The organism is Corynebacterium sp. NML130628, assembly GCF_001875665.1.
Taxonomy (GTDB): domain Bacteria; phylum Actinomycetota; class Actinomycetes; order Mycobacteriales; family Mycobacteriaceae; genus Corynebacterium.
In genome coordinates this window covers 1-57,671 of the sequence record NZ_MLAL01000015.1, presented here as the reverse complement: position 1 = coordinate 57,671, position 57,671 = coordinate 1, and the positions used below count along the sequence as shown (strand labels likewise).

The window sequence follows — 57,671 nt, the reverse complement described above, 5'->3', positions numbered from 1 at the left end:
CGACGGCGCGCTGTGCGGCCTCGACCTGGCGCTCGAGCCCATCCAGGCGCGCACCGTGGTTGTCGCGGTTGTTGCGCAGCGCCGCGATCTCGTTGTGGGCTTCCTTGAGCTCGTAGTGCAGGTCCGCGATGCGGGACTTCGTGGCGTAGCGGTCGTGCTGCAGGTCCTTGCGGCGCTCCTCGTCTGTCTCGGCGCCGAGCATGCGCTTGTTGTCCAGGTCGCGGCGCTTGAGCTTGCGCTCGTCCTCCTGGATGCGCAGGATCTCCAGCTCCATGTCGTCGACTGCGAGCTGCGCCGCAGACGCCGCACCGCGCATGCGCTCAAGCTCGTCGGTGAGGCGCTTCAGCTCCTTTTCTTCTTCGCGCACGGCGTCGGGGTGGGCGGCCTGGCGGTCAGCCTTGGCAAGATTCAGTAGTACTTGCTGGAGTTCTACGGCAAGTTTCACGGGGAAGCACTGCTCCTTTACTTGGCTTGATTCGGGTGGGCGGAAACGGTCCATGGGTCCGTGCGCACGGGGATGATGCACGTTTCTACGCCTAGCGGGTTCACGATACCCTCTGCCTGCTGCGTCCACGGAAATTCACTGGCCCAGTGCGCCGTATCGATCACGGCGGGTCCGCCTGCACGCAGGTGCTCGTCGACTGGGTGGTGGCGCAGGTCGGAAGTGACATAGACGTCGACGCCGAGGGCTGCGGCATCAGCAAGGAAACTGTCGCCCGAGCCGGAGGAGACGGCGACGGTACGCACTACCTGCTCGGGGTCGCCGGCAGCGCGCACGCCCCACACGGTTTCAGGCAGGGCGTCAGCGACACGCTGGGTAAATTCACGCAGGGTCATTGGCTCAGGCAAGGTACCCACTCGCCCAAGACCGGTGGCTTGCTCGAGCGCCCCCGGCGTATCGACGTCCACATCCCCCACCGGGCGAATCGGCCTCCCGGGCCGAATCCCGACCAACTCCGCCAACTTGTCATTCACACCCGGGCGTGCCGAGTCCGCGTTCGTATGCGCCGCGAACAACGCGCAGCCGCCGCGGATCAGCGTGTGCACGACCTTGCCCTTCGGCGTGTTCGCAGCAACCGAGTGCACCCCGCGCAGCAGCAACGGGTGGTGAACCACCAGCATGTCTGCGCCTTCCTCCAGGGCGCGCTCCACCACGCTCATCGTGCAGTCCAGGGCGAACGCCACCTTGCGCACGGGCTCGTCCGGGTCGCCGCAAATCAGGCCAACCTGGTCCCAGCTTTCGGCGAGTTCGGGTGGGTAGGCGGCCTCGAGTGCCGCGACAATATCTCCTACAGTCTTCGTCGTCATGGCAACTAGCCTACAAACCTGGAATGCTGGTGGGCGTGACACTCCAAACAAACCGCCCAACCGTGCTCTTTGACGTCGACGGCACCATCCTCGACTCCTTCCCAGGAATCCGCGAAGGCTTCCTGCGGGGGCTCGCCGCCATCGACGTCACCCCGCCCGACGAAGCGTTCATCGCCAAAATACCAGGGCCACCCATGCGGGAGTCCTACACGAAGGCCGGGTGCACGCCCGCACAAGTCGACGCCGCGATGCAGGTCTACTCCGACTACATGAGCACCGACGGCTGGCAGCAGTTCACTGTCTTCGACGGCATGTCCGAACTGATCGCCGAACTCGACCGGGATGGGTTCCGGGTGGGCACGGCGACGTCCAAAAGCGAAACCTTCGCCGAACTCGCGCTGAAACGCGCGGGCGTTTGGCCGCACCTGGACTTCCTCGGCGCCGCCGACCACGAGCGCGGCCGCAGCACCAAAATCGCGGTGTTAGAGTACGTCCACGACACGTTCGCGCCGAAACGTCCCATCATGGTCGGCGACCGCACCCACGACTTCACGGGCGCCACCCACTTCGACATCCCATCCGTCGCCGTGACCTGGGGCTACGGCGGCGCCACAGAATGGGCGCAGGCCACCCACACCGCACAAACCGCAACAGAGCTCAAGGAGATCCTCTATGCATATTGATTTCGTGTGCACCGGCAACATCTGCCGCTCGCCCATGGCGGAAGTCATCATCGCCGCCAAACTTGCCGACGCCGGCCTCACCAGCAACGTCCGCGTCACCTCCTCCGGCATCGGCGGGTGGCACGTCGGCGGCCCAGCCGACCCGCGCGCCGTCGCCGAACTCGCTGAACACGGCTACGCCGGCTCCCACCACCGCGCCCAACAATTCGGCGCCAACCAAATCGACGCCGACCTCATCGTGGCACTGGACACCAACCATGTCTCCGAACTCATCGCCCGCGGCGTGCCCGAATCCCGCATACGCCTCCTGCGCTCCTTCGACCCTGCCGCACCCGCAGGCGCCGGCGTTGAAGACCCCTACTACGGCGGCACGGACGGCTTCCAAACCACACGCGAACAAATCGAGGCCGCCGCCCCAGGTATTATCAGCTGGGTCAAAGCGCAGCTAGACTAGCCGGAGTAAGTACGGGATCTGTGAAAGCGGGAGCAACAATGCAGCCTGAAACAGGTGCACAACCATGGTGGAAAACGTTTCTGACCCCAGGCTGGGTCATCGTCGCCATCCTGATCGTGCTGTTCTCCTACTTCGCATTCACCCTGCTGGCGCCCTGGCAGCTCAACAAAAACGAAGCACTCGTCGAGCGCAACGACCACATCAAGACCGCCTTCGAGCATGACCCGGTGCCGATCGGAGAGGTCGTCGACAAGCAGGGTGCCCTTGCCCCCAGCGCTGAATGGACCCGTGTCACCGCAACCGGCACCTACGCCCAAGACAGCGATGTGCTACTGCGACTGCGCCCCATCGACCGCACCCCCTCCTTCCAAGTCCTCACCCCATTCCAACTCGACAACGGACAAACTGTACTGGTCAACCGCGGATGGGTCCCCGCCATCGGCTCCACCCAAGTCCCCGACATCGACGCCCCACCCGTCGGCGAGCAAACCATCTCCGGCATGATGCGCGTCGACGAAGGCGTACACCCCTCCGCACCGCTCAACGACCAGGGCTACACAATGGTCTACTCCATCAGCCCCGGCCAAGTCGGCGAACTCACAGGCACCACCATGGCCAGCCCCTACGTCCAACTCCTCAGCGACTCCCCCGGCGTCCTCACCGCCATCCCCCTGCCCATGCTAGAGACCGGCAACCACCTCTCCTACGGGCTACAGTGGATCGCCTTCGGCATCATGGCGCCCGCAGGCCTCATCTACTTCATCTGGGCCGAAACCCGCGAACGCCGCCGCTTCAAAGAGGAACAAGCCGAACTAATCGACGCCCCCTCCGAACCTGCCGAGCCTGTTGCTCCCGCCCCTGTTCAGGAGCGATCCCGCTACGGCACCCAACGCCGCAACCCCTGGGCCAAATCATACGAAAAGGAAGAAGAACGCTAATGCCCCACCAGCTCACCCAACGCGACGTCAAACACCTCGCCCGCTGCCTCACCCTCCTCGGTGACGCCAACATCCACCTCGACGCCGCCGCCGAACCCGCCGACATCGAAGACGCCATCCTCGACGACCTCGACGCGTTCCGCGCAGCCCCAATGACCACCCTGCTCGGCCTGCGCGGCCCCCACAACGCCCCGCTCATCGACTCCGTCGTCCACAGCGTCCCCCAAACCGACAACACATTCGTCCACCTCCTCGACTACATCGCCCTCGCCGCCAAAGCCTTGCGCGCCGAACTGCGCGAAGTCGCCGTCTTCCCCGACCCCGACAACATCGAAACCGGCTCCCTGCGCCTGCGCGTCGGCGAATGGGACGTCACCGACATCGACATTCCTGCTGGTTCTGCTGATGCTGCTAGCCGCCTAGGTGTGGCCGATGCCGAGCTGGCCATCATCGGCGCCCTCATGCCCCTCGACGCCGAAGCCGTCACCTTCCAGGCCCCACAAGGCGTCGGCGTCATCCTCGCCGACGTGGTTCCAGGCACACCGCAGGCCAGCATGCAGGCCGTCTTCACCGCCATCGAGGCGGAGCTGTAGGGGTTCGGTGGGCGCTGTGCACCACATTCCTTAGCGGAACGTTCGCGAACTGGGAAAATGCACCCCACCCGAGGGGAAATTCCGGAATTTGGTGCGCTGATCCGCCGTTTGCCCCTGTGCTCTCCCCCCACCCCTCGACCACCGAAAAAGTTCCCACGCCCGGGAACTACTTTGCGTTCCACACCCATTCCGGTCGACCAGTGGCCGTATCCTCGCAGGTCGCGACGTCTGTCCACGAAAAAGACTCCCGCAATCAACAATCTCCGGGGAACGATTCCATAAAGCTCAACATGGTGTAAGCAGTGACCTGGGATTTCGTCGACGCTGCTTCCTAAAAAACTAGGAATGTGGTGCAAGCGCCCCTTCCCTGCGCACCATATTCCTTGATTTTGGAAGGTAGCATAAGCGTTTGCCCAGGTCAATGGGCTTGTGTAAAGGAATTTGGTGCCGCCCCGGCGGACTCCAGTGACAAAAGACGCAACCCAATTCTGTCTAGTCATTCAAATGCGCGGGTAGTGAAAGGGCTAGGCGTTAAAGGTTGCGTCGTTTGTCTCTCCGGTGCCGAGCGAGCGCACCATATTCCTGGTTTTCGAACGGAAAGCCCGAAAATGAGAGTGCCTTAGCGCATCGAGAAAGACCCTCCCCGATTCCTCGGGAAGGGCCTCTGACCTGGTGCGCCATGACGGGCTCGAACCGCCGACCTACTGGGTGTAAACCAGTTGCTCTTCCAGCTGAGCTAACGGCGCGCTGGGTAGAAACTTTAACAAAGCTTCCACCGAAGACAAAATCACTGCCGAAGGGGCAGTTCAAAACCTATTTTGGCTATTTTGGTATGCCCGCGGAGCGGAGGCAGGAGCCTTGCCATTCGCCGAGCCGGTCGGCGGTTGTTTGGACCAGGCCGGCGAGTTGGGCGGATTCAGAGATGACGCCGGGTTGTACGCCGCCTGGTTTGGAGGCGCCTGGGGTCATGAGCCAGATGCGGGCGTTGTCGTCGAGGTTGCGGGAGCAGTCGACGAGGACGTCGACAAGGTCGCCGTCGTCTTCGCGGTACCACAGGAGGATCATGTCGCAGAGGTCTTGTGCGTCTTCGTCGAGGAGTTGGTCGCCGATGCGTTCTTCGATCGCTTCGGAGATGGTTGCGTCGGCGTCGTCGTCCCAGCCGATTTCTTGGACGATTTCGCCTTGTTTGACCCCTAGTTGGTCAGCGTATGTATCGACACCGTTGGCGCCCAACGTTCTTATTCCTCCCAATGAGATGAGTGTTGTATGCAAATATGCCGTTTAGTTTACATCTGCGGGTTACACATTACCGGACAAAATACGCCAACTTTCGGGTGCCCTCGAGTTTTGTGACGCCCGACGCAATCGGTTGAAACCACGTATCCTGTTGTGCAGGTTTTCATTCCCGCCTGTGCTGTCACTGGTTGCAGGCCCGAAACGTGAGGAGGACGTTCCTTGGCTGAACACAATAATGACTCCAACATCCCGTTGATTCGCGAGGGTGTCGCTTCGTATCTGCACGATACGGACCCGGAAGAGACCCAAGAATGGATTGATTCATTTGATGGGATTCTGGACCAGTCCACGCCGGAGCGTGCTCGATTTTTGATGCTGCGTCTGTTGGAGCGGGCGTCGGCGAAGCGGGTGGATTTGCCGGCGTTGTCGTCGACGGATTTCGTGAACACGATTCCGACGAAGATGGAGCCGGAGTTCCCAGGTGATGAACAGATTGAGAAGCGCTACCGCCGTTGGATGCGTTGGAACGCGGCGATCATGGTTCACCGGGCGCAGCGTCCGGGTGTGAAGGTTGGTGGCCACATTTCGTCGTATGCGTCGGCGGCCGCGTTGTATGAGGTTGGGTTTAACCACTTCTTCCACGGCAAGGACGCCGAGCAGGGCGGCGACCAGATTTTCTACCAGGGTCATGCCTCCCCTGGTATGTACGCGCGTGCGTTCCTGGAGGGTCGTCTGACTGAGGATGATCTGGATGGTTTCCGTCAGGAGCATTCGCGCCCGCAGGGTGGTCTGCCTTCGTACCCGCACCCGCACGGTATGAAGAAGTTCTGGGAGTTCCCTACGGTCTCGATGGGTTTGGGGCCAATGAACGCGATTTACCAGGCGCGTTTTAACAAGTACTTGCAAGATCGTGGCATTAAGGACACGGATCAGCAGCACGTGTGGGCGTTCCTCGGCGACGGTGAGATGGACGAGCCGGAGTCGCGTGGCTTGCTGCATATGGCGGCGCTCTACGGACTGGATAACTTGACCTTTGTGGTCAACTGCAACTTGCAGCGTCTCGACGGCCCCGTCCGCGGCAATGGCCAGATCATTCAGGAACTTGAGGCGTTCTTCATTGGCGCGGGTTGGAATGTGATCAAGGTGATCTGGGGCCGCGAGTGGGATGAGCTGCTGGAGAAGGATAAGGACGGCGCGCTGGTCCACGTCATGAACACCACCGCGGATGGTGATTACCAGACGTTTAAGGCTAATGACGGTGCGTTCGTGCGTGAGCACTTCTTCGGCCGCGACGAGCGGACAATGAAGCTTGTCGAGGACATGTCGGATGAGGAGCTGTGGGCGCTGCGCCGCGGTGGCCACGACTACCGCAAGATCTACGCTGCTTACAAGCGCGCGTTGGAGACCAAGGGCAAGCCGACGGTCATTTTGGCGCACACGATTAAGGGTTACGGCCTGGGGCACAACTTTGAGGGGCGCAACGCGACGCACCAGATGAAGAACCTCACGCTGGAGGATCTGAAGCGTTTCCGCGATAAGCAGGAAGTGCCAATTAGTGACGAGGAGCTGGAGAAGGATCCGTACCTGCCGCCGTACTACCACCCGGGCGAGGACGCACCGGAGATCAAGTACCTGAAGGAGCGCCGCGAGGAGCTCGGCGGGTTCTTGCCGGAGCGGCGTGTGAAGTTCACGCCGTTGGAACAGCAGCAGGACTTTGAGAAGGCCTACAAGGCTATGTTCAAGGATTCGGGCAAGCAGGAAGTCGCCACGACGATGGCGCTGGTGCGCACGTTTAAGGCGTTGATGCGTGATAAGGAGATCGGGAAGCGAATTGTGCCGATCATTCCGGATGAGGCGCGCACGTTCGGTTTGGACTCCTGGTTCCCTACCTTGAAGATTTACAACCCGCATGGCCAGAACTATGTCCCGGTGGACTACGACTTGCAGCTGTCCTACCGCGAGGCCACGGACGGTCAGCTCCTGCACGAGGGCATCAACGAGGACGGTTCCTCGGCGTCCTTCATCGCGGCCGGTACGTCCTATGCGACGCACGGCGAGCCGATGATCCCGATGTACATCTTCTACTCGATGTTCGGTTTCCAGCGCACGGGCGATAACTTCTGGGCTGCTGGCGACCAGATGACGCGCGGCTTCATCATCGGTGCGACAGCGGGACGCACCACCCTGTTTGGTGAAGGCTTGCAGCATATGGATGGTCATTCGCCGATTTTGGCGTCGACAAATCCGGCAGTGGTCACCTACGATCCTGCCTTTGCGTACGAGATGCCGTACCTGATTTCCAAGGGCATTGAGCGCATGTACGGCGACGGCCACGGCGAGGACGTAATGTACTACATCACGGTGTACAACGAGCCGACGCACCAGCCGACACGCCCGGAAAACCTCGACGTTGAGGGCCTGCACAAGGGCATCTACCTATTCGACGAAGGCGAGAAGCACGAGCACAACGTGTCGCTGCTGGCCTCCGGTATTGGTATGCAGCAGGCGCTTCGCGCGCAGAAGATCCTGCAAGAGGACTACAACGTGGGTGCTTCTGTGTACTCGGTGACGTCCTGGGTGGAGTGTGCTCGCGACGGTGCGCGTGTGGCCAAGGAGCAGCTGCTACACCCGGGTGAGGACGTCGGCGAGGCGTTCGTGACCCATCAGCTCAAGCAGACGGAAGGCCCATACATTGCGACGTCCGACTTCGCCACGGACCTGCAGGAGCAGATCCGCCCGTACGTGCCTGGCCAGTACCTGGTGCTCGGCGCCGATGGGTTCGGCTTCTCGGATACGCGTGAGTCGGCGCGCCGCTACTTCAACATTGACGCGGAGTCGATGGTGGTTGCAGCGCTGATGGGTCTTGCGAACGACGGCAAGATCGAGATGGATGTTGCCGCGCAGGCCGCGAAGGACCTGAAGATTGACGACCCAACCGAAGCCTAAGGGCTAGCGCGGGAGGTACGGGGCGAGCGCCGGAAAGTTCGCCGCAAACGCTGCGAACATCGCCCCGACCACCGCGAGCGTTGACAGCACCCCTAGCGTGATGATGAGCGCCCTCGAACCCGAGGAGCCGTTCGAGTCCGCTGGGGGTGTTTGTGGTTGCGTCGGCGCTGGCGGGTTGGGTCCATCGTGCCTGAGTTGGAGGCCAGCGGTGCGGGAGGTGCCGTCTTTAAAGGTGGCGCGGACGGTAACGGCTTCGGCTGCTTGGGCGGCGTCGGTGGCGGTGCCAGTGACGGTGCCGGTGACGGGGTCGATGGTGAGGCCCCAGCCGGTAGGTGGGTCGATGAGCTCGAACTTCGCGTCGGTTGGGAGTTCGACGCGTTCACGAAGGTTAAACGGGGTCGCGGTGAACGATGCGCCGTGGGTGACCTCGACTGGTTTGTAGACGGGCTCGTAGATGAGGCGTTGGTCGGCAATGAGCGAAACCTTGGTGCGGATGTCTTCCGAGGAGCCGTCCGGGTAGGTCACCTCGATGTAGACGTCGCGTGTGTTTTCACCACGCTGGACGGTGCGGCAGTGTTTGCCGTACAGCTGCCCGGCTTCGACCTGGTCGCAGTTGAGGAACCGGAGCCGGGCCATTAGCGTGCTGTGGTCTGTATCGTCGATGCTGGCGACGACTGGCTCGCCTTCCTCTTCTTCTTGCCCCATGACGCGGAAGGTCGTCCCGGCTGGGGCCCCGGTTGGTGCGAAGCGTGTCATTTCGGTGTAGAGCTGGCCTTCGACCAGCGGCAGGTAGCGCGCTTCGGTTTGGAAGCTGGGCTGGTATTTCTCGGCGTCTGTAGGCGCAGCGGTTGCGTGTGGTGCGGCGGCGATGGCGTAGGTGGCGGCAACGCCGGCGGCAAGCAGTGTGTAATGCACGGGTTATTTCACGTCTTCGGTAATGCGTTGGATGAGTCGGTTGATGGCGGTGCTGACGGCGCCGGGGGCGTCGATAGGCGGCATGTGCCCACTTTCGGGCAGCACCTGCATGTAGGCGCGCGGCCAGATCTCGTGGAGTTTCGCGCTTTGGGAGACGGGGGTAACGGCGTCGTGGTCGCCGACGAGGATGTAGCCGGGGATGGTGGCAAGCACTTCGCCGGCGTCGAGTTCCGAGTGGTGCAGCAGGTCCTCGAAGTAGCCGGCGTAAGTTTCCAGCGGTGTTTCGCGGATCATTGCTGCGTGGAATTGCACGAGCTGGTAGCTCATGGGGCGGAAGTAAAACCCGAGCGCGAGAATCGGGGTGAGCATGTCGGTGAGGACTTGGCGCACACCTTCCGCGAAGTGCGGAGTCACGGCGACGACACCTTCGATGAAGCGCCCGATCGGTCCGGCGAGGATCTGCGGCAGGCCTTGCACGGTAAACGGTTCGACCGCGCTGGAGATCTGCACCGAGCCTGCCAGGTTGAACTCGTGGTGGTAGCGTCGCATCATCGACAGGGAAATCGGCCCGCCGAGCGAGTGCCCGACCACGATAGCGGGTCCGCGCACGTTGCGTTCGCGCATGACGGCGGCGACGTCGTCGGCGGCGGCGTCGATAGTTAAAAGTTCGGGGTCGACTTTGCCGGTCTGCCCGTGCCCGCGCAGGTCAAGTAGCAGTTGGCGCACCCCGTGGCCTGCGATGTCTTCAGTTTGCAGGAAGAATTCTTCGGCGGCGATGTTGAAGCCGTGGACGTAGACGACGGTGACGGCATCTGGGTCGTCGGGGCCGAGCTCGTACCAGTGGATGTTGATGTTCTCTCCCCCGGCGTCGACTTCGAGGACGCCCTCGCGGTCGGGTTTGAGCCCGTATTCGCCGTCGCCGGTGTGCAGCAGTTCGCGGGTTTCCACGAGCTGCCGGCGCGCTTTCGGCGTCAGCGATCGGAGGTAGGCAACTGTTTGCAACATGCTTCCACCTTATTATGTGGGTATGGAACTCTCACAACGCTTAGATTTAAGCGCCCTCAAGCTTGACGACGCCCCCTCCGACCCCACCGCGAACACCGAGGATGCCTCCACGTTCGCTCAGCTCACGCATCTCGTTGAACGTGTGACCGGTGAGGACACTGAGGGCCTGGATCGGGAGACGACACTGGATGGGGCCGGGGTGGCGTCGTTAGATCGTATTGAGCTTGCGGTACGCATCGAGCAAGAGCTGGGCGTACCGATTGACGAGGACACCTACCGGCAGCACTCGACGCTGGGTGAGCTGTGCGCCTACATTGAAGGGCACGAAGACTACAAAGGAGCGTAGCGTGACTATTTCCTATCTCACCGACATGGACGGCGTGCTGCACAAGGAAGGGCAGATGATTTCCGGCGCAGACGCCTTCATTCAGCGCCTGCACGAGGAATCGATTCCGTTTATGGTGCTGACGAACAACTCGATGCAAACCCCGCGGGACCTGTCAGCGAAGCTGGTCCGGATGGGATTGCAGATTGAGCCGGAACGGATTTGGACGTCCGCGACTGCGACGGCAACGTTCCTGTCGCAGCAGGTCGGCGAGGGCTCAGCGTACGTGATTGGTGAGGCCGGGATGACCACGGCGCTGCACGAGGCCGGGTGGATCTTGACCGACCAGGACCCCGACTTTGTGGTGTTGGGCGAGACGCGCACCTATTCGTTTGAGGCGATCACGACGGCCTGCAACCTGATTCTCAAGGGCGCGCGGTTCATCGGCACAAACCCGGATCTGACGGGCCCGGGCCCGAATGGAATTCTGCCAGCGACGGGCGCGGTGGCGGCGATGATTACGTCGGTGACTGGGATGGAACCGTACTACGTGGGCAAACCGAATCCGGTGATGATGCGCTCGGCGCTGAACAATATCGGCGCGCACTCGGAGCACACGGTGATGATTGGTGACCGGATGGATACGGACGTGAAGTCCGGCCTGGAGGCTGGCATGCGGACGCTGCTGGTCCGCACCGGAATTTCGGACGACGCCGAGATCACCCGCTACCCGTACAGGCCAACAAAGGTGATCGATTCCGTCGCCCAGCTTGTGGACGTCATTACCGATCCATTCGGCGACGGCGCCTACAGCTAGCCCTACCCTGCTTTATCCTGCCGCTTCGACGCTGGCGCTGAAGCCGTACTCGGTGGCCAGCTGGGTGAGCGCCTCGGCGAAGCTACGGGTGACGTCCGGGGTTGCGCGAAAGACTTCGCGGCACTGGTAGGTGCCGGAACTGTCGCAGCGCCAACGGGTGAACCAGGCGTCGTCCCAGAGTGCTTCCTGGTTGACTGGCGCGTCCGGGAGCATGAGCAGGAGTTCTTCGACGTGCATGCGCACTGCGGCGGGCATGTCCTGGATGCTCATAACGGAGGTCGTAGGCGCGGCGCAGACAGAGCGCCACGTACGCGGGGCAACGAGTGTTGTTGTCATTGTGGGGACCCTTCTGTGTGTGACAGTGCGGCGCACGCGTCCGGTGACTAGTCGGTTCCGCGTCCGCTGACTAGGCGGGCGCATCTTCGTGCGAGACGAGGTTCGTCTTCCCCAACGACCTCTTGAGGCACTCGAGGTTTCCCGGGTGCTCGTGTTTCACTTTGCATGACACGAGCCACACCGGGCAACCCTCAATGACTGGTTGATCCCCCTGTTTATTGAAGCTCTACTTGAGGGTCAGCAGTACTACCCGAGCGCCTTTACTGCGTCGAGCACCATGGCCCAGAAGCGGTCGGCGTCGAGCTTCGTGGCCACGGAGGTGTGGCAGTCAGCGGGCGCGGGGCTGCGGAAGTCCGCCACGGTGCGCCCGGTAGTGAGCAGCCCTTGCGTCTCGACGTCCACAGGCACTTTGACCGTCTCCACCACGGTTGGGTCGATCAGGTAAGCAACGCAGCACGGGTCGTGGACTGGCGGATCGTCGAAGCCTTGGGCGTCCTGGTAGTTCTTGCGGAACGCACCGAAGAGCCCGACCACAAAGTCGCCGACGTTCGTGCCCAGCTCCACGAACTGTTCCTCGACGTCCTTGGTTGCCAACGCCTGGTGCGTCAGGTCAAGGCCAACCATGACGACGGGCCATTGCTCATTGAAGACGATGTGGGCGGCTTCAGGGTCGACGATGATGTTGAACTCGGCGCTGGCGGTCCAGTTCCCGGCGCCGTAGGCCCCGCCCATCAGCACGACTTCCTTGACGCGCTCCACAATGCGCGGCTCGAGCCGGGCCGCAAGCGCAATGTTGGTCAGCGGGCCGGTCGGCACCAGGGTGACGGTCCCGGCGGGCTCGTTCATGATCGTGTCGATGATGAACTGCACGCCGTGCGTGTCCTGCACCGCAACTTCCGGCTCGGGCAGCTCGAAGCCGTGAATCTCCATGCCGGTGTCGCCGTGGATGCCCTCGGCGGTTTCCACCTCGCGCAGGATCGGGCGGGTCGCACCTGCGCAGAGGGGCACGTCCGTCAGCTTCGCGACGGTCAGCACCTGCGCTGCGTTACGGGTGACCTTCTCTAGCGTGTGGTTGCCACCGACGGTCGTCACGCCGAGGAGTCCAATGTTTGGGTTTCCAGCCGCGAGCAGGATGGCGACGGCGTCGTCGTGGCCTGGGTCGCAGTCGAGGATGATCTTGGTTGTCATTTACTGCACCTTCTTTCGTGCCGCGTCTTCGGCGGCGATCGTGTCAGGAAGCGCCTCTGGGCGCGGAATGAGGAAGGATGTACAAAACGCGCCGATGAGCAGCACCGCACCCGCGATCATGCCGGCGCGGTAGCCGCCGTTTTGGTCGGCGAACGTGGTCACCACCGCGAAAATCACGGTGAAGGAAATACCCGCACCCAGGTTAAACGCGCCCGCGTTCAGACCAGGCAGGTACCCCTGATTCGTCTTCGGCGCCAGCACCACCTGCAGCGAACCCAGCATGATGTTTGCGATACCCGCGTAGGTGATACCGGCTGCGATCGACAGCGCCAGCAGCAGCCCCTTCGTAGGGTTGCCCACCACATAGATACCGAAGACCACCGACAGGAAGGCGCCTGCGATGCCGATCTGCAGCATCAGCTTGTAGCCCACTCGCCCCGCGCAGAACCCGGCGATCGGGCCGAATACCAGGCCAGCCAGCGCGTATGGGGTCAGCGTCCACCAAGACACCACGCCCGCTGACATCCCCGGGCCGAACGTTTCGTCCTGGGCGAGGTTCGGGACCAAACCGTTCATGACGGCGAAGATGCCGGTCATGGTCAGGGTGGTCGTCGTCAAGAGTGCCCACGTGCGGCGCTGCTTGAGTAGGTGCGGGGCGACCAGCGGGTGTTCCGTGGAGGACTCGATGCGCCAGAACACTACCAGCGCTGCCGCGCCGACCGCGAGCAAGACGATGACCATGAACCAGTTCGCAGCGGCCAGCGCCCCTGCTTCGTTCAGCGCGGTCAAGATCGCGCCGACCGCGACGACGAGCGGGACCACGCCCTTCCAGTCCATGGCATAGCCGGCGTCGGACTTCGTCTCACGCACGCCGAAGTGCACGGCGAACACCGCCACGACCGCGAAGGCGCCGATCACCCAGAACAGGGAGCGGAAGCCGAAGGCTGCTGTGAGCCAGCCGCCCATGATGGCGTCGATACCCGCGATGCCGCCGTTCACCGAGGTCAAGATACCGATCAGTAGTGCGAACTGCTTCTCTTCGCGCACCTCTTGCCGCAGCATCACAGACGTCAGCGCCACCGTCGGCCCCGACACACCCTGAATAACACGCCCGATAAACAGCATGGTGACGTTCGCCGCCAGCGCGGCAACCACCGAACCAATCGCGGTGACCACCATCATGCCCACCAACACTTTTCGACGCCCAATCAAATCTCCCCACCGCGGCATAAACAGGGAAAACAGGGCCGCCGCGGTAAAGAACGCGGTCTGCGTCAGCCCGATCTGGGAGGTGGTGGCGTCGAGTTCGCGTTCCATCGTCGCTAGGGCTGGCGCCAGCATGGAGGCGTTGAGCTGGAACGCGAAAACGGCGGTGAGCAGGGCGAGCATGAGGGGCCAAACCTGGCTCGTTGGCAGGCGGTGGCCCGCTTCCGGGGGTGGCGTGTGTGTATCGTGCATGCCCCTGAGTCTAAGTCAGAGCGCTCCAGATGGCAGTGTTCGTTTCCTGCCACAACGGCTTCGCCCACTCCCCGAACTGCTCGTCGGTAAGTGCGACCATGGCTTGGCCCTGCGCAACCCACAGATAGGTTCCCGCCATTCCGAAGTGGCCTACCGTGTCGGCCGGCATGGTGTCCCCCGTCCAATGGGGGGACTTCTCCCCCTTGATTTCAAACCCAAGGCCCCACGGGCATGGCTTTTGCATCCCGTAGCCCGGCACGACCCCGCGTAGGTCCTCGAACTGGTTGCGGAACGCCTCCGCGACGGTGTCCGGGTGCAGCAGCGTGGGCTGGAGCAGTTCGGCGGCGAACTTGCTCAGGTCCGCGACGCTCGCGCGCGCCCCGTGGCCCGCGGAGCCCTCCAGCACGGCGGTGTCCATCCCCAATGGCTCAAAGACGCCCTCGTGCAGGTACTCAGAAAACGCGATGCCGGTGGTTTCCTCCACAAAGTCCGCGAGGATCTCGTAGCCCGCCGAGGAGTAAATGCGCCGCTCCCCGACCGGCTTCTGTAGACGCCTGCTGTCGAAACCAACGCCGCTAGCGTGCGCCAGCAGGTGACGCACCGTGGAGCCCTCCGGCCCGCACGGGGTGTCTAGCTCGAAGGCACCTTCCTCCACCGCCAGCAGCACCCCGTACGCGGCGAGTAGCTTGGTCACGCTCGCCAGCTCGAACACGCGGTGCTGGTCCCCAAACGTTTCCCCATACTTGCCGACGAGCGCCGCCGCGCAATGCTTCACCGGCCAGGATGCAAGGTGCTCTTCCAGAATCATGCCCACATGATAGCTAGTCGCGCACCCACTCGACGCGCACTTCGTAGTCCTGCATCGCAGTGCCCTGCTTAAGCGCCTCCGCGTGCGACGTCATGAGTTCATCCACGCGCGTATGCGCACGCTCGAGCAGCCCCTCCTTGACCGCGCGGTCCGCTGCACGCGTCTTCTCCTCGGCGAGGAAACCAGTGACGTCCTCCACCTTGACCTGGTTGAGCGGGTTCATTGACTGCTTATACACCTGCACGCTCGTGTCGTCGATCTCGGAGGAGGTCACGCTCACCTCCGGGACACGCACCGTGATGGTCTGGGCGGCGTCGTCAATGTTGACGCCAATCGCCTCAACGTCCGCAATACCCGCCTTGACGGTCCCGCTGTAGCTCAGCAGGAAGTTGCGCCCGGTCAGCGGCACCTTCACGCCCGCAAGCTCAAGCCCCTTGTTGTCGTAGTTGCCCACGTTCGAGTACGCATACTCTTCAACGGAGAGCTCCCCCACCTGCCTAAACGACGCCCCTATCGACGCCTCACTGATCTCCTCCCGGCCAATCTGCAAGCCGTTCGGAACCACAAACTTCAACACCGCAAACGCGGTGATCAGCGCCACTACCAGCGCAGTAAGCACCAGCGCCCCTACTCGAATTCCTCTTTTTTCCACGCTCCAAGACTACAGCGAGACCCTAACGCCCAATTTCATCGGGGGCACAAATCGTAATTTTGTCCAGGAACGACTGTGGCGCACCGCGACCCCGCAGAGCGTTGCCGTTGTAGCAGGCCGTTATCATCCCGCGCTGCGTCGTCCCGTCCGGCTTCAGCGCCACCCAACGGTCCCCCTTGCGCTCAAACGGCACAATCCAATCCGACTGTTTCTGCCCCGCCACAGCCCACCGGCCCTCGCAGTACAGCACGCCCGTCCCAGTCACGCCTGGCCAGCCGGGCATCGCCGCGTCAAAGGCCTGCGGCGAGCACCTATTTTTCGACGCCCCTCCGGACCCCAACGCCGCCAACCCCGGCACCGTCGACGACAACCCAGTCAACCCAACAAACATCGCCGGATCCACATTCGGGATCAGACCCTGGGACGCCGCGAACGCAGCCCCCGCACCAACCGCGGCCAGCACACCGAGCGTGATGCCCGCAATCGCGGCCGGGCTCAGCTCCTCGCCGTCTGAGCTGCCGGAGCTGTTCGACTTGTCCGGTGCCGCCTGATGTGTCTCCTCCGCCCACGCGACAGGTGCCTGGGCGGCCGTCACGGACACAGCCGAAGCTACAGTGAGTGCAAGCAGTGAGTGTTTCATAGCGACCACCCTACATACCACCCACCTTCCATGTCCACGAAACATGCCCTGAACTGGCGATTTTTCAAATTCCAATATCCGGGTTAAAGTATTGCTCGTTGCTTTAAAGCACATATTCCTCCATAGCTCAGTTGGCAGAGCATTCGACTGTTAATCGAAGGGTCACTGGTTCGAGCCCAGTTGGAGGAGCAACTACAACCCGAGGCGATTGCCTCGGTTTTTTGCGTTTCAAGGTAATGGTTTCGGGGCTCGGGGCTTTCGGGCCGGGCACACGCCCAGCTCGGGTCGACCTACTCCCGTCGACATCTTCCCGTCGACCTGCTCCGGTTGACCAACGCAGGTCAGCGCAAAATCAGCAAAATAGCCCCAAACCATCCACATCGCGCTGACCTGGGTTGGTCGACGCAATGAGGTCGACCGGAACACCCGAGGGCTCCTTGTAAGTTATGAGCCCTCGTTTTCCGCTGGACCGAGAATCTCTATTACCAGAGGATCCACTTCGCCCTTGGCACTCGTCAGCAGCGCAAGGCGTGCCAGACGTGTTTTCCCATCATCGGTGTCCTGGAAAACAGTGCGCACATCATTCTCATACGGAAGCATGCGCTTGCGTTGAAAGAAGCTAAACATCAGGCTTTATTCCTCCAGGGCGACGGATTAAGGATTGTCAACTACGCTATCGCAACATACTAATTCAGGATTTTCCAATGTTTATGACATGCTTTACATATGAGAAAAACAACTATTGCAGCAGCCCTCGCCTGCTCGCTCACGCTCGGTGTCGCAGCACCAGCGCACGCCGCTCCCGAAAGCCCCGCCCCGGCAACCACCACGGCCTCCAAGCCGGAGACCCCCTCAGAGGGGCTTTCCGACGGCGCCATCGCAGCCATCGCAGTCACAAGCATTCTCGCGGTTCTGGGCATCGGCGCTGGTGCTACGTTCTGGGCGGTCCAGCAGCGCATCATCCCGAATCCACTGCCAGGCATTATCCCTGGACCTCCAGCGAAGAAGCCTGCCCCGAAGCCAGCTCCTGCTCCAAAACCAGCGCCGAAACCCGCACCGGCACCGAAGCCGGCTCCAAAGCCTGCCCCGGCCCCGGCTCCGAAACAGGCACCCGCTCCTTCGCGCAGCGGCAAACTGCCCGCTAATGGCCACTACAAGTCCTGCGCGGAAGCTCGCCGCGCCGGCGTCACCCCGATCTACAGCCACGAGCCCGGCTACCGATCAAAGCTCGACCGTGACGGTGACGGCGTCGCCTGCGAATAGTCCCGCCCACAACAGACGCAATTCTGTTCACAAAATCCCGAGTCAGCTTTCGACGCCACCTTCCATCCCACCGCATCTCATCACGCCCATCCCAACCAAGACCACCCCACCCCGGCTATACTTCCTCAAATGTCCAGAAGTTCGCATCGTGTCACGCTCTCGGATATCGCTAAGCATGTCGGCGTCTCTACCGCCACTGTGAGCCTCGCGCTCAACGGCAAGCCCGGCTCGCGCATCCCGGAGGAGACGGCGCAGAAGGTCCGGGAAGCTGCCCGCGAGCTAGGTTACCGCCCAAACACGTTGGCGCGGGCGCTGAAGACTGGGCGCACGCACACAATCGGTTTTCTCTCCGACGAGGTCACTACTACCCGTTTCGCCTCCCCCATGATTACGGGAATCGTGGACGAGGCCGAGCGGCTTGGCCACGCGGTCATGATGGCGGAGACTGGCCACCGTGCGGATCGGTTTGCTCCGGCGTTGCGGACGTTGGAGTCGCGGAACGTTGATGGCGTCGTGGTCGGGCTGATGGCGTCGCGCGTGCTGGATCTGCCGAAGACGAATTTGCCTCTCGTTATTTGCAACGGTCAGGCCGGTGATCATCCCGCAATTTTGCCGGATGATTATTCCGCGGGCAGGGACGCGATTGAGTATTTGGTGGCGCGGGGGCATCGTTCGATTGCGTTGATTGGCCGGTTCCCGCAATCCGAGACGCCTTCGTTCAGTATCAGCGAGCGTATGCGCGGTATCGACGCAGCCCTGGCTCACCACGGAATCCGGCTGCAAGCGGAGGGCCACGCGTCGGTATGGGAGCCGGCGGCGGGGTATGCGCGGATGTCGGAGATTCTTGATGACGATCCAGCGAACTACCCCACCGCGGTCCTCGCTGCGAACGATCGTTTGGCGTTGGGCGTGTATCAGGCGATGCAGGATGCGGGCCTCGAGGTAGCGTCGACAATTTCGGTGTTGTCGTTTGATGATGAGGATTTGGCGTCGTTGGTGAGGCCGGGGCTGACGACGTTCCGTCTGCCGTACCAGGAAATGGGTGCGCGGGCGGCGCGGATGCTGGTTGAGCTTCTGTCCGGTGAGCAGCCTGCGGCTGAGAATCCCACATTGCTCCCCCTGAAAGTGGTTGAGCGTGGGAGCGTTTCCCAAGCTCGCTAAATCGTTTTAGTAACTTCCCCACCTTTTACATACCCCCGACGTACTATGCGCTTAAAGGTTTAAGCAGGGTCGCTGCAAGGGCCGAGAACGAACAGCACACCACGCGCACCTGCACATATCCCTGCGAAGCCATTGTCGTGCCCGGCGACCCCCGGGCCTCACACGAAAGGACATTCGGCGATGGATATGCTTCGATCGCAGTTTTCAAACCCCGCGTACCGCTTCGGTTCCGCCACGATTTTCTTGTTCTTCGCAGCGTGGGGAATCTGGTGGTCCTTCTACCAAATCTGGCTCACGTCTGAGGCCGGTGGCCTGCAGCTCAACGGCGCGCAGGTAGGTACCGTGTATGCCATCCAGGGCGCTATCACGATGGTGCTAATGCTGGTGTACGGCGTGCTTCAGGACAAGCTGGATCTGAAGCGCCCGCTGACTATTTTCATCGGCGCGAGCGCAACCCTTATTGGGCCATTCACGCAGTTCATTTACCAGCCGCTGCTTCAGGACCACTTCATCGTCGGCGCGATCCTAGGTGGCGTGGTGCTCTCGGCAGGGTTCGTAGCCGGTGCCGGGCTGCTGGAAGCGTTCGTGGAGAGGATGGCGAACCGCACCGGCTTTGAGTATGGGCAGGCCCGCATGTGGGGTTCGTTCGCGTACGCAATCGTCGCGCTGCTCGCTGGCATCTTCTTTACGATCAACCCGATGTTGAACTTCTGGATCGGCTCCGCACTCGGTGCCCTGCTGCTGTGCACGCAGTTGTTCTGGCACCCGAAGGGTACTGCACAGGAAGCCTCGATTGAGGAGGTCACGGCGAAGACCCCGCCTGTTTCCGAGATGGTCGGCCTGCTCAAGGACAACCACGTGTGGAAGGTCATCGTCATTGTGTTGCTGTCCTGGACGTTCTACTCCGTGTTTGACCAGCAGATGTTCCCAGATTTCTACACGTCTTTGTTTAGTTCTCCGGAGGTCGGCCAGCGTGCGTACGGCACGTTGAACTCGGTGCAGGTCTTCCTTGAGGCGATCATGATGGGTCTGATTCCACTGTTGATGCGCAAGGTGGGAGCCCGCAATACGCTACTGTTGGGTATCGGCGTGATGTTCGTCCGTATTTTCCTGTGCGCCGCGTTTGCTGGCCCGGTGTTGATCAGTATCGCGAAGATGCTGCACGCGTTTGAGGTTCCGCTGTGCATCCTGGCTATTTTCAAGTACTTCGCTATTCACTTCAATAAGGCGCTTTCCGCGACCCTGTACCTGGTGGCATTCCAGCTGTCTTCGCAGCTCGGCAATGTGATCTTGTCCGCCCCGCTGGGCTCCCTCCGCGACCAGATTGGCTACCAGCCAACGTTCTTCGTCATCTCAGGCGTGGTCTTCGTCGCAGGCCTCATTGCGGTCTTCGCTCTTAAGCGGGACGATGAAGCCGTGGTCAACCCCGAAGAAATCCCAACTCGCTAGCCCGCAACGTTTCTAGAAAGGTTTCATCATGCAAGCCCTCCGCCACACCAACGACCGCTGGTACCCCTCGTTCCACGTCGCAGCCCCTGGCGGCTGGATCAACGACCCAAATGGCCTCTGCTTTTTCGACGGCCGGTTCCACGCTTTCTTCCAGCATCACCCGTACAGCCCGGCGTGGGGCCCGATGCACTGGGGCCACGCCTCCTCCGCGGACCTGCTCGAGTGGCGCAAAGAGCCTATCGCGTTAGCTCCGGGTGAGCCCGGGTCTGACGACGCCGACGGCATCTGGTCCGGCTCCGCCGTGGTCCGCGATGGCACGCTGTATGCGTTCTATACGGGCAACCGTTGGGTCAACGGTGTCGATGACAAGGACGACAAGTTCCAGACCCAGATGTTGGCCACCTCTACCGACGGCGTCCACTTTGAAAAGCACGGCGCCGTGGTCCCGCCAGTCAACGCGGATGCACGCGATCCGAAGGTGTTCTCCCACGACGGCCACTGGTACATGACCATCGGCGCAGAAGTAGACGGTCGCGGCCACGTGCTGCTGTACACTTCCGAGGACCTCTACAACTGGTCCGAGGCCGGCTCCCTCTTTGTCGACCCGGACTCGAACGTCTTCATGGTCGAGTGCCCTGATTTCTTCTTCCTTGACGGCAAGTGGGTGCTCATCTACGGCCCGATGGTGCGCACACCAATCCGCTCCGGGTATGCCCTGCGCAATGGCCACAATGTTGGCTACGTCGTGGGGTCGTGGGAGCCTGGCGCGCAGTTCGTGCCCGAAACCGACTTCCGGCTTCTCGACTGGGGCCACCACTTCTACGCCACCCAGTCTTTCGCCGCCCCCAATAACCGCCGTCTGGCGTTCGGCTGGATGGGCGAGTTCGCTCACCCGCTCGCCTCTCGCGAGGACGGTTGGTCCGGTCAACTCAGCCTCCCACGGGAGCTTTCTCTTAGCGACGCCCTCACGCTCCACTGCACGCCCGCCCCGGAAATCGCTGAGCTCTTCGGCCCCGCCGAGACGCACGACGCCACCCTCCAAGCAGGCGAAACAACAACCCTTCCCCCAGTTGAAGAGGCATGGCTGCGCGTCACCCCCGACCTGGAGCAGCCTGTGCCGCTGCAGACAAACACCTGCGAGCAAGTGGTCCTCCACCTCATTCGTGACGACGCCCCCTCCGCCCACATCGTGTTCGACACCCTCGCCGAGCGTATCCACCTGGTGCTCGCGCGAGGCAACGGCGCCGGAAGTGGCTACCGGTCCATGCCCTGGACCCCGGGCGACGCCCTGGACATCTACCTCGACCGCGGCTCTATCGAGCTGTTCACCGCGGACGCTACGGAGACGCTCTCCTCCCTCGACTTCCTCGGTGAGGGGCCTCGCACCGTGGAGATCGAGTCCGTGGCGGGCCCTGTCGGTGTCAACGTCGAGGTGCGCCCGCTGAAGCGGAGTTAGCCCCGCCCACAGCAGACGCAATTCTGTTCACAAAATCCCGAGTCAGCTTTCGGTGACTGCTCCGACCCCCGAAAGCCCCCGAACCACAGCGCTACTTCGCCACGAAGTAGCGCTGCTTGTTCACAAACTCGTCCATCCCGAGCGGACCCATTTCACGGCCGAAGCCGGAGTTCTTCACCCCACCAAACGGTAGCCCGGCACCGCGAGCCTGCGGAATGTTGACGTGGATCATGCCAGTAACAACCTGGTTCGCCACCTTCTTCGCGCGCTCCTCATCGGTGGAGAACACAGCGCCACCGAGTCCGTAGCGGGAGTTGTTGGCCAGCTCCACGGCCTCCTCATCGGAGGACACCTTGTAGATCTCCACGACAGGCCCGAAGAACTCCTCGTAGTAGGAGTCGGAACCGACCGGGATGTCGGTGATGACGGCCGGGGTGAAGTAGGCGCCTTCCCCGGTGAGTTCGCCGCCGCAGTGGAGGGTAGCGCCGGCGTCGACGGCTGCGGCGACTTGGTCACGCAGCGTTTCGGCGGCGTCGCGGGAGGACAGCGGGTAGTAGTGGCCGCGCTCCGGCGTGAGCGGGTCGCCCTGGCGAAGAGCCGATACAGCGTCCACCATCTTGGAAACGAACTCGTCGTAGATGTCGTCCATGACGATGATGCGCTTGTTGGAGGTGCACGCCTGACCGACGTTGCTCATGCGCTTTGTCAAGGCGGTGCGCACTTCGCGATCAATGTCGTCAGTATCCAGGACGATGTAGGCGTCAGTACCACCGAGTTCCAGCAGAGCCTTCTTCAGGTTGGCGCCGGCCGCCTTCGCAACAACCTTGCCTGCTCCCTCGGAGCCGGTAAGCGATACGCCTTGCACGCGTGGGTCCGCGAGCAGGTCTTCGATCTGGCCGTGGCTGATGCGCCGGTGGTTGAAGACGCCTTCGGGTACGCCGGCATCGTCGAAGATTTCCTGGATCGCTTCGGCGGAGCGCGGGCAGATGGACGCGTGCTTCAGGATGATGGTGTTGCCCGCCATCAGCGTCGGCGCCGCGAAGCGCGCGACTTGGTAGTACGGGAAGTTCCACGGCATCACCCCGACGATCACGCCGAGCGGTACCTTCCGGATCACAACCTCCCCGCCGTCGTGCGGCAGCGGCTCGTCCGCGCCGAACTCGGCACCGTGGTCTGCGTAGTAGTTGCAGATTTCCACGCATTCGCTGACTTCCCCGTCGCCTTGGTTGATGGCTTTACCCATCTCTTCGGCGATGATGTTCACGAGGGTGTCGCGGCGCTCGTCGAAAAGCTGGGCGACTTTGCGCAGGTACGCGGCGCGTTCTTCGTAGCTGAGGGCACTCCATGTCTTGTATGCAGCGTCCGCGCGCTGGAGGGTGTCCTGCAGCTCTTGGTCGGTGGTCTGCTCAAACGTTGCGACGATCTCATTCGTCGCCGGATTCTGTACTCGATATGTCGTAGCCATGGCCCCACGCTACAGCTTCTTCCCACTTTTCGACGCCCACTCACGCACCTTTACGCCAGTTCCCAGTCTATGCGGACCGCAGATTTCCCTTGTTCCCTGTCATGCGCTAGAGTGTCTTTCGCACCTAGTGCGTATTCCTCCATAGCTCAGTTGGCAGAGCATTCGACTGTTAATCGAAGGGTCACTGGTTCGAGCCCAGTTGGAGGAGCAAAGTGAAAGGCCCGAGGTTTCCGCACCCTCGGGCCTTTCACTTACCCTGATGGTATCCCGTGCCTTTAAATTGAGAGGTCAGCCATGAGTTACACCACCCAGCCGCAATCGCAACGGTCTTCTTCGAAAACCAAAACAGTCTTCGCTTGGATCACGATAGCGGTCGGAATCATCCTGTTGTTTTCGGGCGAAATTGGTGGCATCCTGCTCGCGGCAGCATTCATTATGCCGGGTGCCTGGTGGATGTGGTGCGAGGCCCAAGATAAAAAGCACTACAACGAGGCACAAGAAGCCGCCGCGAATCACGAGCAGTTGCGCAAGCTACTCGATCCCCAGCGCGACTCGTTAGTCCTTAACAGCATGGGCGATGCACCTCAGTTCACCCCGGTAAACCGCCGATGGCCTGTTGTTTGGCTTACAGCACTGGTGCTGTTTATTGCCGGTGGCAGCCTCATTCCCGAATCTGAATCCACCCTTGATACGGAGCCCACGCCAACTAGCGCTGCACCGACGACTACTTCTACCGGGAGTGAATCCACCTCAGCAGCAACCACTACAACTCGTACGTCGACGACCACCAACTCTACTCACAGCAGCGCTTCCCCGAGCACTACTACGACCGAGGAGACCACGGCAGGCATCGCCAAATTTGCCGACATCCCAGTCGAAGAACCTGCACAGGCTCCCGCACCCGAGCCCGTAATCGAGCAGCCAGTTCCAGCTGCGCCTGCCCCAGTGCCAGCGCGTGTTTACTACGCCAACTGTTCTGAAGCGCGTGCAGCCGGTGCAGCACCAATCTACGAAGGGCAACCCGGCTACAGCAGGAAGTTAGACCGCGACGGCGACGGCATCGCTTGCGAATAGTGGGCCAGAAGATCCCAACCCCAGGAATCATTAGGTTCCACAGCGTTTTCCAGCTAGTCAGCAGCAGGACCTCGATACGTCTGGCTTGCTATTACTATCGGCGATTTCCCTTTGGAATTGACGAACGCAACCGCTCCGCCCAAGCATTCTGAACCATTAGGATGGAGCCCAATAAGACGACAATTCGATTAAGACCAATTTGCAGTGAGCGGAGTGACTTATGTCGGCCGAAAACATAGTTTCTCTTGAAGCCCATCGACGACAGCGTGAGCGAATCGAACTCGCGATTATCGGGGAGGTCGCTTGGGGAACAGGAACAAAACCGTTCCTTGGCCGTGCCAGTGACGGCAAGATGTATTGGTGTAAACGACTCGAAAGCGATCACGGTAGAGAAGCCGTAGTCAATGAAGTAGCGGCAAGCATCATCGGAGATAGACTCGGTGCGCGAGTTCGCCCATGGAACATTATCTATGTTCCCGAGGGGCTGCGCAACAGTATGGTTGGGGCTGGGCTGCAGCGATATCGGCTCTCCGGAACCCCATTGTTCGGCTCGGAGACATTACATAGCGGGACCCTGCAGCAGGATTTCGAAGTAATTCCTCACGTTACAGATGACTCCAATCCGAACCAGATTCCAAAGCTGATTGCCATGTGGGTACTCTGTAACGCACAAGAAGATCTACAAATACTCGTTGACAGTGCTGATGACTACGCATTGTGGTCAATAGACCATGGGCTCTGGTTCGACTCGGCGCCGTATCCCTGGGGGTTCTCCCCTATTGATTCACCAACCGGAGTGCCTCGTATTCCAATGCTGCGGGAGAAAATTCCGACACGGTCTTGGAATAAAGCGATAGACGCTCTTGATAGGCTCGATAAATCACTGTGTGATGTGTTGTGGGATGCTCTACCACCCGAGTGGGGTATTTCCGAAAGCGAAGCGAACGCGCTCATAAATTATGCCTTGTCGCGAAAAGACACTACCGGCGATATATTAAAGCGCTACCGAGACAAGCAAGGAATCTGACATGCGATTCGACTACTGGACCGTTCGGGCAGTCCCCCAGCCGATGGGGATCACCACCATCGGCGTGGGTGTAATCGTGCTCGATCCACACACGGGACAATCGCAGTTCCGGTTCAAGGATGCCCACCGAGCGCTCACTGATTCTGATAATCGAGACGCGATCAAACATGCGCTACAAAATTTTAAGAACGAACTAGAGCAGCTTTCTGCTCCTACAGAACCTCTCTACCTTGGGGATCGCTATTCACTTCGTGGCTACTTAACTTTTGTCAGTAGCCATTGGATGAACATAATCCGAGTCGACCAGGTCAAAAGCATGGATGCAGCAAACATTTCCGAGGCAACCCAGTTGCTTTTTGACACTTTGATTGGCGGCCAAGCGCAAAGCGATGTCAAACCGGGAGTCCGCCAGTTGAAGAGGGAAATCCGCACTGTGTACCGCTCGTTCCCGGAACTCGGAAAAGCCACAGTTCCGGATGCCGATGTCTCCGTTGCCAGGCGCGAGCTCGATCTCAACCTCGCCGTTGTGCGGGAAGACACTGTCTTGGAACTGAATCAGGCTTTCAATTTCCAAGTAAATAGTTCTGCTACAACACGGTCCCGCATCGATGCGTGGACGTTGAAGATCGACAAGCTGTGGCAAGAAGGCGGCATGCTCAAGTACAACGACTCCCCAATCGAGATCAGTAAAGACCACCTCTCGATCACTGCGGTTGCCCTAGACCCGACCACGTCTGCCCAGCAACAGAATTACGAACGGTTCAAAGCCTTTTGCCATGACCTCAACGTGACACTCATCGCGAGCAACCACATACGAGAGCATGCCGAGAGCCTTAACCGTCGGCTCAGTGCCTAACTGGGGACTCTGCGTGATGTGGGCAGTTTCAATGGCGAAGCCTGTTCACCAATTCATGCATGAAAATGGCTTTCATTTCCTAATAGATAAGCGAAAGCCACTTTCCCGGCGCGCCTTACCCCTACTGCAACAGCACCTTCACGCGGCAAAACTCATCGTAAATGGCGCGCTCCTGCAGCGTGAAAGAACCCGAGTCTGCAAGAAATCGTAGCCAATCCGGGGTGAGCTGGTGCCCTCCCAACCTCTCCCCAAGCCGAGCCACGAGGTCGCGTTTCCGCTCCAAAAGCTCAGCATCGTTCGTGCGGTGTAGCTCCAACTGCATCTTGAACGCCTCCTTCCACGTTGCGAATCAGCATACCGCCTTCCAACCCGCCCCACCCCAGTTACACTGATCCCATTGATCCCCCTGAACAACCGGAGTCTCCTATGCCAGACACGCACGACCTCGAGACCCGCGTGCAGCTCCTGGAGCGCGCGCTCGCGAAGCTCCTTGGCACCGATGATTTCGAGGCATTCCTCACGGAGCCTCAAATCAAGCCCCAAAAGACACCGCCCACACCCGCCACGCCACCGAAAGCATCAGAAACACCAGAACGCCCCGACTCCACGACAGTCACCAACGCCTCCTCCCCCGACGCAAAGCTGCGACTGTTCGCCGACTACTTCCGTGGCCGCGAGGACGTGTACGCCACCGCATGGCAGAACGGCGAGAAGAAGGGCTGGTCACCGGCATCCTACGGCCGTTACGACCGCAACAATCCAAATCTCAAACCACTCACTCCGCAGGTCCTCGAGCAGCACCTCCGCCGCGACAACAACCTTCACGTTGGACTCTACCCACTATGCAAGGGCGACACCTGCTTCCTCCTCGCCTGCGATTTCGACGACGCCGACTTCCGCACCGCCGCCCGCCTGTACGCCAATAGCTGCCGCGAGTACGGCCTCGACCCGCTCATCGAAATCTCCCGTTCCGGCACCGGCGCTCATGTGTGGCTCTTCTTCAGCGAGCCCGTCCCGGCTGTCCTAGCACGCGCCGTAGGTACTGGCTTGCTCGCTAAGGCCAGCCCGAAGCAATTCTTCACCAGCTTCGATCGCTTCTTTCCCTCCCAAGACACGCTGCCCGGCAAACGCCGCGGCTTCGGCAACCTCATCGCGCTCCCACTCGCGGACCAACATCGCGCCGAGGAACGCACCATTTTTGTCGACGCCTCCTTCGAGCCCACCGTGGATCAATTCGCCACGCTCGCCTCCATTTCCAAAGCGTCCAAGTCTCAGCTCAAGAGGATCGCTGCTCGCCTACAGCCAGACCCGGAAACTCAACTTCCCCAACTGCCGACCAAGGCAGAGCTCAAAGCGCTCAAGCGAACCGGCAAAGTACTCGTCACACACGATTCCCGAGTACACGTCTCACTCGAAGGCGTCGACGGTACCACGGCCACTGCACTTCGACACCTCGGCGCTATCCCGAACCCGCAGTTCTACATCCGCCAGGCCCAACGCCTGTCAACCTTCCAAACACCTCGCCTCATCATCCGCTTCGACGAGCACGACAACACCCTCACGCTTGATCGCGGCACGCTTGATCAAGCCATCACTCTCCTGAAAACCGCCGGTTACACCGTGACCCGCCGCGGCAAAACGCCCAAACCTCGCGCCATGCAGGCCGAGTTCACCCGCGAGCTGCGCCCCAAACAACGCAAAGCCGTCACAGCCATGCGGAAGCACCCCACGGGCGTACTTGTCGCCCCACCTGGTGCTGGCAAGACCGTGATGGCCTGCGCGCTGATCGCGCTCCGCCAAGTACCGACCGCTATCATCGTTCCCAATGTAGAGCTTGCTACGCAGTGGCGCGAAGCACTCACCAAGTTTCTCGACGGCCCCACCATCGGCCAATACGGCGGCAACTCCAAGAAACTCAGGGGAGACATCGACATCGTAACCGCCCAATCCATCAGCCGAGCCGACTCACGCACCGACTTCCTCACCGACTACGGCTACATCATCATCGACGAATGCCACCGCGTCGGCGCCGCCGGCCTCACCCGCGTCCTCGCAGACCTCAACGTCCGCTTCATCAACGGCCTTACCGCCACCCCGTATCGCTCCGACGGACTCGATGCCCTCCTACCGCTGATCTGCGGCCCCATCCGTCACACGATGGAACTCGAGCATGCAGGCCCCAAGCATTACGTCGTGCAAACTACGGAGTTCACCTACGACGAGCCCCACCTCTACTGGCCTGACCTCGACAATGCCCTCGCTGCCGATAGCGCCCGGAACGCGCTCATCGCCGAAACCATCGCCCGCGCCACCTCCGACGGAAGCAACGTCCTCGTGCTAGTTAAGCGTCGCGAGCACATCAGTGCCCTCGAGGGGCTTCTCACCCACAATTATCCCGACCTCCCCGTGCCGGTGTTTACGCTCCACGGTGCGCAGTCTTCCAGGGACCGCAAAGCCACCCGAAAAGCCCTCGACAGCACGCCCCAGTTCATCCTCATCGCCATGACTCAGATCGCAGGCGAAGGGGTAGACCTCCCAGCTCTCGACGCCCTCGTCCTCGCCGCCCCTGTTGCGTTCAAAGGCAACGTCATCCAGCAGATCGGGCGCGTCACCCGCGGTGCGGAAAGCACCGCCACCGTTTACGACTTCCACGACCATCATGTCCCTGCACTCACCGCAGCGTTCCGTAAACGTAGCGCGGTCATTGGAAAGCAGGGTTTTGTGTAATCCGGCACCTCAGCTTCTCGGTGCCTTCCCGGGCTACAGAATTCTTCACCCACATCCGTATGTGGTTCGCCTACCAACGCATAGCCCAAGTTTGCAGCTGACGCCCCAATTTTATATCTAGCTAAAAGTCCAATGGACTGCACGACTACGCGGAGCTTGCTCCGCGTAGGTATCCCAATAGTTACCAAACGCTCCTATGCTTAGGTTATGGACACATTCATTTCGTGGTTCACCCCTCAAAACGTCGTGGCGTTTTTGAGCGCTGCCGTCCCTTCTGTTCTCGCTCTCTTTGGTGTGTTTTATAACAATCGAAAGGCAGATAAGCGGCGCGACAAAGATCAAGCGAAGGCAGAAGAATGGCGTGAAATCGACAACAAAACACGCGAGGAAGAGCGGTTGCGACAGGTAAAAATCGAGGATTACGCACGTCAACGCCGGGCTGTATCCGATTGCATCAGAAAAATGCTTAAAGCTAAGACAGAAGTTGATGAACCACCGGTGGATTCGAACAATTATTTGAATCTTTTTGATCGTTACAAAGAGTATATACAGGAACTAGATTTGGAAATAACACAACATGAAATGCGTAAATGTGTAGAAAAATGCAAAGATGATATTAGTGACGCCAAGGCAAGACTCCTGGAACACGATCGCCGCACTGGCGGGAAGGTGGCTACCCACCAAATGCAATTGGAAGTGTCAAAGACTCTTGCCCGAACGAACTGCTTTTCTCCGCTAAGAAGAATTTACATCCCGTGAACAATGACGCGCTCAAACCCCAAGACCACTGACCGGATGACTTGAACTAGCTCCGAAAGTTGGACCGCTTAACTCAAGGCAGTTAACAGTTCAAGAGCCTGATCCCGGAACCACGTTTCGGTCATGCCAACACTGTGGAACTTCATCAACGAGCTAGAACAGTCTTCCATTCCCGCTGACATGTCGAAGCAACAATTATGACTGGCGCTGATTCGTCGACACGCGGTGGAGTAGTCCTAACAGCCACCCACTAAAAATAGCTCAATCGACGCCAGCAGGGACAAGACGGAAGAGCATCCCCTCTGCCTGAGTAAAGCAGAAAGTAACCCTACATTTAAACCTTGTGGGGCCAGCGGGGCTCGAACCCGCGACCAGCGGATTATGAGTCCGCGGCTCTAACCGACTGAGCTATAGCCCCTTCCATGAACAGGGCTCAAACGCACCAGTTCCGGGAACACATTACAACATGTTCAAGGCAATTTGAAACGGCCCCTACAGTTGCTACCATCAAACAGTTAAGGTACCAGCAAATTCAGCAGTTTCTAGAGCCAGATGAGGAATCCAGATGACCCCTGCAAAGATCATGGTTGTCTACGGCACGCGCCCGGAGGCAATCAAGCTTGCACCGGTCATTAAGGAACTGCGCGCTCACGACGAATTTGAAACGCTGGTCGTGTCCACCGGGCAGCACCGCGAAATGCTTCCCCAAGTCACAGAGCTGTTCGGCTTTCAGCCGGATCTGGATCTCGGATTGATGCATCGGAAACAGCCGCTGAACCGAATTATGTCGCGAGCACTCAAACGCCTTGATAAAGTTCTGAAAGAGTTCGAACCCGATGCACTCATCGTTCAGGGAGATACTTCATCGGCAGCATCTGCTGCGATAGCTGGCTTTAATCGCAAGGCAAAGATCGTCCACATTGAGGCCGGGCTTCGCTCATTCAACTTGAGCTCCCCATTCCCAGAAGAAGCGAACCGTAAGATCATTTCGGCGATAGCATCACTGCATCTCACTCCAACAAACCGCGCAAAAAACAATCTCATCGCCGAAGGCATTTCGGAAGATGCAATTGTCGTCACCGGCAATACTGTCATTGATGCTCTGCTCGAAACTGCAGCGAAAGAAAGCCACTTCACTAACACCTCTGTGGAAGATGCGCTGCGCAACTTCGATCACCGCGTCATCTTCACCTCTCACAGGCGAGAAAATCTTGATTCCCTCGCAAGAATCGGAGTCGCCCTCGGGACCCTAGCAGAGCGGTACAGTGACACAGCGTTCCTTGTACCGATGCATTTGAACCCTCGTATTCGGGAATGCCTCCTCCCGAGTGTCGAGCACCTCCCAAACGTAGTAGCCACGGGCCCGCTCCCCTACGACGAATTCATCCACCTTATGAAACAGTCTGACCTCATCATCACCGATTCTGGCGGAGTGCAAGAAGAAGCACCAGCACTGGGACTGCCGGCGCTGTTGATCCGAGACACAACAGAGCGCCCAGAGGCCATTGAAGCCGGTGTTGTAAAGATGATTGGCCCAGACCCGGACTCCATCATTTCGGAAGCCACGGAACTCCTCGACAATCCGGATGCTCATGCTGCCATGAGAAACGCAGTGAATCCTTACGGTGATGGCCACGCCGCTGAGCGCACCGTGAAGGTTCTCGGTGACCTCTTCAATCTCACAATCGAAACTCAGGCCCCGGCGCTTCATCCAAGGTTCTAGCCTCTTGTAGGGGTCGGCAGTCGAACGCGCTAGACTATCAACGGCATTACCCCACAATTCCGCTGAGGAGCACCATGACCGCTAATCGACGCGACCACTTCGACATTGCTGTGATTGGCCTCGGCTATATCGGGCTTCCTACAGCAGCGTTCTTCGCGTCTACGGGACTGCGGGTTTTTGGTTACGACATCAACGCGGATCGAGTAGCGACAATCGCGAGGGGCCAAGTTCCGTTCGTGGAGCCAGGGTTCGACAAATTACTCAAGAAAGTAGTCGAGGATCAGTCTCTGTCCGTTGGAACTTCGCTGACCTCTGCAGATGTTTACATCATTTCGGTTCCTACCCCTCTCTCCCCAGACAAATCGGTCGATCCCGCCTACGTTTTCGACGCAGCTCAATCGATTGCTCCCCTACTCCGGGGCGACGAACTTGTCATTCTTGAGTCGACGAGCCCTCCCGGACTGGCCGAAGAGGTCGCAGATCTTCTAGTTTCTGGACGCGTAGATCTGACCCTGATTCCCGATCATGCAAACAGTATTTATGTTGCACATGCTCCTGAGCGGGTGCTCCCCGGCAGAATCATGGAGGAGATGACAACCAACGCACGAATTGTGGGAGGAATCAATCAGACCTCTTCCGAGCGAGCAAAAAAGCTGTATGAGCGGTTCTGCCGGAACGATGTACTCACCACTGATGCCCGAACCGCAGAAATGGCAAAACTCACGGAAAACGCTTTCCGAGATGTCAACATAGCGTTTGCAAACGAGCTTTCTTTGATCTGCGATGAGCTGAATATTGATGTTTGGGAGCTGATCAACCTCGCAAACAGACACCCTCGTGTGAATGTACTTCAGCCTGGCCCAGGCGTTGGGGGTCACTGCATTGCAGTTGACCCATGGTTCATTGTTCACTCGGCCCCTGATCAAGCACGCTTGATCAAGACGAGTAGATTGGTTAACGACTCGAAGCCTGATTTTGTGCTATCCAAGATCGAAGCTACACTCACCGAAATCGCAGCCAATGTACCGCTACCCCAAATTGGGATCTTTGGAATCACATTCAAACCTGACATTGATGATATTCGTGAATCGCCAGCCCTTCAGATCACACAGAGTTTCGCGAAAGCACATCCAAAAGTGCTCCTATATGTAGCTGAACCCAATCTTCGAGAGCTACCCCCGAGCCTCAGCGCCCTTGATAATGTGCAGTTAGTTGACTTAGACAAGGCTTTAAATATCTGTCATGTATTGGTCATATTGGTCGATCACAAAGAATTTAAGGACCTTGACCTCTCCCAACACAATCCTCTTGCGATCATCGATACCAGGGGCATAGTTAAAAGGTCTGGTTTAAACCAGCATGCGTTATCTCAGGTGCAGTGGACCGAGGACCCGACTCCCGAAAAGTAGACACCATCGGGTGGTGCCCCCAGTTGACTTGCATGGTGTGTGCCGGGGCATGCGTAATGCCTGCGGTAAGTCCTGTGGCGTCGACATATTCGGCAACAAGCTGCCGGAAACGCTCGTAGCTGTAGTACCGCTGGGATGGGCTTACGGGTTGGCTGGTGTAGCGGCCCCACAAGACTTGGAGGGGGACTTTGTTACGCCCAGTGCGTGCCTTGGCCACTGCGCCGAAGTCGATGGATACGAAGTCGCCTTGGGTAGCACGGGCCCGACCCCTGAAAAGTAGACACCATGGGGTGGTCAAATAATAGGTCCAGTCACTAGTTCAACAGCGCACACCCATACCGTTACCTCGAATTTATGAATTCAACTTTCGGGTAGTTACCCTTAATCGTTGCCGTATAGATCCCTGCGGTTCTATCAGAGCTACAGCTAAACAGATAGACATCCTTGCCCATCATTGCCGCTGCGATAGCGATATAAACACGATCTGTATAGATCGCAGAATACCGATTAAGCATCTCAAAAATCAAAGCGGTTGAGCTCATGTGATTTCCATACGGAGCCAAGTCAAAAGAGTACTTGCAAATATCTCCTAGGCGCCGCCCGCCGTTTTCGCTGAAGAAGAATCCTTCTCCCAATGCAGAATCTAAGCGAGTCAGTGCAGGAACCTGCAAGTAGAAAGCCAAATCGTGACAAAATGTTGCTTCAGGACAGTATTGCACACTTTGGTGTTTCTCATTGGAAAAATACTCAATATCGGTTCCTGGGCAATCGATTATTGGTGCATCAAAAAATTGCGGCAGCGCAATGACTCTACCAAAAAGTTGTGCCAGACCCTCAGCCCGTAGCTTCGTTTCAGATGTTGAGTCCTGCGATAATAATCTGCCCCCGCCATCTAAAACAAGATAATCTTTGAAGGTGATACCTAGATTACTAGCACAATCAATTAATCCACTCAGCTCATGCCACTCAACTGTTCGAAAGTCAATCTCGTAATTTTCCAAAAATTGCTCGGTTCCCTCACGGATAAGCGAATCGCACCAGTCCCCCTCTTTTGGTACAAATATTACTGTTTTACCGTGGGCCCTCTCCTTGACTCGCTGGGCTAGCTGGCGAAACTCCGGGGAAGACCGGAGATCCTTTAGTGGACTGGAAACCCGCGAAATGCCTTTAGCTACTTGACGCAGTGCCGAAATATTCATTTCATAGGGCATAATCCCCATAACTTCGTTAACAACGGCAACCGCCCGGTCATACAGCAGCATCCAGTCTTCCTGCACATTTGCCGAGAAAACTTCGAAACCGAGCTTCGATGGTTTCTCGAAACCCAGTTCGTCTCCAAAGGCAAGCTTAAGCTGGCCTTTAAAACTAGACGCATAACCAGATTCTCGCACAACGGCACTCAAGGAGAGATCCTCCCTGATCTTAGCCAGATCAAATGCAACGTTTGTTCCGCTGGCGGGGTATTCCAGCACGAATACTTCGTCTCGCCACAACCATGCCTTTGACCACTTCTTAGAAAACGCAGGAGTCTTTCGTAATGCACTGAAAATCCAAGGCAACACTAAAGACTTATCAATCTCATACTCGATACCATCTGCTGATAAGGTTCGCTTCATGGTCATCCGAATCGCCTTCCCGGCTTCGGGCACCCGGAACGCATTTGCAATTCCCCTCATTAACAGTAACTCATCTAGAGATGAAGCCCTTAATTCCCTTGGTTCTTCCACCTTCCTCCTACCGGGTATCTTCCAACCGGAATTTAGCGGCCGAAAATGCGCGAGGAAGAAGTTCGGGTTTTCTACTCCGTCTATGCCTCGGACATAGTGAGCTGTGGGATGCACGGAAGGGTCGACCCGGTTACTGCACATAGCCCATTTGGGATTGCACTGCTGTGACGAAAAGTATGGAAAATACCAATATCGAGGAACTTCGTCCCCTGAATACCCAACGGCTTCATTTGAAATCCATGTTCCACTTACCCCAACTACGCCATCCGAGGATTTCTCCAGCGCATCGAAGATTGTCTCCGGCCCACGAGACACGAAAAGTTCATCGACATCAGCATTAATCCAACCGTTAGCAAACAACGACCATTTGAATCGACAATTCTGCAACGCACCGATCTGACAGAAGTCAGAGTCCCATGGAACTCCAGGACCGACCCAAGGACTTCCCTGAGGCCCATATTTAAAGTCCCAATCGACCACAACAACCGTTTGAATTCCCGGAACAGTTGCAACGACGTTTGCGATTGAATCCAAGCTGTATTTATCTGAACCATTGTCGTAGATAACTACGGCATCGACAGATTGGTTCGTCGCATAGTATCGCACCCAATCCTCAATCCAAAGCAGTTCTTCATTGCGCTGTAATGTCATTAAAACATTAGAACCAGCCATTACCCGGTTTACTGAGGTATCAACTTCGGATCGAAACCGCCAATCCCACTCAGGGAAATATATTTCGATGTTTACAACGTCATCCTGCGGCTGCTGCGGTAGCGAAAAAACTGTTGTTTGAGATCGTTCGAGAGACGTAGTTCGCTCAAATTGTGCACGAACCCCATCAACGTACACCTCTGAATTAATTACAAAAGACTCCAAGTTAAGTAGCGGCGGGCCAGAAAGAACAATATCTTCGCCGACAAAAACTATGTCATAAAACAAAGTGGAATCGTCAAACTTTTCCGCATAAGTTGGGTCCTGAAGGTGCTTCGGCCGGGGAGGTTGTCGTCTGATTCCAATATCTGGAACGATAACGGAAACCGGCTGTACACAAATTACCTTGGCTTCTTTTTGTGCGAATGATTCTCGCTGCTCAGTCATCGTAACTTCCCACCTTAGAGGTCAGCGGTAAAAATGCGGAACGCTCACACCGCTGCTAACAGCCGGTAATTCTAGCAGCAAAGGCGGACTCATCGCATTTAAGCGTGCGGTCAAATCTTTCCAAACAACCCTCATTGCCCTAGCATACGTTCAAACGTCCATCACACCAGCAAATGGACCGTAGTCCTTAACTGCTATAGCACGTTTGATAAGGTCAGCGCGGCCAAAATTCGCATTTTGGGACACATCCCTGATTCGCTTAACCGTTTAGCTCTCACCCTAGGGATTCGCCGCCGTGGCCAATCGCCCTACACCGTTGATTAGTTTATATAGACTTGGAGGTAGACGGTGCAGCAGGTAGACATAAGAACCACTGCAATACGCTGAGTCTCTCAAAGGCGAAGTAGTAAGACTTCGCCTTCGTAAACACGATTCTAGGAGAGTTCCGCGAGCTCGAAGGCCTCAATTACCGCATATAGCCTTCACGTTCTCAGCCAGAACCCTTGAACAGTACGCTTCCTCGTCAAAAGTCCCAGACGCGACCTTCGGGTCTTCGATGAAACGTGCCATTGCAGCCGCAATAGACGATGCATCAAAGTCAATTAGCTCGCCGTATCCTAGACTGACCACTTCAACGCAGCCGGGTAGTTTGGTGGTGATAACCGGCACTCCAAGCGCCATAGCTTCCAACAAGGTAACTGGTTGACCTTCATGTCTGGAAGGAAGAACAAAGCAATCGGCATTCTTTATTACTGGATATGGATTACTCAGTTGCCCAGTCATAAGCACTCTATCGCTCAGGTTCTCTTGAATAATCTCCTGATGCAGCTGATCTTCCAAAATTCCGGAACCTACTAGGACTAACCCAACGTCTATTCCTTGCTGCTTCAATTCGGCAACTGCGGAAAGCAGTTCGCTCTGATTCTTTTCGGGCGAAAGACGGCCAACTGACACAAAAGTTGTATCAAACCTCTCCACAAACTCCAGGATGTCTCCAACATCAGAGCTCCGCTCCGCCAGTTCTTGCATGGTCTCGAGATTAACCAAGTTCCTCGCAAATGTCTGTTGAACAGGGGTACCTTCAATGAAACGCGCAAGGGTCCGCTCGTTATGGCCAGAAAGCGCCTCGCTTACTGCAATGAGCCGATCGAAAAAGGGATACAGCGCAAAGGTACGATTCAACGTCGGATCTTTTCTGACCATTTCCTCAAACATCTGGTTATGCTGATAGCACACTGTTTCAGCTCCCACCCGGCCCCAAGAAGCCAGGAGTGATAGCCAGAAATCGGCATATCCGTCGTACTCTACAACGTAATCCGGTTTGAAGTCGCTAAATATCCTTCTGCGTTCAAGATCAAACGCCTGAAAATAAGATTCAACAAACTCATCGTTTGGAAAACAATCAATCTGCTTAAACGTCGCCACATCTCGCAACATTTCGATAGAACGGGGCAAAACAACAGAGCGACAAATAACACGCACATTGTCAGGTAATTTTTGAAATTGTTCCAAACGGTCCGGGTTTTCCCTCATCGTTTGCGGCTCAACGATAAAATTCACTACGAAATCATCCGCAGGAATACGATCCAAAAGCGCAAGGCCTGCGCTAGCAATGCCATTTGGTATCAGGCTTGCATGCCAAACGATACTTTTCGTAGATTTCGCAGCCTGTACGTCTGCGTAGTTGATTACTTCTTCAGCGCTACCGAACTTATCTTCAAAAAATGCGTCATTAATACGGCCCGAAGCTTTGCCGTCCTCATACGGGCAATAACGGTTTAGATTTTTCGGGTCAGGTGCATGTTCACCAGAAAGCGCAGCAGCAACTACATCTGAAAGCTCTTGGCGGTCGTAAACCTTAGCGCCTGGAACCTCACTATCTTCGAGATAAAGACCACGTTGCGCCTTATAGTTTTCATAGTCATGCTGATAGAGAACTATGGGCTTGTTCTGGGGAAGAAAATCAAACAAGATCGACGAATAATCCGTGACCAAAACATCTACTGCTCCGAGAAGTTCGTTCGTATCAATCTCGGATGGAACCACAGTCACTGGTATATCGACGCCTTGCAGGAGCTTCTCGCTCAACCGGTGTGCACGAAAGAGGACCTTGGCAATCCCAGCTGTATCAAGAGCCTTTAGGTCCGCGATCAGCTCATCGACATCAAGTTCTCTGTCAGAAACTCCACCGCGCCAGGTTGGTGCATACAACACAATTTTCTGCTGTTCCTGACACACTCCCAATTTCCTACGCAGCTCCAGGCGTTGCTGATCGTTCTGGCTCAACGAAGTGTCAAGGCGAGGAGAACCGCCAAGCAACACTTTCCCGGCATACACATCGTCGATCCCATGGTCATCGATAAGCGACCAACGGGTTAATTCGTTTGGAGCTAGAAGGTGTGTCGACTGAATAAAGTTTCTTTGAATATTCTCGTATTCGAGAATCCCCTGTTTCATTGACTTCCCCAGCGTCTTATAAGGGGTGCCATGCCATGTATTTAGATACAGCTGTTCTTCACGTCGCACGAAATACGGAGCGAAAGTTACATTATTGACGAGATATTTTGCTGTTGCAAGAGCAAACAAGTAGTCCCTCGAGTGCAGTGGCACAAGCACAACATCAGGGTTTGCTTTCACATCGCTTGGGACTGCTGTTAGATCATTGACAGCCCAAACATGAACGAATTCCCCTTCGGGATGTGTCGCTACGAAGTCCCGGAAAAGCGCCAGTGGATGACATCCCACGGAAGATCCGTGATTTGACTCCCAGAGAATGAGCCGTTCATTAATTTCACACTGCCGCATACACTCGACATAATAAGTGTTTAGTTTATTAGCCGTGCTTTTCCTGTAACTATCTGGGTTCATCCCATCTTTATTAGCGAAAGTGTCGCCACCTTTTAATATGTCGGCTGCAACTTGATACGGCCCCTTTCGTACCGCAGATTCAGCCAGCGCGAACCTTACCGGGCTCGGGCCGAGTGGCAAAAAACCATAGTTGAGCTGGATGCTCTCATTGCTGTAGGATCCCTTAGACACGCGATAGCGAACCAGTTCTTGCAGTTCACGATGTGATTTCCCTTTGAAAAGATTCGTTACGATCCGTTCAAATCCCCATTGATCCTGTTTGTCAGACAGCTTTATCTTGAAGTAGTCAGCATACGCACGCATTGCATCGGCGTACCGGCCCAAGCCGTAGTAAGCACTTGCTAGGCGATAGGAGTACCAATGCCCCCTTGGGTTTCCTTGCTTCCTTAAAGCATCTTTGTAAGCTAGGACGGAAAGCTCGAGATCGCCATCGCGCTCAGCATTGAGTCCGATTTTATAACTCATACGCGCATCATGAGAGTTGGAAAAAGCCACCTCCGAATAAAGTTCGGTAGCTTCAGGATACGCATGTAGGCGTTCTTTCAAGTTTGCCATTTCAGCCACTGCAATATCTGAGCCTTCATCACCCAAAAGTCCACTTGAAATCACTTCATAAGCTACTAGGTCACCGTCAGACTTGCGGATTTGTTTCACAGCCGATTGAAACTCTTTACCTTTAGGAAAAAGCTTTAAATACTCCTTGTACGCGTTTCTCGCGGAGTCAATATCATCAAGTCTCCGATAACATTCAGCTTCGATGTACTTGAGCTTTGGCGTCTTCTTCTTTTTCTCGCTAATGCTCTCCAGGGTACTGAGTACCAATTCGTAATCTTTCAGTTCCCATGCGGCCCCAGCTGTGAGTTCAAGCCACTTCGCGTCGTCGCGTGCCTTCCCACTTCGCGCCGACAGCACTTCGAGTCGCCGCCACGCTGGATCCTGACCATGTATTGCTGCAAAGAGCTCTGGGGTGTATCCGCTTTGCGCAGCTAAACCTTCTCCGAGCTTTTGAATAATCATCGCTTGTAATTCAGGTTCTTTTAAATTTTTCGCGATCGTTAGACCCTCAGCCAGTTCCGCCATCGAACGGTAGTCTGCAACAAACGCTGAGAAGATTGATTCCTTTTCCTCGCCAAGATCCAACTTGTTCACCAAAACAAGCAGACGCTCCAAGACCGCAACAGACCGCTGCTTTTCAGGAATTTCCCTATAGAGACGATATGCGGATGCCCAGTTCTTATCCGCCCATTCGCGGGCAGCTGCGTACTGAACAAGTTTTGCGCCCCGTTTACTAGTGGTCTTTCCAGCTATGGTTTTTCCAGCAAACTCAAAAGCGCGAGCAGGGAAGTCTGATTTAGCCACGGATCTCCGTCTCCTTATGAATTCTTGTTGAGCTCTTGTTTGATCTGAGTAGTAGAAATATCAGGAGTACGTGGCAAATAAATCACTTCACATTTACCCTCCAACTCGGAATCAAATTTTCCAACCCAGTCGTCCCCCATCACGAATACATCGATCTTAAGATTCTCGACGTCGCGTACTTTTTGTCCCCACTCTTCTTCCGGCACAACGAGATCAACATAGCGGATTGCTTCTAGCATCCTTCGACGTCTTTCATACGTAAAATAGGACTTCTTCCCTTTTAGCGCATTAAACTCGTCGGTCGATAAAGCAACTACGAGATAATCACCCAATGCTTTCGCTCGGTGCAAAAGTTCTATATGACCATAATGCAGAAGATCAAATGTTCCGTAGGTTATAACGCGACGCATACAAGCCCTCAATCAGTGTCCTGCTCGTAACTTGAAAACTAACGCGACCAGGTTACCACGCCCTTGCTAAAAGGTTTTCATACTGAATCTTGAATGAGTGCCTCATTACCCCCCTAAGATTCCACGCCAATCGACAAAAATCTGTATCTATGGCAGTAGTTTTGAGCTAGTAGACTCCTAAGAGAATAAACACCAGAGCATCATAATTTTCTTGTAGTCCTAAAGTAACGCAGCAATCACGATTAAGGAACTGTTTGTATGCTTTCTCATTTGCCCCACACAATTCAACGTGTGGCCACGATGATTCGTCAGCTCAAGCACGGAAACACAAACTACGTACTAGCAAGAATTAGCAGTGAAGTTCACCGATTGGTCAATCAAGTAGTTCCGTTGAATCGCAGTAGCCTCCAGAGAATCACCTTTTTTCTACAGTCGGACTCATCTCTGTTTGACCCGCTCGGCTCAAAAACTTTTAAGCAAAATGCCTATAATCTCCCGACACCGCAAATTGCAGCCGCCGTAATCCTCGATGATTTTTCGATGTTCTGCTGGAAAAATGAATTTCAAGTAGTCAGTCCGACTCCAGACAACTGGAAGCAAGTGTTTGAAGGCACGAGCATCGATTTTCTCTTTGTGGAATCTGCCCACGCCGGCAACGGTGGCGCGTGGCGAAGCAGACTAAACAAGACCGATTCAGCAGATCCAACGCTGAGTGAAATGCTGGCCTGGTGCAATGAGCATAACGTTCCCACCGTCTTCTGGAACAAAGAAGACCCAGCCCATTTTGATGACTTCATCACTACAGCCTCGGCCTTCGATTACATATTCACCACCGATTCGGACGTGATTGAAAGGTACCGTGAAATCGCGCCGGAAGCCGTCGTAGGAGTCATGCCGTTTGCGGCTCAGCCTGCGATTCATAACCCTGCTCGCAACCAGCCAAATATGCCAGGGATCCGCGATAAACGATGGCAACGAGGAGACATTGCTTTTGCAGGAACCTACTTCAATCACAAGTATCCAGAGCGCCGCCAACAGCTCGATCTCCTCCTTGAAGCAGCTGCTGCGTCAGCGTCCAAGAACGGCTTCAACTTCTGTATCTTTTCTCGACTTGGAAATGTCGACAAGCGCTACCGATTCCCGAAACAAATGCGCCGATACATCGTAGGCAGCCTGCCACCGGAGCGAATGCTTTCTGCAAACAAGGAACACAAAGTGTTCTTGAACGTGAACTCGGTGGTCACTAGCCCTTCAATGTGCGCTCGACGTCTTTTTGAGCTTCCAGCAAGCGGAGCTGCGGTCGTCACTACCCCGAGCCCAGCAACAACGAATTTTTTCTCTCCCGATGCTTTGGCAGAAGTGCAGTCTGTGGAAGAAGCTACTGCAACAATCACTACACTGATTAATTCTCCCGAGTACCGCGAAAAAATGGTCCACCGTGCCCAACGAACTATCTGGAACCAGCACTGCTATCGTCACCGTGCAGAGCAGCTTTTCACTGCAATTGGGCTTCAAACCCCTTCTCGGCCATCCGGCCTCGTATCAGTCATTTCTTCATCCAACCGGCCAGAGAATGTGATCCATGTCCTGACCCAATTCGCACGCCAGTCGATAGAAGACCGAGAACTCATCCTCATAACACATGGCTATGAACTGAAGCAGGCGCGGTTACACGAACTATGCCTCGACCTTAGCATCGACCCTTCCACAGTGACACAGCTGGAAGCGCCTCAATCTTGGTCGCTCGGCAACTGCTTGAACGCGGCAGTTTCTCAGTCGAGCGGAGACTTCATAGCTAAGTTCGACGACGACGACTATTACCTGCCGCACTACCTCGAGGACATGCGCAATGCAGTGAAGTACAGCGACGCTGATCTCGTTGGGAAACAAGCTGCATATGCCTATGTAGAAGGATCTAATGCTCTTGTTCTACGTCGACCTAATCAAGAGCATCTGTGGACAAATTTCGTTGCAGGCCCCACTCTGTTCGGACCACGCGAAACTTTTGAGCACCATCCATTTGAAGATAGAACCACCGGGGAGGATACTGCCTTTCTCAAGTCAATAATCGCAGCCAATGAACGCATCTATTCCACAGACCGGTTTAACTTCATCCAGGTGCGCGGCGACAACCACACATGGAAACTCTCCGATGCAGAGTTCATCGCCCAAGGTGAAGTACGATCATTTGGTTTGAATGAAACGCATGTGGAAGCCTAGGACTTCAACATCTGAACTATCCAGGTTTCTATCTGCTCAAGATTCTCAAGCACAGACTTTTGAACTGCAGCTTGCTGACCTGGGTCATCAGGTTTGGACTGCGTGGTTTGCCTCAGCACTATCGTAATTTCTGATTCAAGTTCCTTGGGGGTGAGTGCAACTGGTCGCCCAGAATCATTAGGCCAATCGCTATAGAACCCGCGTTCTTGCGTCTTGTATGTTTCCAAATCTGGTGCATACACAATCGATGGCTTACCAGTGAGGGCGTAGTCAAAAAAGATTGAGGAGTAGTCCGAAACCAGTAGATCTGCAATGGCAAGAAGCTCCTCCACGCACGGGTAGGAGCTGACGTTTTTCACGTTCTCGCCCTTTTTGTGCACTGCTTTCATATGATGGCCGCGAACAAGCACTACCGCGTCATTATTTTTCGCAATCCTATCCGCTGGAAAAGCTAGGTCCTCGCCTAAATAGCGCCATGTAGGAGCCCACAAAATCACTCGCTTGCCCGGAGGAATACCCAGCTTCGCTTTGATGCTTGCTGTTTCTTGCATCGCTCGAGCTAGAGCAAGGTTTCTCGGGTACTCTCCTTCCAGTACCGGGCCTGTGTAATACGCAGAGCCCGCAATTCGTTGACCTGCTTCATCGGACTGTGCAAGTAACAAGTCCCAGTCACTTGCCTGGCGCTTCATCAAACGTCGATATGAAAGACCAACAAAATTAGGGTGCGCATCAAAGAGCAACCGCTTAATAGGCCAGCCATGCCACGTTTGCACCCAACGTTGGCCAGGCCGCTTCCGAAACCACAGCGGGAAATTGTCGTTTCCGACAATAACTTTGGCTCGAGTAAGTTTGTCGTACCAAGCCTCACTGCCGGTGATCACTGGAATGGCACCCGCGGGAACCTCTGTGTCTTCATCACGAACAGATACCCAAAGCGGGACGCCAATATTTCGCCCAGAAAGATATTCGCAAATCGCACCAGGGTTGTCAGCCGTGTTCTTACCGCTAAAAGACTCGAAGAAAATTCCATCGATTAGGTCTTGTTCTTGAGTTGGAATTCCGTGGTAGGTCTCCCATCGAGTAGCTTTCGATACTTGATGCGCAGGCAAGATATACACGGCAGTGGTCCCGTTCTCCCTGGGTACAATTCGAACCGACCGCGTAGTTCCCTCAACATAGACATTGCTATCTACTTCTCCAGGTTCAACTGATGCCTTTGCAATGCGATTCGAACTGAAGATGGACCAACGCAGAAAATACGAAGTGGCTTGTACACAGGGAAGATCAAAACGTGCTCGAAAGGTACCCTTCTCCCAGGTAGTTACTGCTCTTAACGTCTGCTGTGAGGACCTCAACCATATCGTGGGGTGCAACGTTTCGGAGCTGCAGCGCCCTGTAAGAACCAGTCGGCTGCCTTTGATTTTTGCGGAATCCAACACTACCCGTATTGCTTTGTGATCAATATAGGCAACGCCTTTGTTGTCTGGACGGATTGTCACAGCTGCACAAGAATTGAGCGATTGCTCGCCTGTAACACCGTACTCTACCGGTAGGCCGTTTAACACTAGCGGAAACTTCCTTGACCGCCCCAGCAGCGCGCGGTATCCAGTTGGCCGCATTATGTAATGCAATTCCGAGGTATCCGTTGCACCGTGGACCCTCCAATTACTGGTGGTCCAATTCGTCAGCACGGGAGTTGTTGAGGCAACTTCACGCAGTTGTAGCAGGAACCGGGCACCGCCTGCATCTCGCTCAGACGATACCGTCCAGCGCTGGCCACCGATGAGAGCCCCTGGTTGCTTTGTCGCTGGCTCTCCACTGTGTTTAACGTATGTGGTCGAAGTTAGTCCATTCCAGCGTGCTTCCACGGCGATGGATACGCGCTTTTGGTTGTCGAGGTCTACGACGAGTACGAAAGAGTCGCCATTTCTGTCGAACCATGGGTCCAGTACTGCGGCGTTATTCCGCGGGTCCCAACATTTCTTTCGCTGAAGCAGGACGCGGTGTTCTTCATCTCCGTTTTCCACAGTGAAAAATGAAAGCTCTACCTCATCGCTGTTCACACCCGTCATGAATGCTCTGACTTGAAGTTCCACGCTATTTGCACCGACCCAATGGACTTTTTGGATAGTGGCGTGGACCGGTAGATCAACCACACAGGCTCGTAGGTAATCTTCCGGTATCCCTTCAATAGTTGGTCGGCAACCTACTGCCAACGCCCCGTTCGATGCGAACGCATAGGAGTGCTTGAGTTCCATGCGGAGCCCAAGTTCGTCATCAATTTCTTGTTCGCTGCCATGCGCAAGCACCCAAAACAACAATCTGCGTTCAAGTGGAATACGCTGCATAACCTCGGGAAAGTTGCTAGCCCAACCCGTAATATCGCGAGCAAGTGCTCTCATGGTTTCGCGGTACGGATCCCCGTGTGGTTTGTGGGGCAAGTGAATTGCAAACATATGCAAATCTCGCGCGATAATCCGTTCAAGCATGAACTCCAACAGTTCACGCGGGGCATCCCCGTCCTTTGCTTCCTTCCACATCATTCGTGTGATAGCAGCTCGATCTCGAACGTCTCGCAACGAAGTCTTCACCGTCGAACGCGATGTACCAGCAGAAGCCAAACGCCACGAATACACATCCCGCTTCAGCACATCGAATGATCGTGCTGCACAGATCGCCCGTAGCACTGGAGGTTGGTCCTCATAGTTCACGTCCTCGGGTATTGGTCCGACGTGTGTATTCCAGAATTCGGTGCGGAATATCTTGTTCCACAGCACTGGTTCCCCAAACGCCTGAGGAAACGTTTTCGCAGTCACATTTGCTAAGTCTTCTCGGTGCGTCGCCTCAACAATCTGGGGGCGCGAAACCGAACTGCCTTTATGGCGGACGTACCCACCAAAGACAAAGTCACTTCCTGTTGTTTTCAACGAATCAAGCATTGAAGAGTACGCACCTGGAAGCACGATGTCATCAGCATCGGCGAAAGTGAGAAACTCTCCCTGTGCCTGCTGTATCGCAAGGTTGCGAGCTGCACCGGGGCCACGCCCTTCGCCATCGATGACCTTGATCCGTTTGTCGAGCAGTGCAAGCGACTTCAAGATAGCTCTGGAAGCATCGGTCGATGCATCATCGACTACCAAGATTTCTAGTTCATCGATGCCCTGGGATTGGATTGAGTGCACCAAGGTTGCAATCCAGCGAACAGCATTGTGGCACGGGATAACAACGCTGAGGATCGGAGCTTTTGTCGCCTTCGTATGCACCCAAGTACCCGCGTGGCGAGCCTGCTTCAACCACGCGCGCGCATCATATGCATACGAGAGCGCTGTCCGGATGTTTCTCAATCCCACTCGTGTTCTCCGCTACTTAAAAACAATGTTGGGGCTAGAATATCCCAACCGGACCTGTTCGATGACTTCGTCTGCAGCAGCGAAATCATTCGCCCCTTTCAGCTTGACCCACTCTTGATACTGTGCCGAAACTTCCTCAACATTATCATCTGCAATGATCTTGCCTTCGTGGATCCATACTCCCCGGTCGCACATTATCTCCAGCTGTTTCGGTGAATGCGAAACAAGCAAGACGGTACCGGCACTATCAATCAGCGCCTGCATCTTTGCTTCTGCGCGTTGGGCGAACGCAGCATCGCCAGTAGAGAGAGTCTCATCGACGATGAGAATCTCGGGGTTCGTTGCCAGCCCAATGGAGAATCCCAAGCGTGCTCCCTGCCCGGAGGAATACGTGTTCATCGGGCGGTCGATCGCATCTCCGATATCAGCAAGCTCGATGATCCCGGGGAATGCAGCCTCGGTTTCTGCAGGCGTCATCCCCATTGCAAGGCATCCGATCCGAATGTTCTTTGCGCCCGACAGGCGTGGCTGCAACGCCGCACGCACACCCATGAGCGTCGGTTGAGATTTCACCCGTACTTCACCACTCGACGGCCGCTCAGCCCCAGCGATGATCCGCATCATGGTCGATTTGCCCGAGCCGTTTTGGCCGAAGAACCCAACAGACTGGCCTTCACACATCACGAGGTTGATGCCGTCGAGCGCGCGAACTGTGTCCCAACCGAAGCGCTTTTCCTCGGACTTCACTGGATAGTCCATCGTGATGTTTTGAAGCACGATCGAAGGAACCATCGCACTGTCATTGCTATTTGACTGTGACATAGCGCTCTTCCGCCCTCCAGAAGAAAAGGAATCCAACCGCGAAGGTAGCAAACGACCAAATAATGATCGGCCCCCAGAGATCCATCGACGGCACCTGACCATACATGACACAATTACGAGCGGCCATCAGGAACTGGTACCCAGGATTGTTTTCCATGGCGTCTTTCAGCACCGGTTGGTGGACAAAACGTTCAACGGAGAAGAACACACCGGAACTGTAGAACCAGAAACGCTGCCCAAGGCGGAAGATAATCTCTGCGTCCGGATAAAAGGCGGTGACACGCGCAACGATGAACATGATGCCCGTACCGAAAATGTGCGCCAGGAAGAAAAGTGGAATGAGAAAGATGATCGTCCAGTGCAGCGACTCATGGATCTGCGTTAGCAGGGTAAAGACCGTCGCAACTCCCACAGGTAGCATCGTCGAATAGAAAAGCCGCAAGCTCTGCGAAAGCACCAGCGCCGCACGTGGGAACATGAACGACTTGATCAGATTCTGCTGTTTCTTCACCAAATCATTACCGTCAGTGATGTACTTCTGGAAAATCTGGAAAACCGTGACACCCAGCACCACATACCCAGGGAAGTTCTGAATACCGTTACTCGTGCGAATGATTAAACCGAAAATTACGGCGTACATCATCGCGTCAATTAACGGCGAAATGATAAGCCAGACTTTGCCCATCCAGACGTCACGCGGCGTGCGAAACGCCTTCGCTGTTGCATCTGCGTGTAGAAAGTAGCGCCGTTGCCAGATCTCAGCAATGTACTGCCCGATAGGCGGTCGCGCTGAAAGCTTCTTCAACGACGACGTATCCACAACGACAGTGTTGGAAGGCTGGTGACTCTCTTCGTCACTGTTCGTATCAAGACTCATCAACAATCCTTCCACTGGCGGTGCAACAACTTTCCGTCATTCAAAGCCTAATTGTTACAGCTTAGTAAGCACGCGGTAGCAACGCTATTTTGTTCACTGCCGGTATAGCGCGGAGTATTCCTGCGCCACAGCGGACCACGCTCTCGTTCGCGCCCATAATATGCGCTTTTCGTTATGTTCGAGGCTTGCCGCAACGCGGATTCCCTCCGCCAACGACAAAGCACTTTCCGGTGCCACGTACGTTTCTATACCACCGGTCACTTCACGCAGCGCTGGCAGATCAGAAGCAACAACAGGGATATCGAGAGCCTGTGCCATCACCGACTTAATAGGAGTCACGTTCCTACACACGACAATGTCCTTGCGTGGCACTACAAACACGTCGAGCGCCCCGTACCATTTGTGAATGCTGTTCGCTGGCTGTCGGCCGACGAAACGCGCTCGCTGTTCAATGCCGAGCGCTTGGGCATGTTTCTTCAGCCCCTCCAGGGCTACCCCATCCCCCACTACGACGCCACAGAAAGACTCATCGAGATCTGTGAGTGCCTCGAGGAAGTACTCCAGGCCTTCGTAGTCGACAACTGCGGTGATGGCTCCCACAAGCGTTTTCCCCTCTGGAAGGCTGAGCTCCCGGCGCAGTTCAAGCTTCGAATCGCGGCGCTGGAACACCTCATCGGGCACGCCGTTCGGCGCGACCACAATCTTTTCCGCACTAATTCCGCGCTCAGTCAGAGACCGTTTTGTAATCTCGCTAAGCACCACCACTGCAGCTGCCTGACGAGCGGCCTCGAGTTCCTGGCGGTGTGCCGCTTGGTAGTACTCGGATTGCTTCGCAGTCTCCCGTTTGTCCGTTGGCTGCCTTGAAAGCCATGTTTGTTCCGGCGCGCCACGCATCTCGTACACCCACGGGATGCCAAGCCGTTTTGCTGCGCGGCTGACGATCAAGGCATTTTCAAAGCCCGTCGTAGTGTGCAGTACTTCCGCACCGAACTTCCCTGCATACCGTACTAGCTGTTTTACAGCTCGATCTTGCTGCGTAAAAAAGGAACCCGATGGCCACAAGGGCAGGATTCGAAAATAATCGACTCCATCTACTTTCTCATGTCCGTTCGCAGCAAGCTTGCCAACGATATTCGGGTATCCATATCGTGTCACGGCTGCTACCTGGATGCCCGCGGACTGCATGCATCGCAGTACCGCATGGCTTCGCAGTGAGTATCCCGCGCTTGTGTGTGGCAACGAGTTGGTCAGGTAGTGAAACACGCGTTCCGCTCCGCGCAGTGGCAAGGACGATTCAATGCCTTGATGTAGTTTCGCCTGCTCAAACTCATAACGTTGGCGTGTCAGCCGGTAACGCCGACTGCCTGAGAGCAAGTCGATGGCTTCCGAGAAATTACCAGATTCGAAAGCATGACGAGCAGCCTTCGCCGTGTCCTGTCGATCGTTGTCTCTGTTCTGAAGCGCCCGACACTGCAGTAGCGGACCCACGATCTGAACGTGCTTAAGCCGTTGCACTACGTTGCGTGCAAACGCATCAGCGTCAGTCCTGCACTGCTGTGCGATAAATCCCGCAGTAAATACGGCTTGGCGCAGATACGAAACTTTGAGCAACGATTTCACGGTACTGCCTTAGTTCGAGAGGGCGTCGAGAAACTTCTGCAGCGCGGCTGGGCTCGCGACGTCTCGTTCGTGAACGACCCACTGAGCCGCATTACTCGGGACTTCCAATTGCTCCCGATTGTGAGCCAGCCGTACCCAGAGCTGTGACAGCGCCTGTGGGTCCTCGGCGGGCACTGTGTGCCCCGCGTGCAGCTGTTCAATCAAGCGAGCAGGTTCACCCTCTACTGCCCCACTGATATGGATCCCGGCTTCCATGAGCTCGTACGTTTTCGAAGGTACTGCGCGCTGTAGTGGTGCCCAATCAGCAAGATGTACCAATGCGGTATCAGCCCATGCGTAGTACTGCTCAAGCGCATCTGCTGAGGTTCTAGGCAAAATCTCGATATCGGTGTCAAGTTCCCGTGCTTGGTTTTGCAGAGCTTCCTTGGTCACTCCAGCGCCGATGAGCTTCAAGTGCACATCGACGCCTTGTCGGTGGGCTATCTCTGCTGCCTCGATCGCATTACCAAGTTTCTGGGCTCGGCCTAACGTTCCGGCGTACAACACGTTGAGGTACGGGCAGTCACTCTCCACATGATGCACAGGGGTTGCATGTTTCCTCGAATATGCGCTTTTTACTGGAAACACATTTCGCACGGTACAAACGTTCACCGGAACGCCTGTCCCTCTGTGAGCTAGCTTTTTCTGAAGCTGTTCCCCCAAATCGTCAGCGGTAACAATCACTCCGGCAGCGTTTCGCAACGACTTCTTCAACAGGTGCGAGACGATGGCGATCACAACCTGCTTTGGCCCCTTACCAAAGATTCGTTCCCGCCACGAAGATTCACCCAGTCCAGAGTTCCAGTCATTCGAGTACTTCAACAAGTCCGGCCAGGCATCCCGCAGATCAATCACATACGGCACTCCAAGCAGCTTCGCGGCAAGCGGAGTAATGAATGCCGTAGGCAGCGCAGGAACCGTACCAATGATGAGATCAGGCGTCGCTTCCTCCGTCTTATCGCGCTGTTTGGCGACTGTCAGCAGCGTCGAGAGCGCAACAAATCCTTGGTTCAAAGCCTTCGCTGTCAGTCCTGACCCACCGGTTAGATACTGCGTACGGAAGATCCGCTCCCCCGATGGGCCCCACTCAACTTTGTTCACTCCTCGAATGCGGCGCCGCGTGCTCACTCTTGCATCCTTGGCGCGTTCTGCCCAATCATTCACACGATTGTAATGCGGAGGAGGCGCGATGACACTGACGGAATGCCCCTGCTCGTGCAGCATTTCAGTGAGCCACGTCCACCTCCGCTGTGGGACCCCATTTTCTGGCGCCCAATAATGCGATAGCACCAAAATACGAGCCAACTTCATTCCCTTCTCACAGAGTGCACCAACAGTCATCGCAAGATCGGCGTGTGCCTTGGCTTCCAGGATAACGGTTAGCTTTCTTAAAACCTTAATTGTGGCAGTACTGAAGCAAGATCGTAATTCTCTGTACTATGGCACCCATGATTCAATTCGTTGTCGGAGCAGCCGCCGGGTACGTGTTCGGCACGAAAGCCGGGCGCAAGCGCTATCACCAGATTGTCAATGCCACGCAAAAGGCGGTGAACTCACCGGTAGCCAAACAGGTGGTGACCTCCACCCGTAAGGCCATCGCGAACAAAATTGATCCGGAACCCCGAATGCGCGAGATCAAGGATTTACGGAGCAAGCGGGAGCGTCAAGACCAAATCTTGGAACCAGATGAGGACTAACTTCGCTATACGTTAAGATAGTTACTCGTGGCTTGCCAACGAGGCCACGATGCCGTCGAGGATGTCTTTCTCACTGATCACAATCGAGTCAAGACCAGTGAGTTCCTCGACGGCTTTCAATATTTCCTCGACGACGGCGGCGCCGGCGGGGATGACGTCGGCACGCCCGGGGTGGATCACCGGGTGATCCTTGCGATCCTGCACGCTCAGCGCCTGGATCTCCGCGATGGTGGCGCGCAGGTCCTCGAAGGAGAGTCGTGAAAGGTGGATGCGGGTTGGGTCGTACTCGGGAAGGTGCTGGGTGAGCGCGGAGAGCGTCGTAAAGGTTCCGGCGCAGCCGACAACCGTGCAGGCCTTCGCCATGTCGACCACCGCCGCCGCGTGCTGGACCTGCTCGCGCGCGTAGTCGCGGGCTGCGCGCAGCTCCTCGAGCGCTGGCGGGTCCGAGCGCAAGAAACGCTCCGTAAGGCGCACGCACCCCATCTGGGTGGAGATGCGGCCCTCGATGGTGTCGCCGTTGCCCACAACGAACTCGGTTGAGCCGCCGCCTAAGTCGATGACGCAGAACGGACCAGCGTCGGCGGGGAGGTCCATCGTGGCGCCGATGAAGGAAAGCTGGGCTTCCTCCTCCCCCGTAATCACCTCGGCCTGTGTGCCGGGCTGGATCTGGCTGAGCAGCTCGCGGGTCATGTCGAAGAAGACGTCGCGGTTGGAGGCGTCGCGAGTCGCAGAGGTGGCGACCATGCGCACACGCTGCACACCCTCGGCAACCATGCGCTCGGTGTAGGCAGCGAGCGCCTTGCGGGTGCGCTCAATCGCCTCCGGGTTGAACGCGCCGGTCTCGTCCACGCCCTGGCCCAAACGCACGATGATGTTGTCGCGACAGACCTCCTCGAACGTGTTCGTGGCGGGGTCGAAACGGGTGATTAGGAGGCGGATGGAGTTCGTGCCGCAGTCGACCGCGGCGAGCGTTAGCTGCTGGCTCATGCGAGGTGCTCCCCCGCCTCAGCGAGCGTAATACCGAGCTGCTCGAGTGTTGGCCAGTCAGCCGGAATCGCGGTGCCGCGCAGGTTGCCGTGCTCAGCAGCGAGCGCCACAGCCTCCGTACCGAAGCGAAAGTGGTCCGAGCCCTCCGCCAACGCGTACGCAATCAGCACGTGTAGGCACTTCACACGATCCGGCATGCCGCCGCCAGAGAAATCCGTGCCCAGATCCTCAATCTCGTTTCGCTTCGCCAAAAAATACTCGTGGGCGCGACGATAGTCCTTCTGCAGGTCCTCGTCCTCGGCTAGGCGGGCCTCCATCCACTTCATCACCTGAGCGCCCTCCAAACGCGAAGCCTCGGCGGTGAGGCGACGGTCCGTCAGATAGTAAAGCGTGGGGAACGGAGTGCCGTCGTCAAGCTTTGGTGCAGTCTTGACCACCGCAGGCTGACCATCGGGCGTGCGGTAGGAAATTTCCAGCACACCGCGAGGCGCGCGGCCGAGCTGCTCCTGAATGATATTGAGATCCTCTTGAGTCGGTTGCATGAGCAACATTGTTCCACACGCGGCGAGCGGAGTGGAACGGTGCGGCGAGATGGGTTGGAAACCCACTTCAGACTGCGTACAGTAATGTTCCGCAGCACCAACCCGAGAAGGATACAGCTGGGTTCCCGAATGGGAGTAGGGCCAAGCGGCTCGAGAATTCTACGGATCGATACGGCACCACCCGGCAAGTTAATGCGCGTCTCACCAGTAGCCGGAACCACATCCGTCAATGGCCCTCCTCAATCATCGGAGTCAACATCGCATAAACATTCGCCGTCTGATCCTCGGACGAAGCTGTCACATGTATCAATGGCGTCGCCCAAGGCACACCAACGGGCTCACTGTGGGCATCCCAGGCCGCCGAATCGCACAGGGCCGATAGCCTCTGCACAAATCATCGCCGCCGTCAACGGCGACTTGCCCCACCTCTGTGGACGCACCAACTGCGAACGACGGTAAACCCACGCAGAGGAGGCCTATCTGCTGATGCATCCAGCTTCAACCGATAATGGTTAACCAAAACCCAACTTACTCATCAGTCAACAAGTACGGCTTCCCCTTATCCTCACGGTCAGGAATGACACAATTCGCCTCAATCCAATCCGCACCCCCACTCCCAACGAACGGAACTCCCACTCAAGCTCTGCTCCACACCCCGGCATCATAGGGGTACGCCCAGTCAGTAACCACCGCGGCGCGGTGCCTTTTCGTCTAGCAGCAGGCAAGTTTTACTGTATTAACCATCGGAGCATTACAGCGCCTCCGCTCAAAGTCCTTTTCAACGTTGGTGCTGGCATTTCGTTTCACCTCCAAACACCAAAATGGCCCCAAAACAGGTTTTGAAACCTGTACACAGCCTTTTCATCTGGCGCGCGGTCAGGGATCTGGTCAGCGTCGGGGTTAGCCTCCGAGGTGTGGTTGGTCACGTCTGCGGCGTGTTAGGAGTTGCATGAGCGGCACAAAACTGCTGATGGTTGTTCGTTCCTGCCGCCGAGTGTGAGTGCGTGGGTGTGTTGGACGGTGAGGCCGGTGGCTTGGTGCGGTTGGCATCGGCAGCCGGAGCAGGTGTTGCCGTAGCGCTTGCGCCATGCTGCGACGACCTGGGCTCGTTTGCGTTGCTCGCTATAATTGCACGCGGCTGCTTTGGTGGGGATACGCTTGCGGTCCTCGCGTTGAGCCAACGCTTGACATGGTGCTTGGCGGCGTCCAAGGTAGCTGACTGAGTCAAGGCATTCTTGTTCGCGGCATAGGAATCGTCCTCGTGCCATTCACATTACCTCCTGTTAGGCATGAGTAAATCCCCTGACCGGAGACCGGTAGGGGATGTCATCGCGTCAATTACATCACATAGTGCGACGGTTGTTTGCTTCTTATGTGTTTTGATTAAGTAACTGCTGCCTAAAGTAGCTTTGCATCACACCCTTGTCGATTACGTCATCCGCCCATGCGCCATCTCGAAGTCCACGTTCGGAACGGGTTGTTGACCAGGGCGTTCCCTGCTTGTGGGTTAGCTCGCTTAGATCAGACCCGCTGAGCGCTCCGTAATTTTGAAGCACTCCATCGATGAGACGCTTTTGATATGCGCCCAATCTGTCGGGGTTTCCTCGCCAGTCGGAGATGAAATACTGCCCGCGATGACGCTGGTAAAGCTCATAACAGACAGGGCCATGTCGCCATGCCTGGAACTCTTCCTGGAATAAGGGCTCGTCAAGGAGGCCTAAAGACCATCCTTGGGAGAAGAATGCCAACTTCTGTAGCTTCATGGTCGTAATCGGATGATTGAAGTACTGCAGCAGATAAGCTGCAACATCATGAACTGATGGATTACACATTTCTACCCCTCTCCCAAGTCATTGGACTCGCGCATCTTCTTTAATTCCAAATATAGCTGCGGAGCAACATCATTGGTATCTTCCCCTCCACGTTTTACAGTCTGAAAACCAACTTCAAACATATGAGCAATGCACAGGAACATATACCGATGATGAAAGTGAAAAGTCTTCTTCTTTGGAAAATCTATGGACAGAACCCCCTTGACTTTTCTTTCATCCCCTTTTTTATTTGAAATCCCCAGTACCGGAATCAGCACAAAAGAACCATACTCATTCAATGGATTAGGGCTGATTGCGCGCATATTTCTCGGAGGTTTCTCGATATTGGAAACTACAATTTCTTTTCCTTTTAACACCTCTTGGACGAATTGGGTTCCTTCCACCGTACTACGGTCAAACATTCGCCTTGGATCTCCCGGGCGCCCTTCAACTTGATCTAGAACAAAAGCGCCTTCTTTTTCATCGTCTTCTTCTTTTTGTATGAACTTGTATACGCACACTCGGGCCCCATTTCCAAGTGCAGAGGCGGATTGAGCGGCGAGCGATTTACGCATCCGCTCGGCGCTTTCTATAGTCATGTCAGAAACGATGTAGTCGTTGAGCGGCTGAATGATTCGAGGCATCGTACCGGTGAATCTTTTGAGGTCATCGTAAGTGCGTGTTGGGCCTTTCCCAAGCTTTTCATAAGCGTAGGGAAGCGCTGCAAACACCAAAAGGGCCGCAAACACGAGGATTCTGAGCGGCCAATTATCCCCGTTGATTGCATCCGGGATGAAAGCACCTGCAAATATCAAACCGATAGCGCTGGCAATCTGGCAACTTACTCGAGCGTAAGATCTCGGTCTTTTGAACCCGTTTTTTGACAAAATGATTCTCCTTGGCGGATGACTGACACACTGTCGGAGAGACGATAACAGTTGCTACTATTTCGGCTTTTCGCAGACTTTATTTTCCCTCGTTCTGCCCACTTACGGAACAGTGCGGGTTTAACATCATATCCTTTTTGTCGGAGTTTATAGCAGATGGTGTGCGCTGTTAGCCACGTCTCTTGTGGCGTGCTGGGGACAGCGAGGATGTGTTTTGCATTGTTGTGATCACGTCCTTACTTCCTGGCACGGGTCGCGTCACTTCCTTGCACGGGTCGCGTCGACATAAAAGAAACTCTCCTACTATCAAGCATCAAGAGAGTTTCTCGAGTATGTAGAGTTCGATTGACCGAACTCATCTTATCAGGACTGCGGGCATTATCGCAGCTGAGCCTCAGGGTGGTGAGCGCTTGGCTCAAGTCCCAAAGCAAGTCAAGCATAAAACGCTGCGCGTGCGCTCGTCCAGTTGCCTCGCATGCTCACCGCCGAATGAGGCAATACAGAGACCTAGAAACCAAGGACCCAGCCGAAGAACTCAGTGAGCTTCGAGCGCTTCTTTCTCTTCGGGAGCGTGAGGTAATCAACCAGCCACTGCTGGTCGATGGGCTGCTGTTTGGGGCGGGGGTTCTCGCTTCGGCGTTGGCCCAGAGGACTGGTACTCATCGGTCGTACTCCTCTCGTTGTTACGGGGAAACGATGCTGATTTCAGGCTACACAGTTCACGTCTTTAGTTGCGCCGCTCGCTTGTTGGAATCTAGCGCGAACGTTAAAGGTGCGATATTTGCCATCATTAGAAGCCGTTTGCCCCACAACTACCGGCTCTAGAAGATTTGTGGAGGTGACAAGGCTCATCCGCGCGCTTGTTTAAATCGTCTGCGGAGAACTATCTGTCCTCAACCTGTGTTCGTCTAGGTGGTAATGGTCCCCTGAGCCGAATAAGATGAACGTTAAATATTTCGGCAAGTCATTGGGAGGTCGAGCTGATGCGACTATCTGTAGAACAGATCGCCAGTGGGTTCAGAGTTGACCAATGCGCACTGCAGCGAGCGATCGAAGAGAAGGTGGTTCAGCTTGATGCTGCGGGAACCTTGAACCTGATGCTTGCCCAGGCACTATCCCGATTTGTTTCAGACGACTTCGAGAAAATGTTTGGATCTGAGGCCACGTTCTTAGGGAGTCAACTTGTGTACTCAGAAGCAATCAGATTCAGCAGTAACAAGATTGCGCGGGCGGGTTGGAGCCTCCTGGGTCCGAATAACCTCGGCATCGTTGCGGGCGGAAGAGAGTTATTCCAAGTAGAGAGCGTCGAGCAGCTTTATGCCGCTGGTGTGATTGAAATTTCTGATGAGATTTCCGACTATGGTTTCGTAGTCCGCAAGAAGAACGTCACCGAAATCCAAGCACTGGCTGATGCCTACATGTTGGGTGACGCACGAGTACAACAGGCAGTGAGAGATCGTCTCTCGGTAGGAACTCGCGTGGTGGCGTAGAGATGGACGTCGACGCGTTTCCCCACGTTACTGAAATCGTTGACGTGCTTGCAGGGGAAGACTGGTTGCTCGTCGGCGGGGCAATGACCCTGCTACATTGCGCTATTCAGAATGTCGAATACGCCCGGCCTACCGTGGACGTCGATATCGTTGTAGATCCTGTCCACGGTTCAACCCTTTTCAAAGTTGCAGAACTACTGGAGAAACGTGGCTATCGCAAACGGGAGCCACTTCGCAAGGATGGGTATTTGCACCAATTTACACGACCGGATGGATTCTCTGTTGATGTAATGGGGAAAGACAGTAGTCGGACGCCTCAACGATGGTTTGGGCAGCGAGTCGTCGAGTGCCCTGGATCTAAATCTGCGTTAGGAAACCTTCACAACGGCGACTGGAAAGAAGTAGTTCAGGTAAATCTTGGCGGCGGGCGTATCGTCCGAATTCCGAACGTTTGGTCAGCATTAGCACTCAAAGGTTGGGCACTAAAACTGCCGAGTCCGAATCGCGAACGACACGTACAAGATTGTCTAGCCCTGTTTGCATGTGCTGCGAAGACCAACCCAAAACGAGCGCTGACTAAATCTGAGCGCGAAGCGGTCAACTTCGTCCTATCTCAAAGCTATCTTGGCGATTTGAATAACTGGACACCGCTAAAGCAAAGCCACCAACTGGAAGCGCTAGCGGAGATCCGTCGCCTTCGCCCACAAGGCGACATTGGCGTGCCCGTGCTACTAAAGCCGCTTTTGCCTGAATCAATGTAATGCCTCAACGAGTCGCTTTTTGTGTTTTGATCGCGGGCGCTGTTTGAAGTGAGCATCTCTGCTTTGGTACTAGGTGTGGTACTAGGTGTCGTGACGTGAGCGCTTAAAAGCGTGCGCTAGATGTTGAGCGATGCAGGTCGCGCTGTTTGGACTAGGTTTGGTGGTTTTCGGCGACCAGCATCGCACTCCTTTAATCCCACGCTATTAATCGGTCGATGGGAACGCTCAGGACGCCGTAGAGATGTCAGCCCCGTGGTTTTCCAAATGGGAGCATGAGGATTGGAGTATTCCTCGAAAAGGGCGAGGAAGGGGCTGCGGATGTTTTGTTGGAGTGCATCTGAGGGACTTTGTCTCGTAGTTATGCACTCAGTGCCTGTCGATGCTCGGCGATGGTCGTATATCCATCACCGAGTGTCGACTTCAACCTTGTATTGA

General features: G+C 56.5%; 50 protein-coding genes and 4 tRNA genes (1 of these 54 running past the window's edge). 25 read left to right on the top strand and 29 right to left on the bottom strand.

What is annotated here, in order from left to right; all coding sequences use genetic code 11:
- Both BJP07_RS02865 and BJP07_RS02860 read right to left on the bottom strand, forming a co-directional pair.
- Positions 1-445, bottom strand: the 5' portion of a protein-coding gene (locus BJP07_RS02865; RefSeq protein WP_071565985.1) for a zinc ribbon domain-containing protein. 239 nt of this gene lie to the left of the window's left edge; the window shows 445 of its 684 coding nt (coding positions 1-445); the start codon lies at positions 443-445; its stop codon lies off the left edge, out of view.
- A gap of 17 nt (positions 446-462) precedes the next feature.
- Positions 463-1,308: a Nif3-like dinuclear metal center hexameric protein gene (locus BJP07_RS02860; RefSeq protein ID WP_071565984.1), complete on the bottom strand. Its 846-nt coding sequence runs from the start codon at positions 1,306-1,308 to the stop codon at positions 463-465.
- Positions 1,309-1,343: 35 nt separating this feature from the next.
- Here BJP07_RS02860 and BJP07_RS02855 point away from each other — a divergent pair, with 35 nt between their 5' ends.
- Genes BJP07_RS02855 through BJP07_RS02840 form a run of 4 tightly spaced genes read left to right on the top strand, consistent with a single transcriptional unit; the run spans position 1,344 to position 3,976 of the window.
- The gene (locus BJP07_RS02855) at positions 1,344-1,991 is read left to right on the top strand and encodes an HAD hydrolase-like protein (protein WP_255365909.1); all 648 of its coding nucleotides are present in this window, start codon (positions 1,344-1,346) and stop codon (positions 1,989-1,991) included.
- Positions 1,981-2,445 carry a low molecular weight protein-tyrosine-phosphatase gene (locus BJP07_RS02850; RefSeq protein WP_071565982.1) on the top strand — a complete coding sequence of 155 codons (465 nt, stop codon included), beginning with the start codon at positions 1,981-1,983 and terminating at the stop codon, positions 2,443-2,445. Before BJP07_RS02855 ends, BJP07_RS02850 begins: the two co-directional genes overlap by 11 nt.
- Positions 2,446-2,483: 38 nt before the next feature.
- Positions 2,484-3,383: an SURF1 family protein gene (locus BJP07_RS02845; protein WP_071565981.1), complete on the top strand. Its 900-nt coding sequence runs from the start codon at positions 2,484-2,486 to the stop codon at positions 3,381-3,383.
- Positions 3,383-3,976, top strand: a complete 594-nt coding sequence (locus tag BJP07_RS02840; RefSeq protein WP_071565980.1) for a hypothetical protein — start codon at positions 3,383-3,385, stop codon at positions 3,974-3,976. The genes BJP07_RS02845 and BJP07_RS02840 overlap by 1 nt, the downstream gene beginning before the upstream one ends.
- Positions 3,977-4,646: 670 nt before the next feature.
- Here the strand turns inward: BJP07_RS02840 and BJP07_RS02835 are convergent.
- Positions 4,647-4,722: transfer RNA gene (locus tag BJP07_RS02835), tRNA-Val, on the bottom strand.
- A gap of 76 nt (positions 4,723-4,798) precedes the next feature.
- A complete protein-coding gene (locus BJP07_RS02830; RefSeq protein ID WP_071565979.1) occupies positions 4,799-5,227 on the bottom strand; it encodes a DUF3052 domain-containing protein in 429 nt (142 codons plus the stop codon).
- Positions 5,228-5,431: 204 nt separating this feature from the next.
- Here BJP07_RS02830 and aceE point away from each other — a divergent pair, with 204 nt between their 5' ends.
- A complete protein-coding gene (aceE, locus tag BJP07_RS02825) occupies positions 5,432-8,158 on the top strand; it encodes a pyruvate dehydrogenase (acetyl-transferring), homodimeric type (RefSeq protein WP_071565978.1) in 2,727 nt (908 codons plus the stop codon).
- 3 nt (positions 8,159-8,161) lie between these two features.
- Here aceE and BJP07_RS02820 read toward each other — a convergent pair whose 3' ends face one another.
- Positions 8,162-9,073: a Rib/alpha-like domain-containing protein gene (locus BJP07_RS02820; protein WP_071565977.1), complete on the bottom strand. Its 912-nt coding sequence runs from the start codon at positions 9,071-9,073 to the stop codon at positions 8,162-8,164.
- Positions 9,074-9,076: 3 nt separating this feature from the next.
- Positions 9,077-10,078 (bottom strand): alpha/beta fold hydrolase, encoded by a 1,002-nt coding sequence (locus BJP07_RS02815; protein ID WP_071565976.1) that lies wholly within the window; start codon positions 10,076-10,078, stop codon positions 9,077-9,079.
- Between the two features lie 22 nt (positions 10,079-10,100).
- Here BJP07_RS02815 and BJP07_RS02810 point away from each other — a divergent pair, with 22 nt between their 5' ends.
- Positions 10,101-10,424, top strand: a complete 324-nt coding sequence (locus BJP07_RS02810; protein ID WP_071565975.1) for an acyl carrier protein — start codon at positions 10,101-10,103, stop codon at positions 10,422-10,424.
- Between the two features lies 1 nt (position 10,425).
- Positions 10,426-11,220 (top strand): HAD-IIA family hydrolase, encoded by a 795-nt coding sequence (locus tag BJP07_RS02805; protein ID WP_255365908.1) that lies wholly within the window; start codon positions 10,426-10,428, stop codon positions 11,218-11,220.
- 12 nt (positions 11,221-11,232) lie between these two features.
- On the opposite strand, the gene BJP07_RS02800 is transcribed toward BJP07_RS02805, so the two are convergent.
- The 6 genes from BJP07_RS02800 to BJP07_RS02775 all read right to left on the bottom strand — a co-directional run bounded on the left by BJP07_RS02800 (position 11,233) and on the right by BJP07_RS02775 (position 16,302).
- Positions 11,233-11,556 (bottom strand): hypothetical protein, encoded by a 324-nt coding sequence (locus BJP07_RS02800; RefSeq protein WP_071565974.1) that lies wholly within the window; start codon positions 11,554-11,556, stop codon positions 11,233-11,235.
- A gap of 246 nt (positions 11,557-11,802) precedes the next feature.
- A complete protein-coding gene (locus tag BJP07_RS02795; protein WP_071565973.1) occupies positions 11,803-12,744 on the bottom strand; it encodes a nucleoside hydrolase in 942 nt (313 codons plus the stop codon).
- On the bottom strand, positions 12,745-14,202 hold the full coding sequence (locus BJP07_RS02790; RefSeq protein WP_071565972.1) for an MFS transporter: 1,458 nt from the start codon (positions 14,200-14,202) through the stop codon (positions 12,745-12,747). It abuts the gene before it with no gap.
- Between the two features lie 10 nt (positions 14,203-14,212).
- Entirely contained in the window at positions 14,213-15,010 is a 798-nt protein-coding gene (locus BJP07_RS02785) for a serine hydrolase (RefSeq protein WP_071565971.1), read from the bottom strand.
- A gap of 13 nt (positions 15,011-15,023) precedes the next feature.
- Complete coding sequence (locus tag BJP07_RS02780) at positions 15,024-15,662, bottom strand: DUF4230 domain-containing protein (protein WP_083584050.1); 639 nt, start codon at positions 15,660-15,662, stop codon at positions 15,024-15,026.
- A gap of 22 nt (positions 15,663-15,684) precedes the next feature.
- On the bottom strand, positions 15,685-16,302 hold the full coding sequence (locus BJP07_RS02775) for a hypothetical protein (protein ID WP_071565970.1): 618 nt from the start codon (positions 16,300-16,302) through the stop codon (positions 15,685-15,687).
- A gap of 116 nt (positions 16,303-16,418) precedes the next feature.
- Here BJP07_RS02775 and BJP07_RS02770 point away from each other — a divergent pair.
- Positions 16,419-16,491 (top strand) — tRNA-Asn (locus tag BJP07_RS02770).
- A 255-nt stretch (positions 16,492-16,746) separates the two neighbouring features.
- Here the strand turns inward: BJP07_RS02770 and BJP07_RS02765 are convergent.
- Positions 16,747-16,929: a hypothetical protein gene (locus BJP07_RS02765; protein WP_071565969.1), complete on the bottom strand. Its 183-nt coding sequence runs from the start codon at positions 16,927-16,929 to the stop codon at positions 16,747-16,749.
- 99 nt (positions 16,930-17,028) lie between these two features.
- Between BJP07_RS02765 and BJP07_RS02760 the strand changes: the two genes are divergently transcribed.
- The 4 genes from BJP07_RS02760 to BJP07_RS02745 all read left to right on the top strand — a co-directional run bounded on the left by BJP07_RS02760 (position 17,029) and on the right by BJP07_RS02745 (position 21,631).
- Entirely contained in the window at positions 17,029-17,565 is a 537-nt protein-coding gene (locus BJP07_RS02760) for an excalibur calcium-binding domain-containing protein (RefSeq protein ID WP_071565968.1), read from the top strand.
- A gap of 129 nt (positions 17,566-17,694) precedes the next feature.
- On the top strand, positions 17,695-18,726 hold the full coding sequence (locus BJP07_RS02755) for a LacI family DNA-binding transcriptional regulator (RefSeq protein WP_071565967.1): 1,032 nt from the start codon (positions 17,695-17,697) through the stop codon (positions 18,724-18,726).
- Between the two features lie 180 nt (positions 18,727-18,906).
- Positions 18,907-20,175 carry an oligosaccharide MFS transporter gene (locus BJP07_RS02750; RefSeq protein ID WP_071565966.1) on the top strand — a complete coding sequence of 423 codons (1,269 nt, stop codon included), beginning with the start codon at positions 18,907-18,909 and terminating at the stop codon, positions 20,173-20,175.
- Positions 20,176-20,203: 28 nt separating this feature from the next.
- The gene (locus tag BJP07_RS02745; RefSeq protein ID WP_071565965.1) at positions 20,204-21,631 is read left to right on the top strand and encodes a glycoside hydrolase family 32 protein; all 1,428 of its coding nucleotides are present in this window, start codon (positions 20,204-20,206) and stop codon (positions 21,629-21,631) included.
- 91 nt (positions 21,632-21,722) lie between these two features.
- On the opposite strand, the gene BJP07_RS02740 is transcribed toward BJP07_RS02745, so the two are convergent.
- Positions 21,723-23,096: an NAD-dependent succinate-semialdehyde dehydrogenase gene (locus BJP07_RS02740; protein WP_071565964.1), complete on the bottom strand. Its 1,374-nt coding sequence runs from the start codon at positions 23,094-23,096 to the stop codon at positions 21,723-21,725.
- A gap of 135 nt (positions 23,097-23,231) precedes the next feature.
- On the opposite strand from BJP07_RS02740, the gene BJP07_RS02735 reads away from it, so the two are divergent.
- The 4 genes from BJP07_RS02735 to BJP07_RS02720 all read left to right on the top strand — a co-directional run bounded on the left by BJP07_RS02735 (position 23,232) and on the right by BJP07_RS02720 (position 26,053).
- Positions 23,232-23,304 (top strand) — tRNA-Asn (locus BJP07_RS02735).
- A gap of 86 nt (positions 23,305-23,390) precedes the next feature.
- Positions 23,391-24,170, top strand: a complete 780-nt coding sequence (locus BJP07_RS11435; protein WP_071565963.1) for an excalibur calcium-binding domain-containing protein — start codon at positions 23,391-23,393, stop codon at positions 24,168-24,170.
- A 220-nt stretch (positions 24,171-24,390) separates the two neighbouring features.
- A complete protein-coding gene (locus BJP07_RS02725) occupies positions 24,391-25,197 on the top strand; it encodes a HipA family kinase (RefSeq protein ID WP_071565962.1) in 807 nt (268 codons plus the stop codon).
- A 1-nt stretch (position 25,198) separates the two neighbouring features.
- Entirely contained in the window at positions 25,199-26,053 is an 855-nt protein-coding gene (locus BJP07_RS02720; protein WP_071565961.1) for a DUF3037 domain-containing protein, read from the top strand.
- A gap of 121 nt (positions 26,054-26,174) precedes the next feature.
- On the opposite strand, the gene BJP07_RS02715 is transcribed toward BJP07_RS02720, so the two are convergent.
- Complete coding sequence (locus BJP07_RS02715) at positions 26,175-26,375, bottom strand: hypothetical protein (protein WP_071565960.1); 201 nt, start codon at positions 26,373-26,375, stop codon at positions 26,175-26,177.
- A 104-nt stretch (positions 26,376-26,479) separates the two neighbouring features.
- Here BJP07_RS02715 and BJP07_RS02710 point away from each other — a divergent pair, with 104 nt between their 5' ends.
- Both BJP07_RS02710 and BJP07_RS02705 read left to right on the top strand, forming a co-directional pair.
- Entirely contained in the window at positions 26,480-28,780 is a 2,301-nt protein-coding gene (locus tag BJP07_RS02710) for a DEAD/DEAH box helicase (RefSeq protein WP_071565959.1), read from the top strand.
- A 207-nt stretch (positions 28,781-28,987) separates the two neighbouring features.
- Positions 28,988-29,539 carry a hypothetical protein gene (locus BJP07_RS02705; protein WP_071565958.1) on the top strand — a complete coding sequence of 184 codons (552 nt, stop codon included), beginning with the start codon at positions 28,988-28,990 and terminating at the stop codon, positions 29,537-29,539.
- Between the two features lie 344 nt (positions 29,540-29,883).
- On the opposite strand, the gene BJP07_RS02700 is transcribed toward BJP07_RS02705, so the two are convergent.
- A tRNA-Ile gene (locus tag BJP07_RS02700) sits at positions 29,884-29,957 on the bottom strand.
- Between the two features lie 147 nt (positions 29,958-30,104).
- Here BJP07_RS02700 and wecB point away from each other — a divergent pair.
- From wecB to BJP07_RS11180, 3 genes are all read left to right on the top strand, one after another.
- Positions 30,105-31,262, top strand: a complete 1,158-nt coding sequence (wecB, locus tag BJP07_RS02695; RefSeq protein WP_071565957.1) for a non-hydrolyzing UDP-N-acetylglucosamine 2-epimerase — start codon at positions 30,105-30,107, stop codon at positions 31,260-31,262.
- A gap of 74 nt (positions 31,263-31,336) precedes the next feature.
- Positions 31,337-32,671, top strand: a complete 1,335-nt coding sequence (gene wecC, locus BJP07_RS02690) for a UDP-N-acetyl-D-mannosamine dehydrogenase (RefSeq protein ID WP_071565956.1) — start codon at positions 31,337-31,339, stop codon at positions 32,669-32,671.
- A gap of 49 nt (positions 32,672-32,720) precedes the next feature.
- Positions 32,721-32,951, top strand: coding sequence for a hypothetical protein (locus BJP07_RS11180; protein ID WP_177222504.1), 231 nt, complete (start codon positions 32,721-32,723; stop codon positions 32,949-32,951).
- A gap of 61 nt (positions 32,952-33,012) precedes the next feature.
- Here BJP07_RS11180 and BJP07_RS10990 read toward each other — a convergent pair whose 3' ends face one another.
- The 3 genes from BJP07_RS10990 to tagD form a co-directional block, all read right to left on the bottom strand.
- Positions 33,013-35,496, bottom strand: coding sequence for a hypothetical protein (locus BJP07_RS10990; RefSeq protein ID WP_143109649.1), 2,484 nt, complete (start codon positions 35,494-35,496; stop codon positions 33,013-33,015).
- Between the two features lie 462 nt (positions 35,497-35,958).
- Positions 35,959-39,723 (bottom strand): glycosyltransferase, encoded by a 3,765-nt coding sequence (locus BJP07_RS11525; RefSeq protein WP_071565954.1) that lies wholly within the window; start codon positions 39,721-39,723, stop codon positions 35,959-35,961.
- A 14-nt stretch (positions 39,724-39,737) separates the two neighbouring features.
- A complete protein-coding gene (gene tagD, locus BJP07_RS02675; RefSeq protein ID WP_071565953.1) occupies positions 39,738-40,133 on the bottom strand; it encodes a glycerol-3-phosphate cytidylyltransferase in 396 nt (131 codons plus the stop codon).
- Positions 40,134-40,433: 300 nt separating this feature from the next.
- On the opposite strand from tagD, the gene BJP07_RS02670 reads away from it, so the two are divergent.
- A complete protein-coding gene (locus BJP07_RS02670; RefSeq protein ID WP_255365912.1) occupies positions 40,434-42,353 on the top strand; it encodes a glycosyltransferase in 1,920 nt (639 codons plus the stop codon).
- Here the strand turns inward: BJP07_RS02670 and BJP07_RS02665 are convergent.
- From BJP07_RS02665 to BJP07_RS02645, 5 genes are all read right to left on the bottom strand, one after another.
- On the bottom strand, positions 42,350-45,703 hold the full coding sequence (locus BJP07_RS02665; RefSeq protein WP_071565952.1) for a CDP-glycerol glycerophosphotransferase family protein: 3,354 nt from the start codon (positions 45,701-45,703) through the stop codon (positions 42,350-42,352). The two genes, BJP07_RS02670 and BJP07_RS02665, sit on opposite strands and share 4 nt — an antisense overlap.
- Before the next feature lie 12 nt (positions 45,704-45,715).
- Complete coding sequence (locus tag BJP07_RS02660; RefSeq protein WP_177222502.1) at positions 45,716-46,525, bottom strand: ABC transporter ATP-binding protein; 810 nt, start codon at positions 46,523-46,525, stop codon at positions 45,716-45,718.
- A complete protein-coding gene (locus BJP07_RS02655; RefSeq protein ID WP_071565950.1) occupies positions 46,509-47,402 on the bottom strand; it encodes an ABC transporter permease in 894 nt (297 codons plus the stop codon). Before BJP07_RS02655 ends, BJP07_RS02660 begins: the two co-directional genes overlap by 17 nt.
- Before the next feature lie 93 nt (positions 47,403-47,495).
- The gene (locus BJP07_RS02650) at positions 47,496-49,022 is read right to left on the bottom strand and encodes a glycosyltransferase family 4 protein (RefSeq protein ID WP_071565949.1); all 1,527 of its coding nucleotides are present in this window, start codon (positions 49,020-49,022) and stop codon (positions 47,496-47,498) included.
- A 9-nt stretch (positions 49,023-49,031) separates the two neighbouring features.
- A complete protein-coding gene (locus BJP07_RS02645) occupies positions 49,032-50,372 on the bottom strand; it encodes a glycosyltransferase family 4 protein (RefSeq protein WP_071565948.1) in 1,341 nt (446 codons plus the stop codon).
- 137 nt (positions 50,373-50,509) lie between these two features.
- On the opposite strand from BJP07_RS02645, the gene BJP07_RS02640 reads away from it, so the two are divergent.
- Positions 50,510-50,758, top strand: coding sequence for a hypothetical protein (locus tag BJP07_RS02640; RefSeq protein WP_071566003.1), 249 nt, complete (start codon positions 50,510-50,512; stop codon positions 50,756-50,758).
- A 21-nt stretch (positions 50,759-50,779) separates the two neighbouring features.
- Here BJP07_RS02640 and BJP07_RS02635 read toward each other — a convergent pair whose 3' ends face one another.
- The 5 genes from BJP07_RS02635 to BJP07_RS11175 all read right to left on the bottom strand — a co-directional run bounded on the left by BJP07_RS02635 (position 50,780) and on the right by BJP07_RS11175 (position 55,648).
- Positions 50,780-51,745 carry a Ppx/GppA phosphatase family protein gene (locus BJP07_RS02635; RefSeq protein ID WP_071565947.1) on the bottom strand — a complete coding sequence of 322 codons (966 nt, stop codon included), beginning with the start codon at positions 51,743-51,745 and terminating at the stop codon, positions 50,780-50,782.
- Positions 51,742-52,287, bottom strand: coding sequence for a DUF501 domain-containing protein (locus BJP07_RS02630; RefSeq protein ID WP_071565946.1), 546 nt, complete (start codon positions 52,285-52,287; stop codon positions 51,742-51,744). Before BJP07_RS02630 ends, BJP07_RS02635 begins: the two co-directional genes overlap by 4 nt.
- A 1,370-nt stretch (positions 52,288-53,657) precedes the next feature.
- Positions 53,658-54,119 (bottom strand): Panacea domain-containing protein, encoded by a 462-nt coding sequence (locus tag BJP07_RS02625; protein ID WP_071565945.1) that lies wholly within the window; start codon positions 54,117-54,119, stop codon positions 53,658-53,660.
- A gap of 2 nt (positions 54,120-54,121) precedes the next feature.
- Entirely contained in the window at positions 54,122-54,985 is an 864-nt protein-coding gene (locus tag BJP07_RS02620) for a hypothetical protein (protein ID WP_143109648.1), read from the bottom strand.
- 507 nt (positions 54,986-55,492) lie between these two features.
- On the bottom strand, positions 55,493-55,648 hold the full coding sequence (locus tag BJP07_RS11175; RefSeq protein ID WP_177222501.1) for a hypothetical protein: 156 nt from the start codon (positions 55,646-55,648) through the stop codon (positions 55,493-55,495).
- Between the two features lie 320 nt (positions 55,649-55,968).
- Here BJP07_RS11175 and BJP07_RS02615 point away from each other — a divergent pair, with 320 nt between their 5' ends.
- Positions 55,969-56,475, top strand: a complete 507-nt coding sequence (locus BJP07_RS02615) for a hypothetical protein (RefSeq protein WP_071565943.1) — start codon at positions 55,969-55,971, stop codon at positions 56,473-56,475.
- A 2-nt stretch (positions 56,476-56,477) separates the two neighbouring features.
- Positions 56,478-57,236 (top strand): hypothetical protein, encoded by a 759-nt coding sequence (locus tag BJP07_RS02610; protein WP_071565942.1) that lies wholly within the window; start codon positions 56,478-56,480, stop codon positions 57,234-57,236.
- Positions 57,237-57,671 lie beyond the last annotated feature (435 nt).

Bases quoted from the DNA above. Each gene is read 5' to 3' on its own strand.
- BJP07_RS02860 (WP_071565984.1), bottom strand. From the start codon at position 1,308: ATGACGACGAAGACTGTAGGAGATATTGTCGCGGCACTCGAGGCCGCC.
- BJP07_RS02850 (WP_071565982.1), top strand. From the start codon at position 1,981: ATGCATATTGATTTCGTGTGCACCGGCAACATCTGCCGCTCGCCCATG.
- BJP07_RS02845 (WP_071565981.1), top strand. From the start codon at position 2,484: ATGCAGCCTGAAACAGGTGCACAACCATGGTGGAAAACGTTTCTGACC.
- BJP07_RS02840 (WP_071565980.1), top strand. From the start codon at position 3,383: ATGCCCCACCAGCTCACCCAACGCGACGTCAAACACCTCGCCCGCTGC.
- BJP07_RS02815 (WP_071565976.1), bottom strand. From the start codon at position 10,078: ATGTTGCAAACAGTTGCCTACCTCCGATCGCTGACGCCGAAAGCGCGC.
- BJP07_RS02810 (WP_071565975.1), top strand. From the start codon at position 10,101: ATGGAACTCTCACAACGCTTAGATTTAAGCGCCCTCAAGCTTGACGAC.
- BJP07_RS02800 (WP_071565974.1), bottom strand. From the start codon at position 11,556: ATGACAACAACACTCGTTGCCCCGCGTACGTGGCGCTCTGTCTGCGCC.
- BJP07_RS02795 (WP_071565973.1), bottom strand. From the start codon at position 12,744: ATGACAACCAAGATCATCCTCGACTGCGACCCAGGCCACGACGACGCC.
- BJP07_RS02790 (WP_071565972.1), bottom strand. From the start codon at position 14,202: ATGCACGATACACACACGCCACCCCCGGAAGCGGGCCACCGCCTGCCA.
- BJP07_RS02785 (WP_071565971.1), bottom strand. From the start codon at position 15,010: ATGATTCTGGAAGAGCACCTTGCATCCTGGCCGGTGAAGCATTGCGCG.
- BJP07_RS02775 (WP_071565970.1), bottom strand. From the start codon at position 16,302: ATGAAACACTCACTGCTTGCACTCACTGTAGCTTCGGCTGTGTCCGTG.
- BJP07_RS02765 (WP_071565969.1), bottom strand. From the start codon at position 16,929: ATGTTTAGCTTCTTTCAACGCAAGCGCATGCTTCCGTATGAGAATGAT.
- BJP07_RS02760 (WP_071565968.1), top strand. From the start codon at position 17,029: ATGAGAAAAACAACTATTGCAGCAGCCCTCGCCTGCTCGCTCACGCTC.
- BJP07_RS02755 (WP_071565967.1), top strand. From the start codon at position 17,695: ATGTCCAGAAGTTCGCATCGTGTCACGCTCTCGGATATCGCTAAGCAT.
- BJP07_RS02750 (WP_071565966.1), top strand. From the start codon at position 18,907: ATGGATATGCTTCGATCGCAGTTTTCAAACCCCGCGTACCGCTTCGGT.
- BJP07_RS02745 (WP_071565965.1), top strand. From the start codon at position 20,204: ATGCAAGCCCTCCGCCACACCAACGACCGCTGGTACCCCTCGTTCCAC.
- BJP07_RS02740 (WP_071565964.1), bottom strand. From the start codon at position 23,096: ATGGCTACGACATATCGAGTACAGAATCCGGCGACGAATGAGATCGTC.
- BJP07_RS11435 (WP_071565963.1), top strand. From the start codon at position 23,391: ATGAGTTACACCACCCAGCCGCAATCGCAACGGTCTTCTTCGAAAACC.
- BJP07_RS02725 (WP_071565962.1), top strand. From the start codon at position 24,391: ATGTCGGCCGAAAACATAGTTTCTCTTGAAGCCCATCGACGACAGCGT.
- BJP07_RS02720 (WP_071565961.1), top strand. From the start codon at position 25,199: ATGCGATTCGACTACTGGACCGTTCGGGCAGTCCCCCAGCCGATGGGG.
- BJP07_RS02715 (WP_071565960.1), bottom strand. From the start codon at position 26,375: ATGCAGTTGGAGCTACACCGCACGAACGATGCTGAGCTTTTGGAGCGG.
- BJP07_RS02710 (WP_071565959.1), top strand. From the start codon at position 26,480: ATGCCAGACACGCACGACCTCGAGACCCGCGTGCAGCTCCTGGAGCGC.
- BJP07_RS02705 (WP_071565958.1), top strand. From the start codon at position 28,988: ATGGACACATTCATTTCGTGGTTCACCCCTCAAAACGTCGTGGCGTTT.
- wecB (WP_071565957.1), top strand. From the start codon at position 30,105: ATGACCCCTGCAAAGATCATGGTTGTCTACGGCACGCGCCCGGAGGCA.
- wecC (WP_071565956.1), top strand. From the start codon at position 31,337: ATGACCGCTAATCGACGCGACCACTTCGACATTGCTGTGATTGGCCTC.
- BJP07_RS11180 (WP_177222504.1), top strand. From the start codon at position 32,721: ATGCGTAATGCCTGCGGTAAGTCCTGTGGCGTCGACATATTCGGCAAC.
- BJP07_RS10990 (WP_143109649.1), bottom strand. From the start codon at position 35,496: ATGACTGAGCAGCGAGAATCATTCGCACAAAAAGAAGCCAAGGTAATT.
- tagD (WP_071565953.1), bottom strand. From the start codon at position 40,133: ATGCGTCGCGTTATAACCTACGGAACATTTGATCTTCTGCATTATGGT.
- BJP07_RS02670 (WP_255365912.1), top strand. From the start codon at position 40,434: ATGATTCGTCAGCTCAAGCACGGAAACACAAACTACGTACTAGCAAGA.
- BJP07_RS02660 (WP_177222502.1), bottom strand. From the start codon at position 46,525: ATGTCACAGTCAAATAGCAATGACAGTGCGATGGTTCCTTCGATCGTG.
- BJP07_RS02655 (WP_071565950.1), bottom strand. From the start codon at position 47,402: ATGAGTCTTGATACGAACAGTGACGAAGAGAGTCACCAGCCTTCCAAC.
- BJP07_RS02645 (WP_071565948.1), bottom strand. From the start codon at position 50,372: ATGAAGTTGGCTCGTATTTTGGTGCTATCGCATTATTGGGCGCCAGAA.
- BJP07_RS02640 (WP_071566003.1), top strand. From the start codon at position 50,510: ATGATTCAATTCGTTGTCGGAGCAGCCGCCGGGTACGTGTTCGGCACG.
- BJP07_RS02635 (WP_071565947.1), bottom strand. From the start codon at position 51,745: ATGAGCCAGCAGCTAACGCTCGCCGCGGTCGACTGCGGCACGAACTCC.
- BJP07_RS02630 (WP_071565946.1), bottom strand. From the start codon at position 52,287: ATGCAACCGACTCAAGAGGATCTCAATATCATTCAGGAGCAGCTCGGC.
- BJP07_RS02625 (WP_071565945.1), bottom strand. From the start codon at position 54,119: ATGTGTAATCCATCAGTTCATGATGTTGCAGCTTATCTGCTGCAGTAC.
- BJP07_RS11175 (WP_177222501.1), bottom strand. From the start codon at position 55,648: ATGAGTACCAGTCCTCTGGGCCAACGCCGAAGCGAGAACCCCCGCCCC.
- BJP07_RS02615 (WP_071565943.1), top strand. From the start codon at position 55,969: ATGCGACTATCTGTAGAACAGATCGCCAGTGGGTTCAGAGTTGACCAA.
- BJP07_RS02610 (WP_071565942.1), top strand. From the start codon at position 56,478: ATGGACGTCGACGCGTTTCCCCACGTTACTGAAATCGTTGACGTGCTT.